Raw genomic sequence first — 57,671 nt, forward strand, 5'->3', positions numbered from 1 at the left:
TCAATCACGAATCGGCCCGGTATCCATGGATGTTGGACCGTGCAAAAGCTGTGACGTGGGAGCAGCAGAAACAGCTGCTTTACGATCAAGGCGGTGCCGTGCTGCATATTAAAAAAGATGCCTTCGGCCATTGGAAGCTCGTCTCCGACTCTACCATAGCCCGCCGCATTACCGGGTTAACGCCTGTCGAACTGTCCGGTCCCGCCCGCGGTTCCAAAGCCGTCGGCGGTGCGACGCTCGTTCAGGGCACGTTCGCCAATCGCGGGGGCGGGCAAACTTTATGGAACACCCAGCTTACGTGTGAAAATCGATTCGAAGCGACCAGCCGCGACGCCGGTCTGGCGCCCGTCCATTACGGATGGGTCGTCGAAATCGACCCGTTCGATGAGCAGAGCAAAGCCGTCAAGCATACGGCGCTGGGCCGGTTCCATCATGGCAGCGCAGCTATGACGTTGAGCGGCGACAACCGGGTTATCGTGTACATGGGCGAAGATTCGGCGGACGGCTTCGTCTACAAGTTCGTAAGCTCGGGCAAGTGGTCGGAGGCGGACGGCAAGTCGAACGCCAGGCTGCTCGGCGACGGTACGCTCTATGCCGCCGATTTTGTTCAAGGCCGCTGGATCGAGCTTTCCATCGATAACGTTCGGAAGCAGTTGAGCCGCCTGGCCTACCAGGTTCCGGAAAGCATGTTTAAATCCAGGGAAACGCTGCTCGAGCAGTTTCAATCCCAGAGCGACGTCCTGGCATCCGCCAGCGAAGCCGCGCTGATCGTAGGAGCCACTACCTGCGACCGGCCGGCCGCTCTAACCGTTCATCCGGCGAATAACAACGTGTTCATCGCCTGTACGCACAACGAGATCCGGGGCAACCTGCACGGCCAAATCATCCGCTTGAAGGAAGGCTTCGGAGAAGCGTTCGCCTCCGAGACTTTTATCACCGGCGGGCGCCAGAGCGGCTTTAGCTCTCCCGGCAGCCTGGCTTTCGACGGCAGCGGCAATCTCTGGGTCGCTTCGGATATTGCCCCTGAGCGGCTGAATACCGGAGCGTGGGCGGAATTCAAAAACAACGGGCTCTACCTCCTGCATCCAACCGGCGCCGCCCAAAAAACAAAGCAGTACGCATCCGCGCCAACGGAAGCGGCTTTAAGCGGGCTTTCCTTTGCCGGGAATCAATCGGCTACGTTTGTAGCCGTTAACCATCCCGGAGCCGCAGGCGCCGGAACAGACAAGCCGACCAGCGGATGGCAGCGCCGCCCGGGACAAAAAGAAGCCCGCTCCGCCGTCGTCGTTATCACGCGATCGCTGTAAAAGGTGATCCACATTCTGGTTTCCGCAACCGAAATAAAGGGGAAACCTTCACTTCCCCAAAACAAGTAAAAAAGACCGCGAATCCGCGGCCTTTTTTACTTGTTTTTACATCGTCCCATTGTCCGTAAGCAAGAACTTCAACGATAAAACATCAAAAATCCTTCACATAGAACGTCCATGCATGCGATCTTTTTGGTAGCGCAACCTCAAATCCATCGTCTTTCAATCTTTGATTAATCTCATTTCTCTTCGCTCTCCTGCCCAAATCCAATATGAAAAGTCTTGAGGATAGCTGACTTAAACGCCTAATGTGAACACCATCCCCTCATCATCAAACAGTACATCGAACGAATTCTCAGCAGAAAAAAGGCTTAGTCTGCTCGATTAAGGTCCCGTTGTCGCCGCCACGTACTAGTCTACAACTTTATTTTCTTTTGACAGTTTCACTATTGTTCTCTTTTCTGATAATAGACTATCTAACATTTTAAAAATAGAAAAACCAAAAATTCCACTAAGAGAATTAAAGATAATATCATCTACATCAAATATTCCTACTCTAGTCACCAATTGAATAAGTTCAATACAAAGTATCACTGATATTAAAAGTTTCACATACCTAGCTTTTTTTCTAAATGAATAGAAAATAGATGGAATTAAGAGTCCAAAAGGTACAAACATGCACAAATTACCTAGATTTGTTAACCAAAACCTTATACTACTTAAATTAACTTTGTAAAAAAAAGATATAAATGGTATGAGGCTATACTCATAATCATTCCATGTACTCGCCCTTATAAATAAAAGTCTATACATAACAATTAAATAAATAACAAGCACAGGCAACAATATCTTTTTGCTATAAAAAAATTTTCTTACCATTTGTATCAATTCTCCTTGTTAAAAAACACACAGGGGTTTGCCCATTTGGACACACCCCGTTTTTTATCCATTTTAGTACACTTCACCAAAACCAGCAAATGATACTTTTCCATCTCCTGACTGTTGGGTATATTTTGGAATTTTAAATCTTAATTTAGCTCCTTTAAGACCAGCTGCTTTACCTGAAATAATTTTTGAATCAGAACTATTTTGATTATCTTGAATTGCTTGTACTTCTCCCCAGACCGTATCCCCTGACCAACTTTCGATAACAACAGCATAGGTTACATTTGTGGTAATATCTCTTCCTAGATTGGAATCACACCATTGTCTAAAGTTTAATAGTAGTTGACTTTTAGAAAAATCAAAAGTACTGGACGAGTAAAATGTAGTATTCTCTATTCTATTCCACCAATTATAAGTAAGCAAAGCACTTCCCGCTGCTTTTAGGGAATCAGCACTATTAACCTTTTTCTCAACCAACATCTTCTCTGTTACTATATTATTTGAAAGTTGAATATCGGCTTTAACTGTCTCTTCCTCTGTCGGCTCTTTGATTACTTTAAAAGAGGGTTTTTTTTCCAAATCATCATTTTCCACAACAACTTGCCATTTACCCTCATTTTTTCTTACAGTAAATGGAGTCTCTTCTTTACTACCGTCATTTGCAGAAAGGATAACTACATACTGAACTTCATCGTTTGAAATTTTATTTTCTTTCTGGATAACATATTGATTAATTTGGTTCCTCTTATATTCGAGCATACGCGTATAGTTCTCTATTTCTTCCGCCTCAGACGAGTATCTATTGTCTTTTACAATTTCGGAAATTTTTTGTACATCTTTTGTTTTAATAGCAGTTAGGTATGCCTCAATAACTTTTTTAGGCGAGTTTCCTGTAGAACCTTCTTTGCTAACCTCGACATTGCTTGCAAAAGCTGTGGCTGGAAGAATTGCAAGAGCCATTGTCAAACTCAGGATCATTTTTTTTCATAATTTCACCTTTTCTCATATTTATTGGAATATAATATTTTTATATCCATGTTAAATTATATAATAATTTACCATATTAAGTAAATGAATATAATTACCTATATATTGTAATCTATCAGTATGAATTCAAGTATTCATAAGTTATACAGTTTACGCCAATGTTTGGCAGTTGCTATTTGAAAATCATTTATTTGATGAAAAATTACGCAAAGATTGCGTAGCCCCCTTGACTTTTGGAAAAACGGACAACTGCTATATAGGATACCTTTTCTCCAACAGCATCTCTCAAATTAAGGATGGATTTCCATTAAAACGCTACAAAGTCTGCGGTTTATTAGTCGTGATAGCAACAACTTGTAGATTGCCGCGAACAGGTGTCAGTACCACTCTACAACTTTATTTTTCTAAAACGGCAAGCAAAAAACGGCAGACCGAACCCGGAGGTTCAGCTGCCATTTTGGTCATTTAACGTGAGCGTAAGGAGCCTTGCCCGATACGAGATTCAAGACGATGCCGTGCTCAAGAAACGCTTTTAGCCCGCAGAGAACAATCGTAAATCCTTCCGTTGAGCCTATCGCTTGCTTGACGACATCGTCCGCTTCTCCCTGAAACCCCGATCAAGCAAAAACCTCGACGGTAAAACCTCCCGGCGCCAACACGTAAAATGTCCATGCATGCGACCTTTGCGGCGGTGCGACATCGAATCCATCGGCCGTTAGTCGCCGGTTAATCTCGTTCACCTTCTCTTCATTCTCCTGCCCGAAACCGATATGAAACGTTTTGGGATAGCTGACTTGAGCGCCTTTCATCAAGGTAAGCACCATCCCGTTGTCATCAAACAGCACGGCAAACGCGCTGCCGCGCGCGTCCCCGCCGGTGTCCATACCTTTTAAACCGAAATATTTCTCCAAAAACGCCCGAGCCGCCGCAACGTCAGTGACCGTAAGATTCAGGTGATTAAGCTTCATCGGCTTCACATCCTTTTCTTATTGATCTTTCCTTATAAATGTATCACATTTTCTTTTTAAATTGCCTATCTGAAGGTTACCGCATTGAGTTGTCCGCGGCATAGCGTATATAATAAAGCAAGAATATAGTTTAAAAGAAAAGGTGTCATTCATGAGCATACTTAACGTAGAACGACTAAGCCACGGCTTTGGAGACCGCGCTATCTTCAACGATGTATCGTTTCGCCTGCTCAAGGGCGAGCACATCGGACTCATCGGCGCTAACGGCGAAGGCAAATCGACCTTCATGAACATCATTACGGGCAAGCTTCAGCCCGATGACGGCAAAATCGAATGGTCCAAGCGCATGCGCGTCGGCTATCTGGATCAGCACGCGGTGCTCAGCCGGGGCATGACTATCCGCGACGTCTTGAAGGGAGCTTTCCAGTACTTGTTCGATATGGAGCAAGAGATGAACGACATGTACGCGAAGATGGGCGACGTCTCGCCGGAAGAACTGGAGCAATTGCTCGAAGATGTCGGAACGATTCAGGATACGCTTACCAATCAGGATTTTTACATGATCGATGCCAAGATCGAGGAAACCGCCCGCGGACTGGGGCTTACCGATATCGGGCTTGATAAGGACGTTCACGACCTGAGCGGCGGACAGCGGACGAAAGTATTGCTGGCAAAGCTGCTGCTCGAAAAGCCGGATATTCTCCTCCTCGACGAGCCGACGAACTATCTCGACGAGCAGCATATCGAATGGTTGAAACGCTACCTGCAGGAGTACGAGAATGCATTCATTCTGATCTCCCATGACATTCCGTTCCTGAACAGCGTCATCAATCTGATTTATCATATGGAAAATCAGGAGCTGAACCGCTACGTCGGCGATTACGAGCATTTCCAGCAAGTGTACGAAATGAAAAAGCAGCAGCTGGAATCGGCCTATAAACGCCAACAGCAGGAAATCGCCGATTTAAAAGATTTCGTAGCCCGCAACAAAGCGAGTGTCGCGACGCGGAACATGGCGATGTCCAGACAAAAGAAGCTGGACAAAATGGAAGTTATCGAGATAGCGAAGGAAAAACCGAAGCCGCAGTTCAATTTCAAAGAGGCGAGAACGTCCGGCAAGCTGATTTTCGAAGCCAAGGAGCTCGTCATCGGTTACGAGGAACCGTTATCCAGACCGCTCGATCTCCGCATGGAGCGCGGCCAGAAGATCGCCCTGGTCGGGGCGAACGGCATCGGGAAAACGACGCTGATGCGCAGCATTTTGGGCGAGATCAAGGCTTTGTTCGGCTCCGTTCAGCTTGGAGAAAACTTGCATATCGGCTACTTTGAGCAGGAGTCCAAAGAGGCCAACAACAATACGTGCATCGAGGAAATATGGAATGAATTCCCATCTTTTACGCAGTTCGAAGTGCGCGGGGCGCTGGCCAAGTGCGGACTCACGACCAAGCATATCGAAAGCAAAATTACCGTGCTTAGCGGCGGCGAAAAGGCGAAGGTGCGCCTCTGCAAGCTGATCAACCGCGACACGAACCTGCTCGTGCTCGACGAGCCGACTAACCACCTGGACGTCGATGCCAAGGATGAGCTGAAACGCGCCCTCAAAGCGTACAAAGGCAGCATCCTGCTCATTTCCCACGAACCGGAATTTTATCGGGATGTCGTTACGGATACATGGAACTGCGAGTCCTGGACGACGAAAGTATTTTAAAATCGCAGAACAACGTTAAAACGGCCCTGTTTGCGCCATGCAGACAGAGCCGTTTTGTTATTTTCCGCAAATCGAAATATTACTTCGCTCTACTGACGTTCAGCGCGCGATACACAATGGCGGCCAGGACCGCTCCGACAAACGGAGCCGTGAGAAACACCCATACCTGCGACAACGGTTGCCCGCCAAGCAGCAGCGCTGGCCCCAAACTTCTTGCCGGATTGACCGACGTTCCCGTTAAGCCTATGCCCAAAATATGCACAAAAGCAAGGGTCAGACCGATGACCAAACCCGCCACGCTGGCATGAATATCCGCCGATGTGACGCCCAGAATCGTGTAGATAAACACAAACGTCAGCACAATCTCGACGATGATCGCCATTCCGACCGAAATGCCGATCCCATACCCCGAACCGAAACCGTTCTGACCGAGTCCCGTCACATTTTTGCCCGTGGAAGCGATGATCGCGTAGAGAAGGCCTGCACCGGCGATAGCACCCGCCGCTTGCGAGATGACGTACCCTACGAAATCCTTCCCGGATAATTTGCGGCAGATCAGCATAGCCAGGGAAACCGCCGGGTTGATGTGGCAGCCTGAAACCGGGCCGATGGCGTAGGCCATCGCAACAATGGATAAACCGAATGCAAAAGCGATGCCCAAATACCCGAGCTGTCCCCCCGCCGTCGCGGCACTGCCGCAGCCGAACAGAACGAGAACGAACGTCCCGATGAATTCGGCGGCATACTTTTTAAAAGATGTGCTCATAACTTCCTCCTGCCTCATATGCGTTTTCCCGATATTGTAAATTATGCGAATAAACAAAAACTGAACACACCGTTATTTTCAAAAATATTGTTAAAGGCAGCATGTCTACTTGGCAGCGGAGAAACTCATGCGTTAGAAGCAACACGGCTACTTGGCAGTGCGGAGAAACCCACACGTTAGAGAAATATGGCTACTTGGCAGTACGAAGAAACCCACACGATAGAAGCATCACAGCCACTTGATCGCACGGAAAAAACCTGCAAAAATACATCTTTTTGCTCTGTAAAGCGCTTGCAAAGTAAAATTCCTGCAAATGTGCAGGCTTTTCGGTGTCCAGATGAGCCCAGGCCCGTTTGAGCCGAAAATTCCTGCACATTTGCAGGCTTTTCCCAAAAACGGGCCGCTTTTGCCGAAAAAGCCTGCACTTTCGCAGGTTTTTCGGCTAGCCGAGCCGCTTCACGATCGGCTGCGCCTTTTGAGCAGCCCGGCTCGCTAGGCGCGCGTTGCGATGCTGGCGCATGGCGCCCCTTCCCCCCGCGGCCCGGCTTGCTGGGCGCGCGTTGTATTGCCGGCGCATGGCGCCCCTTCCCCCCGCAGCCCGGCTCGCTAGGCGCGCGTTGTGTTGCCGGCGCATGGCGCCCCTTCCCCCCGCAGCCCGGCTCGCTAGGCGCGCGTTGTGTTGCCGGCGCATGGCGCCCCTTCCCCCCGCGGCCCGGCTCGCTGGGCGCGCGTTGCGATGCTGGCGCATGGCGCTCCTTCCCCCCGCGGCCCGGCTTGCTGGGCGCGCGTTGTGTTGCCGGCGCATGGCGCCTTCCCCCCGCGGCCCGGCTTGCTGGGCGCGCGTTGTGTTGCCGGCGCATGGCGCCCCTTCCCCCCGCAGCCCGGCTCGCTGGGCGCGCGTTGTGTTGCCGGCTCGTTGTCCGGCGAAGCAGAGCGTGCAACGCAAAAAGCCGGCCAATCGGCCGGCCGGCTTATCACGCTTATTTCAGATCGAGCAGGAACGTTTTGATCTCATACGGCTGAATGTCGAATTCGATAACGGGCTGCTCCCGGAGTTCGCCGATCGGGCGCTCCATCAAATCCGTTTCCTGCCAGGACGCCAGGCGGAAATCGCTGGTCAACCGCACCGTTCCGCGGGTGCCGGTGAATTCATGCAGCCGCACGATGATGCGGTCGCTGTCTTCGGCCTTTTTCACCGCGTCAACGGTGACAAAGGAAGCGTCCGGCTTCAGCAGGCTTCTGCCGGAAAGAGCCGAGCTGCCCTGAATATAGGTCAGCGGATTGTTCAACGCCCACGCCTCTTGCGCCGTTTGGCCGTCGACCCAGTCTCCCTCGTGCGGCAGCAGCGAGTACGTGAACGCGTGGCTGCCCTGATCCGCATGAGGATCGGGATGCGTCGCCGATTTGATCAGCGTCAGGCGCAGAACGTTGTCCTTCACATCGTAGCCGTATTTGCAATCGTTCAGCAAGCTGACCCCATAGCCACGCTCGGACAAATCGGCCCATTGATGGCCGACCGTTTCGAATCGGGCATGATCCCAGCCCGTGTTCCAGTGCGTAGGGCGTTTTACATTGCCGAACTGGATGTCGAACGTCGCTTCCGTCGAGCGGATGGAAACCGGGAACGCCACTTTCAACAGCTGCTGCTTCTCATGCCAATCCGCTTCCGTCGCAAAATCGATCCGCCTGCTGTCGGAATATACGATCAACTTTTGGCTCACAGTGGAATCCATATACGCCCACTTGAATTGCAGAACCGCTCTGTACATCCCGCATTCGATCAATTCCAGAGATTGCAGATTTTGAAACAGGTTTTGTTTTTCCTGATAAAAAATGTCGATATCCCACGCCTCGTAATTAATCGGCTTGTCTTCAAAAACTTGCAGCACATTGCCGAGCTGCCCGGCAGCCAAAACTTCCCTCCGTGCCTCACGGTCAAAAATCCGCGTCAACTGCCCGGCCTCGTTCCATTCCAGCACGTAGTACGGCGTCGTCAAGGAGCGCCCGTCATAGTTAAACAGGGCCGCCCCCGCTTGCTCCGCTCCCTTTTCCGCAGTCCAACTTATCGTCGTGCAGCCAAGAGCCGGAACCTCTTCCACCGCCACTTGCCAAAAGCTTCCGACGCGTTCCGCCTTCAGCGGGCGGCCGTCCGCTCCTCTCCAGCTTCCCGTTTCGCAGCCGTCCAGGGCGGGAATGCTCACAAGCTCCGACCGCGCATAAGAGGCGCTGTTGAACACGGTCCAGCCCATCGCCCCCGGCCCGCCGGCTTGCTCTGCGCGATCCGCGGCCGCCAATTGCCCCGTGGCAGTCAGTTGCCCCGCGCCGGCCAGATGCCCTGCGGCGGCCTGCCATACCTCGCGGCCCAGGCGTTCCGCTTCCGCGTATTCCACGCGGGAATCCTCGTACACTTCCGTGATCGAGGAGCCGGGAATAATATCGTGGAACTGGTTGCGCAGCAGAATCTCCCAGCCTTGATACAGCTTTTCCTGCGGATAAGCGGCCCAGGATTGCCCCGCGACGCAGTTCAGCGCCTGTATCCACTCGCTTTCGCGGTACAGCAGCTCCAGCTTGCGGTTCATCCGTTTATTGTAAGCCTGGCTGGTATACGTCCCGCGATGGTACTCCAGATACAGCTCGCCATCCCAAGTATGCACATATCGGTCTGTCGCCTGAACCGTCTCCTGCAGCTTCTCGAAAAACGCATCCGCCCGGCTCGGTACGACGTTAGGAAGACCCGGCATCACTTCCAGCCTGCGGCGCATTTCCAGCATCTCGCGGTTCACGCCGCCGCCCCCATCGCCATAGCCGTAAGCGAGCAGCAAATCCCGGTTGATCTCTTTGTCCTGGTACCTATTCCAAATGCCCTGCACGGAAAAAGGCTCGATCAAGCCGTTATACGTGTGCGACCAACCCTTGTGCGTCGCAGAAGGAGGCGTCGTGATAACATATGTCAGCACCTCGGAGCCGTCGATACCGCGCCATTGGAACGTATCGTGCGGCAGCCGGTTGTACTGGTTCCAGCCGATTTTCGTCGTCATAAACGTATCGATGCCCGATTTCTTCAATATTTGCGGCAAAGCCCAGCTGTAGCCGAACACGTCCGGCAGCCACAAATACGTGCATTCCGCCCCGAATTCCTCGCGAAGAAAACGCGTGCCGTACAAAATCTGCCTAACGAGCGATTCGCCGCTGGTCAGGTTGCAGTCCGCCTCCAGCCACATCGCCCCGCCGGCTTCCCAGCGGCCCTCTTTGACCCGCTCTTTAATCTGCGCATAGAGCTCCGGGTAGTCGTTTTTGATGTAGGCATAAAGCTGGGGCTGCGTCTGCAGAAACACATATTCCGGAAATTTCTCCATCAAGCGGAGCACCGTGGAAAAAGAGCGCGCCGCTTTCTCCCGCGTATGCGTCAGCCGCCACAACCACGCCACGTCGATGTGCGTATGCCCGATGCAGTGCACCGTGACCGCATGCCGTTTCTCCCATTTGGACACCGCTTCGCGCAGTACGTCCCTTGCCTCTTTTATGCTTGCGTAAAAAGCATCCGACCCCGGCTTCGACCAATCGAGCCGCAAAAAGGCGCGGTCCGCCGTTTGCAGCAGCTCCTGGCGCTGCGGATCGTTCTCGCCGAGCGTCTTGGACGTTTCCAGCACGGCACGGCCGGTGTAGTACAGATCGTCGGCCGCCTCATCCAGCCAGGCCAGCTCTGCACGGTAAAATTGATGCTCCTGCTCGACAGGCGGTCCCCCGCCTTCCAAACCGGACCACAGGCGGAAGCAAAAGTCCGCTGAAGCCCCGGCAGCTTCCCGCGGCAAAAACACTTCAAGATGGTTCGAATCCACGCCCTGGTAAGGACTGCCATTCAGATACAAAAGCGATTCAAACCCGGAGTTGTTGCAGTCTCCCGTTTTACCGAAGTCAAATACGCCGACGACCGTGCGGTCTTTCCAAGCAGCCGGGACGTCCACTTGCTTGCGCAGCCATACGTACAGATCGCGGCCTTTCCAGCGGTCGCCTTTTGCGATCGTTGTCCATTCTCCGGCATCAGGGGGCCGCACGCCGTTCTTTTTCTCCTCATCGACCATGAAAGCCCATTCATTCAAATCGATAGCATCGCGATACCGGTAGGCGCCAAGCTCTTTCAACCGCTGCGTCAACTTCTCCACAGTCCAAAACATGCGTGCACTCCTCCATTATATAACACGTGTTATTATTTATAATGAAACTGCTCTCTCTTAAAAGAGCAGTTCATTTCCAGCTGTGCCGGCACCTGCGTTGTGCCTTTTAATCCCGGTCTTCCCGGCGGTCTATCCGGCCTTCCGATTTGGTGCTCTCGCCTGTGAGCAAGTCGGCTTTCAGCCAATGCTTGGCGGATGCTGCCGGACCCTTCTTGCTTGCCATCAGCTCCAGCAAAACGCGGACAGCCGCTTCGCCCATCCGCACGTAAGGAATGTCCATCGCGCTCAAGGACGGCACAAGGTAACGGTTCAGCCGCAAGGTGTTATCCGCCGCCATGACCTGAATGTCCGCCCCGACCTCAAGCCCCAGGCGACGGGCCGCTCTGTACACCGCAACCGCGCCGAAAGACCAGTTGCACAGCAGGGGAGCCATGTCCGAAGCTCCGGCCTTCATCCGCTCCAAAATCTGTTGCACGCCGGGTTCGTCGTCCCGCTTAAGCTCGTAAATCACCGGCTCCGCTTGCCGCTGACCGCACCAATCGATGTACGCCTGCCTCCGGCTCCGTTCCACCCAATTATGCTCGCTGCCGCTTTGGTTCATCTGCATGTAAGCCGGGTATCGCTTTTGTCCGGCGCTGGCGTACATATGATCAAGCGCGTCCATGATGCTCTGCCTGTAGTCCGTCAAAACGGACACGACCGCATCCGATTCCGCATAGCCTTCCACCGATACGTAAGGGACACGGGATTGCTTCAGCTCTTCCACCCATCGCTCGTCGGCGTAGCTGACCGGGTCCAGCGATACGATTCCGTCGATGCGACGCTGCAAAAATAAATCGATCAGCTTGAAGCGCCCCTCTTCCTGCGTCCCCTGACCGCTGATCAGCAGATGGTAGCCGGATTCTCCGCAAGCCTTCTGCATCCCTTCCAGCACCTGCAGGAACAAAGGATGGCTAATATCGCCGAAAGCCGCAATACTGCCGCTTTTTCCCGTCTTCATGCCCCGCGCCTGGGCATCCACATGATAGTTCAGCTCGCGGATGGCGGCCAGCACCGTTTCCCGCGTTTCCTGGCTGACGCCGATGCCCTGCGTCCCGTTCAGCACCGCGGATACGACGCTGCGGGATACGCCGGCCAGACGGGCGACATCGTGGCTGGTTACTCTTTTATTACCCAACTGCTTCCACCTCTGCTTTTAATATAACACGTGTTATATACCGTGTAAAACTAAAAATCGGTACAATGAAAAAGAAACCCAAGCGCTTTGAAAAGCCCGGGTTTCCTGCGATGCAAAAAGACTGTCAATCGGTAACGGAGTCGCTTACTCCGGGCTGCAGAGCGGGCTGATTGCGCCGGCGGGCCCTTGCTTCGTAGACGAAGTAAACGACGATAAGAATCGCATAAAACACACTGGATATGCGATACATAACCGCATAGCCCGTTAAGCCGGCGATGAACCCCAGCAGCGCGGCGCCGCCGGCAATGCCGATGTCGAACAAGTTAAAAAAGGTTGCCGTGGCCGAGCCGCGGCTTTGAGGGTCTACCCGGTTTATGACCCATGCTTGCAGCGCCGGGAACAGCGCCCCGAAGCCCAAGCCATAAAAAACAGCGGCAGTCAGCATCGTGACTGTGGAAGATGCATAAGACAAAATCAGCGTAGCTACGAACGTCAAGAAGACGCTCGGAATGATAACCCAGGCAGGCCCTTTTGTGTCAAATACTCTTCCTGATACAAAACGAACCAAAACCTCGAATATCGACATAACCAGAAAAAAGTAGCCGATATTCCCGATCCCCACTTGCTTTCCATAAAGGGTAATGAAGCTCAAAATCCCTCCAAAACCGAGGCCCACCATCATCGCAAGCAGCGAGGGGAACAGCGCCTTCTTTTCCACCAGCTGCGAAGCGAAGCTGACTTTCTCCTGCTCGGCGTCCGAATGCTCCGGGGCATGAACCGGTTTACGGGAAATTTTGACGATCAAGTTGCACAGGCACGCAAGCGCCAATATGACGGTGGACACCAGAATGAGCTTTTGAAAGCCCATCTGTTCCATGAGGACAACGCCGAGAAACGGCCCGATCGAGATCGCTACGGTGTTGGCCAGGCCGAAGTAGCCCATTCCCTCCCCCATCCGCGAAGGCGGAACCATATCGGAAGCAACGGTGCCGTACAATGTTGTGGCGATTCCAAACCCGAATCCGTGCAGCAGACGAATGACGAGAACCCACAGTACGGTCGCGGCAAAATAATAAAATCCGGTCGCCGCCAAGCACAGCGCGCCGCCGATAATAAGCAGTATCTTTTTCCCCACTTTGCCTATGGCATGACCCGAAAAAGGGCGGATCAAAATCGCGCTGATCGTAAAGCATCCCATGACCGTGCCGATTTCCGTCGTATTCCCGCCAATACCCGCCAAATAAACGGGCAGCGCAGGCATAAGCATTTCAAACGACAGAAACAGAAACAAGCACGAAAGCCCCAATAAAATAAAATCTTTTGTCCATAATTTTTCCTTTATGCTCATATGCCAGGTCCCCTCACGCCATTCCAAAAAATGTCCCAGGAAGCTTGCAGCCGCTCTTCAAACCGCGCCCCCTCATAGATCAATTCTACCAGCATGCCTTCCACCAAATTCATGAAAGCCTCCGTAGCTTGTCGGGCGTCTACCCGGAGCCCCGCTTCTGCGGAACGGTTGAACACCTCGTAGACATACCGCCTTTTTTTCTCCACATACTCGCTGATCATGCTGCCGATAGCCTCTTTCAAATTCGCGGGAAAAATAAACCCGGCATACATGATAAGCCTTAATGTATAACTTTCGTCATAGCGCTTCTTGTATTGCTTAATGAGCTCAAGCAGCACGGGCTCCGGCCCGGACTCGGCATAGCTCCGAAACAACTGATCCAAAAATTCGATTTCTTTGTCCACCGAGCTTTTAAAAACTTGCACAAACAATTGTTCTTTGCTTTTGCAGTAGCCGTACACGGATTGCTTCTTAATGCCGACTTCCCGGGCGATCGTTTCCAGCGTCGCTCCTTCGTAGCCGCGCAAAGCAAACTGCTTCAAGGCGATTTCATGCAGATGTTGCAGAGTCATTGAATTATCCTCCAGCTTAAACCTGACGAACGTTCGTCAGATAAAATCATAACTTGGCTTTTCATTTTTGGCAATAAATTTTAGGCGGGATGACCGCGTATGGGGAGCGGCACTTTTTAGCTTGACACGATCTTTTTCTGTAACTATAATGATTACAGCGAGAGGTCGTTGCGTGAACCATGCTTTTGAAGCGATGATTTTTGAAGATCATGGGTGTGTTCTGTCAAAAGCGTGCAAAGCCTATTTTTTTTCACCATGTTGTAACTAAAGAGATTACATCATTCCTTTCGCTCATAAACCAAATGGAGGTTGTTCATTATGAAAATCGGAATTATCGGAGCAAGCGGCAAAGCCGGATCCCAAATACTTAAAGAAGCAGTGAGCCGAGGCCATGAGGTAACGGCATTTGTCCGCGATGCGGCGAAAATAAACGAGCCGAACGTATCCGTTGTTGAAAAAAGCGTTTTTGATATCACCGCGCAAGATGCCGGAGCTTTCGATGTCATCGTGAACGCGTTTGGCGCGGCACCGGGTCAAGAGCACCTGCACGTCGAAGCCGGAAGATCGCTTATCGCCGCGCTTCAGGGAGCTCCCGAGACCCGCATCATCGTAGTGGGCGGCGCGGGAAGCCTGTTCGTCGACGAGGCTAAGACCGTTCGCTTGGTCGATACGCCGGAATTCCCGGAAATCTATAAACCAACTGCATCCAACCAAGCCCAAAACCTTGAGGATCTGAAAAATGCCTCCGGCATTAAGTGGACATTCGTAAGTCCAGCGGCTTTCTTCAACCCGGAGGGCAAACGCACAGGTTCCTATACAACGGGCAAAGATAACCTGATTGTCAATTCCAAAGGAGAAAGTCACGTAAGCTACGCCGACTTCGCCATAGCGATCGTGGATGAAATCGAAAATCCGAAACATATCAATTCCCGTTTCACCCTTGTATCGGAGTCCGAATAAGAGTTAAAAATCAACATGCGGTCAAGCAAGTTCTTGCGCAAGTGTCCGGCATCTTCCGGCGCTTGCGTATTTTTTTGTTCAAATGGCGAACCCGTGTCAAAAAATAAATTTTAAAGGAATTTTGTGTCGAAAAAAGGAATTTTGTATTATACATCGAACAAGTAATAGGGACAGAATTTACGGATACCGTAAATCAGACAATTTTACCCATCAAGGAGGAAATGTAAGTGGAGTGGTATTTGAAGGTAATCAAAAATTATGCTGGGTTTCAAGGGAGGGCTAGACGTCAAGAGTACTGGATGTATGTACTTTTCGGCACTATTTTTTCCATCGTGCTTTCCCTTATAGACTCGTTCATCGGAATCAAGGTGCTAGAGTGGATTTATTCTTTAGCCGTGTTAATTCCGTCTTTAGCGGTTGGAGCTCGGAGACTGCACGATACCGGAAGAAGCGGATGGTTGCTTTTGCTGGCCCTGATTCCTGTGGTTGGCGCCATCATTTTGATTGTATTCTTCTGCCAAGACAGCAAAGAAGACAACCAATACGGACCAAATCCGAAATTTTAATTGTCTCGTATCAGAACCTCCCTCATTTTTTGAGGGAGGTTTTTTTATGCCGATTTGGTTCATCCGGTCCTCTCTTCGCCTTACAAAATTTTGAATAATTGTTGTTTTACCGTATAATGAATTCATCGGAAGGAGAGGTTTTATGCTCAGAAAAATGAATATTTTTTCCATCATCAGTCTATTTTTTGCTGTCGCCGTTATCGCCGTCGCATCTTACTCTTTTACGAATATAGCAGATTATCGCTACACGCAATTTATGCAATTATTTTTGGGACTCATGCTGTTATTTTCAGGCCTCTCGGAATTCAAGCGAAGCAACAAAATAATTGCCATCCTCAATCTTGGGGTCTCATTATTTATATTTTTCGTCTTCTTTGTCAAGCTATTTACCGGCAATTAGTATACGAAAGGATGCCCGTTTGCCGGGTGTCCTTTTGTTTATGCAGGGCACCTGCAAACCGTAGTAAAATAAAAGAAGGAGGTAAAATGAGAACAATAAATTACTTGGACACCAAACTTTCAAGCCGATATGAGGAACTCGATCCTAACCAAGATGGAAACAAAAATACTTTATTCGCTGACATCATTATAGATGGTAAATCGTTATATAAAAGACTTCGTAAATATGATATGGTCCCTGTCCTAGGCTGGGGTACTAATGAAAAACAAAGGTTAATGATTGATTACTTTCTGCTCAGGCAGCCACACGCATATTTGTATTACAGATATCCAATTTTGGCTTGTCCATGGTGTGGAGATGAAGAATGTGGATTTATTTCGGTCAAAATTGACAAAGAAGAAGATATTGTCATCTGGAAGGATTTTATATTAGAGCATGACAATAAAAAAATTGACATAGGCCCTTTCTATTTTAATTGGGATAACTATTCAAAGGTAATTAACAATACCTACGGTACTGCGGGATTTCAATAATAAAAATGAGCAAGGGGCACGCTTGTGCCCCTTCAGACTGTCGAGAAACCTCGGCGGTTATTTTTATTTCTCATCGGGAATGTAGAAGCGGTCACTCCCAGCCTGGATTTTCTTGGGGTTCTCGACACCCGCGTCACCATTTTTGTAATGCCCAGACTCTTCAGCAAGTCACTGGTAATCACCGTAATTTCCCTGTTTACCGGATCCCAATGGACAATAGCGTCCGATGACTCCCCGATAAAACGCAGCGGCACCATGGTGCTGCCGTTCATAATTTGTGCGCTTTGGCTCAACTCGACTTTTTTGCCGTTAACAGTCGCCTCCAGGTCGCCAATGTGAAGAGAGAGTGTTAGACCTGACTTCGACCCGGTCACAAACCTGTTGGCTTCATCCCATTTCACTTCCATACCCATCGCTTCGAAAAGCGGCCGAAACTGGACAAGGGTTGTACCGTTTATGATCTGCGGTTCAATTTGGAACGAGATTTGTTTCGTATCGACGAATACTTTCAAGGGCTTCTGGTCGGCTGCTGATGCTGTTATACCGGGTAACATTCCCAATAGACAGACGATAAGCAATGTCGTGACAAACATAGATCGGTACCATGGCATGTGTAAAGCCTCCTTGAATCTTGTTTTTAACACACATAAGGTTATCTAACTTTCCTAAGTTTTCCAAGGGGCTAAAGTAGCTTTTTCTGCTTACTTACATGACCCAAAACGATTCCTGCGATCAAAAAAAAACACGAACTGCACCGTGATCAAAAATCTTGCTTGTCATTAACATTAGAACTATAATTGGAATAACTTTCAAAATGAGGTGAATTGGATGACAATCCGTTTCGTTCGAGGTATTTAGTTTTCGGGCTGGGAAAAAACGCGTACCAGCCATCAAGGGGGGGACTCTGCCCTTTTGATTACAGTGAAACTAAACTTTGAACGGTGTCGGCTGTCATCCTTGGATAAAGCCAAGGGATACCAAGAGTTGTCTGAATAACAGGACTGATGAACTGCCATCGGCTCCTATTCAGCAATTCTAAATCCTCTGGCTTTTATTATCTCATTGGAAGGATTGAAAATTAATGAACGAGCTGGAATATAAAAATTTTTACGACCGCGTTGGACAATTAAACGGATGGGACTTTAGTAAAGTTAGCAGCATATCTGAAGGCGCAAAATGGGTTTTTTTTCACGAAGTTTCCCGAAGGTGCAAGAAATCAGACATATTGTTGGATATAGGTACTGGCGGCGGGGAAGCTTTGTTATCAATTGCTGAGGCTGCTTTACTGCTAGTGGGAATTGACAGTTCAGTTGGAATGATTGAGTCCGCAGGTGTTAACTTGAACAGCTCAAGGACATCAAATGTGCGTATTTTGCAAATGGATGCTGAGAAAATCAATTTCCCAGAGAGCTTTTTTAATGTTGTATCTTCTCGTCACGCACCATTTTATGCGGAAGAAGTAGCCAAAGTCTTAGCACATGACGGCATATTCCTTACGCAGCAAGTTAGCGAAGAGGATAAAATTAACATGAAACAGGCTTTTGGCCGAGGGCAGTCATTTGGTATTCAGGATGGAACGTTACAGAATAAATATATTACAGAATTAAGCGAAGCAGGATTTAAGAATATTCAAACATTTGAGTACGACTCAACGGAGTATTACCGATCTTACGAAGATTTAATATTCTTGTTGAAGCACACTCCAATAATTCCGAACTTTGGACAATTCGAGAATGACTTTGTTGTATTAGAAAAATTTATTGAACAAAACCAAACAGAAAAGGGCTTAATGACCAATTCTAAACGTTTTTTGATAATTGCAAGAAAATGAAGTGAATCGCAGGAAAGCGATGCTAATGCGTTTAACCTTTTTGCTTCGGGAAATTACCTAACGGAGAACGGTAGTTAAAGGATGATTAAAATGACAAAAATATTTGAAGAAACTTTACATTCCGCTTGTTACAATCAAAATAAAGAATTGGTTCAAAAACTTTTGATTAACGTTAAGCCTACTATACTCAACAAAAAACTAACTGACTATTCAAATCCAATCCAAGGGACGCCGTTACAAATTTGCTGCAAAAACGGAAATCTGGATATCGTAAAACTTTTAGTTGAAGCAGGAGCAGACAAGGAAATTAAAGATGTTGGGAGACAATCGCCTTTATCAATTGCTATTACTAACAACCACTACCATATCACCAAATATTTAATTGAAGTTGGAGCAGACGTCCATTCTAAAGGTCCTAACAATCTTCAACCGATTCATTTTGCATGTGCTCACGGAAGCAGGGAGATCATTGAACTGCTATTATCCAAGGGTGCAGATATAAATCAGGTAGACGGTCTAAAAAGCTCTCTGCTTGATTTTACAACGAATCTTGATGGGGGGAATTTAGAAGCGGCTAAAACGCTGGTGGAAAATGGAATAGATAAAAAGTATTTCTCAGCAGCGTTTAAGTGGGCTTGTTGGAGAAATAATCTCAAAATTGCTGAATACCTATTAGCAAATGGAGCGGATTATAGAAGTGAGACAACCCCTAAATCAGAGCTGCTGTTTTGGATTTGCGGTTTAGGATATACGGAGATAGTCCAACTATTATTAGAACTGGGCGTTGACTTTAAAACACACGTGAAATTTAAAGGTAAAATATCGTCTTATAATGGAAGCCCTTTGGACAGAGCTATTGAAATCAATCAAATCGAAATCGTAAATCTGATTAATTCTAATTAGAAATTGAATGAAAAGGACGGTGTCGAATGACAATGGAAAAGAAGGCGACCTTTAACGAAGTGGCGGAGCTGTATGATCAAGCGCGCAACCGGTATCCCGGGGAACTTTTCGACGAGCTGTTTCGTTTAACCGGATGCTCCTCCGCATCCCATGTGCTGGAGATCGGGGCCGGAACCGGCATTGCGACGCTTCCGCTAGCCGAACGCGGCTGCCGCATTACGGCTATCGAGCTGGGTGCCGATATGGCGCGGGTAGCCCGCAACAAGCTGGCCCCGTTCGATAGGGTCGATATTCAGACAACCGCTTTCGAAGAGTGGGAGCCTCCGGCCGGGGCGCAGTACGACCTGGTCCTGGCGGCCACGGCGTTCCATTGGATCGATCCGGCCGTCCGCTTTAACAAAACGTACTCCTTGCTGCGCCCCGGAGGGCATTTGGCTATTATCCGTTATAACCACGTCGCGGGGGGCGATCAGGATTTCTTCGAGCGGGTGCAGGATTGTTATGAGCGCTATAAGCCGCGGGCTACGGACAAATTCCGTCTCCCCGACATAGCGGAGTGGCAGCCCGATACGGCGGACCTGGAAGCATCGGGATTGTTCGAAAAGCCGGTGATCCGCAGCTACGTTACCGAGGAGACTTACAACCGGGAGCCATACATCGAGCTGCTGTCCACTTATTCGGATCACCGGACCATGTCGGAACACGACCGGGAGCAGCTGTTTCAATGCATCCGCCTTTTAATCGACGGCGAATTTGGCGGACAAGTCCGCAAACGGTACTTGAATGAGCTCATACTGGCGCGCAGGCGCTAACCAAAAGGGGCGGGCCGAGGCAAAAATGTTTCGTTTGCCGCCAAAGACGGTGCAGCCCGTTCGTTGAGCGGTTGACGGCCGCAAGCCTGTAAAGACCGTAAAGCCTGCATAGACCGCAAAAGTCAGGTTGTTGAGAAACCTACATGGGTGAGACGCATCTCTATGAACGCTTAGAAAGACTACGAAAATCAGACTGTTGATAAAGTGACCGGGTAAAGGAACCGTAAGGGTTGTGGGCCAAGCCTCCCCAACACGGGTTGCTACGATGAAATGGGGAGACAAGGCGGCTTGGAAGGGGGAAAACCTGCGAAAGTGCAGGTTTTTTCTATGAAATCGGCTCATTTTGGCGAAAAGCCTGCGATTGTGCAGGAATTTGCGATCAAAATGAGCCAGGGCCCATGTTTGCGGCGAAAAGCCTGCACATTTGCAGGAATTTGTCGTGGGCAGCGTATTCATCGAGCAAAAGCTGCACTTTTGCAGGCTTTCTTCGCGCTGCGAGACAGATTATGCTGTCGGTCCGGCTTGCAGTCGTGGAAAGTTTCTCTTCCCCAGTTTCATCCGCCTGTTTCCGGCATGTTCATTGCCTGTTTCGCTTTGCGCGAACCGCGATACCCTCATTGCACTTTATGTCCAAACAACCAAAAAGCCCTCAGAACCTTCCGGGAGCTTTTTGGTTCACTTTTCTCACTATCCAGCAATACTTATCGTACCATCCCCCCCCCTCGCAACGTCTCTGGGAGAAACTACTTCAATCGGCACCCCCAAGTCAGGGTGACTCGGGGGGCAGCCTGCTTACTTATGGAGCAGCAGCTTCGCATTCCGCAAAAGCTCGTCTGCCGCCGCCGCTTTGATATGTTTGCCTTTCTGCGCCTTCACCTCGTTGATAAACGGCTCCACTTTGCCTTTTTCCAGCTTTTTCAGCAGGCTGTTCGCGGTCCCGCGGTTGTTGATCGAACCGTCTTTTGCGTATTGATTGACAAGCTTTTGCAGGTAAGCGACCGTTACCGGTTCCGCGATCAGCTGCACGGTGCCGAAGCCGGAGGTATCGCGGTACGAGTTGCCGGAAGGGTCGGACCAGATAGCGACGCTGTCCCGTTTGCCGCTGCCGGTTTGATCGTTGTTCACCTGCAGGTCGAAGCCAAGCAGCGTCCCGATCTTAGGTGTGACCGCCGAGAGCGGGATGGCCGCCTCCACGATATAGCCGTGGTCGGTCAGCTTCGTCGCCGATTTGAAACGCGCTTTGTCTCCGTTTTCCGAAAACGACGCCTCATTGTCAAAATTCACTCTGTACTGGGCATCGTCCGTTTCGTAGTAGGAGCTTTGATGCTTGTTCTGATCGATAAAAAGCTCCACCGAGTCCTGCTCGTAAGCGTTGCTGCTCTTTTTGCTTAGCAGGCTGTCGGTGACATCCGCGAGTACGTACAGGTAGTTTTCGTCCCAAGCCGTCTTAAAGACAGCCGTCGAGCCTGAGGTGCCCTGCACCCATACATCCGTGCCGGCGGTTTGCGCACGGCTCCAAAGCTCGTCAACGGTGCCGTCGATCACCGGCGTGCCATAAATGGCATCCATCATTTTCGCGGGGTTGCCCAGGACTACATCTCCGAACTTGGACGGATCGGTGTTCTGGTGATTCGTGAAATCGTTCCACACCGCGGAGGAAACGACAGTTCCCCCGCCCTGGTCATCGTTCACGCGGAAATCGATGCCCAGCTTGCCGCCTGCAGCCAGCGCAGCACCGGCTTGGCTGAGCGGGATCACCGCTTGCACGGCGTAACCGTCAGCGGTCTGCGTAACGATGCGCTGAATGCCCGCCGCCGACCCGGAACCGTTGCAGCCGATCGTATAGTGCAGATCGTCGGGCATATACGAGCTCGATTTATCGTAATTCGGATCGATAAAAATTTCTACGCTGTCATTGCCGCTGCGCGTACTGTCCTTCACTTCCAGCAAAACGTACAAATGGGAGGCATCCCACATCGTTCTCGCTTCTGCCGTCGCTCCGTTCTGGCCGCTTACCCGCGTTTCGACCTTCGTAGGCTTCAGGGCTTTCCACATTTTATCCGGGGTGGCGCCGATTACCGGCGTTCCTTGGGCTGCCTGCATGACGTTCCGGTAAACCGGGAGCTTCGAAGGATCGACAATTCCCCAAAATGCCGGCTTCGCCTGCAGCTGCCTGTCAAACAGCAGAGGAGCGTCCTTGCGCCCTTTGACCGGGAAATTATCCAGCCACGTTCCGTCGTCGGCCATTCCCCAGATCGTGACCGAATCCAGATATCCCTTTTGCGCTTCCTGTTTGTACATTTCGAACAGCTCGCGGTACCGCCGGGCCTGCTCCAGCAAAATGGCGTCCGTTACCGGCTTCTCGCTCTCGGTTGAATTCGCATAGATCGACATGTCGAGCTCGGTCGACTGAACCTTCACTCCGAGAGCCCCGATCTTCTCGATGGCGCTGCGCATCTGCTCGATGCTGGGGGCGGCGTTCGAAATGTGCATTTGGAAGCCGACCGCATGCACCGGAATGCCTTTGGCAAGCATTCTCTTCACTAGTGCAACCATGCCGTCCAGCTTGGCATTCGAGCTTTCCAGATTGTAATCGTTGATGACAAGCTTGGCATCCGGATCGGCTTCATGCGCGTATTTGAAAGCGAGCTCGATATAATCGCTGTCGTAACCGTCGCCGTCCACATCGCCGATAATGCTTTTCCACTTGGAGCCGTTATCCGTCCCGCGCAGGCTTCCGTCCTCAGACAATACTTCGTTGGCTACGTCCCAGTACTGGATTTTTCCTTTATAACGGCCTACCACCGTCTTGATGTGCGTTTCCAGTCTGGCAAGCAGCTGCGCTCTCGTCGCCGGCTTGCTCGGATCGGCCGGGTCCGTGAAAAACCAAGCGGGAATCTGGCTGTGCCATACAAGCGTGTGTCCTCTCACAAGCATGCCGTTCGCTTGGGCAAACTGCACCAGCTTATCGGCGTTCGTCCAGACGAACTGCCCTTCGACCGGCTGGATGGCGTCCGGCTTCATAAAATTGCCCGCCGTCAAGCTTTTGAAATGTTTCTTGATCAGTTCAGAATGAATGTCCGAAGCGTTCAACACATCGGCGGGATCGATGGCGGTTCCGATCGGAAAATACGGATCAAGCACCGAATGCAGATCCGGGATATCCCGCTGGATATCGATGGAAGCAGCTTCGGTTACGGTCACATCGTCGATGTAAAAAGCAATCAGATCATTTGGCGTCGTTTGATCGTCCGGCTTCCAGGGGGTCTCCGCATACAGCTTGATATCCGTCAGCGTCGGGTCAGCGGGAATTGTGATATCTCCCTCGATCCGCTTCCATTCCCCTTTGTTCAAAACAACCGTTGCAAAGGTTTCGTATTTGCGGCTGGCCGCATCATGATTGAACTCTTTTTCGGTCGATGCGGATATGCCCTGCGAAGCCGGCCCGTCCTTATACATCGCCCATATCGATAAATGATACGTTTTGCCCGGCTTTACGGCGCTGAACAAGCTGGCGGACGGCCCGTTAAACGTTGCGGTTCTGCCCGATGTCAGCAGGCTGTAGCTGCCGCCGTGCTTCTCGCTATTGACAACGGTCAGCGCTTCGCCGGCCCGCGGGCTCCATGTTCCCTTCGTGCCATCCTCGAAATCCGCGGCAAAAACGACACTTCCGCTTCCCGACGCGCTCACGGGCACGATTGCAATATCATCGAGATAAAAGCCGATGAGATCGTCCGCCGTCGGCGCTGTTTTCCAAGCCGTTTCAACGTACGCGGAAATCCGGTTCATATCGGTGTCGACCGGAACGGTGTAATCGGCCTCCAGCTTCGTCCAGACCCCTTTGGACGCTTTGGCCTGCGCCGCATTGTCATATTGGGCGCTTTTCCCGGAGCTTGACGTAAAGCCTCTTTCAAAAGAAAGCGAAAACGTCTGCTCCGCAGGCCCGCTATTAAACATGACCCAGGCAGACACGTGCACCTTCTGGCCTGAGCCCAGGCTGCCCGTCAGGTCGTGGCTCGCCCCGTGCCATGTCGCCTGGCGATTGTCGACTCGAAGGCTGGAAGCGCCTCCATGTTTTTCGGCGGAATCCAGGGTCAGGGAAACGCTTCCCCTAGGGGACCAGCCCTGCGTCGTTCCATCCTCGAAGTCGGAGCTCAGCAGCGAATCCGGCGTACCGGCGGCGACCGCCACCTTGCCTTGCGGCATCACGGCCGACAGCAGCAATACAAACGAAAGGATGATTCCGGTCAAAGCCTGCAGTACTCTTTTCACGTAATTTCACAACTCCTTTAAATGTAGTGAGATAAATCTTTTCCACAAATGACCGGCCGGGGCGGGTTCAGCAGCAGGTTGATCCGCCGATTGGAATGCTGGCCTGCAAGTTAATTCATCTGACCCGACCTAGGCGAAAAAGGTGATCAGCCCGGCGCACTTCGACGTGTGGAGATTGGCAGGCTGGCGGGCGGCTGCCCAAAAAACTTGCCGCCAAGCCACGGCATGGGGGCTAGCGCGCGAAAAACCTGCAATTGTGCTCCCTCCAATTCCCCCTCCCCGTCACTTTTTCAACTTGTTGCAGGTTTTCTGCGCGTTATCTGCCTGCTGGCTGCGCGAAAAAACCTGCAATAATACATCCTTTTGCTCGTCGACACGCCGGCCAAGGATAAATTCCTGCAATTGTGCAGGCTTTTCGCCATGCACATGGGCACAGGTTCATTTTTAACGAAAATTCCTGCACTTTCGCAGGCTTTTCGCCAAAATGAACCATTTGTACGGAGAAAACCTGCACTTTTGCAGGTTTTCTCTCTGCCAGCCCGCATCGCGCCTCCCCCCGCTATGCAGCACTGCTGCCCGCGCGGGAGAGGCGCGCGTCGGGAAAGATCGCGGTTGTGCCGCGTGGCGCCTTTGCGCAGTTGCGCTGCCGCCCGCTCTGGAGCAGCCGCGTCACCGTGGCGCCTTTGCGCAGCTGCGCTGCCGTCCGCCCTGGAGCAGCAGCGTCACCGTGGCGCCTTTGCGCAGCTGCGCTGCCGTACGCTCTGGAGCAGCAGCGTCACCGTGGCGCCTTTGCGCAGCTGCGCTGCCGTCCGCCCTGGAGCAGCCGCGTTACCGTGGCGCCTTTGCGCAGCTGCGCTGCCGTCCGCCCTGGCGCGGCCGCGTCGCCGACGGCCGCGCCAGCTTCGCGCCTTTGGGCGGCTTCGGCGCACGCCAAACACACGGGATACCCTCCCGGTTATCCCGGAATGCTCCCCCGACGCGCACCTCTCCAACGTGCGGCGCCGCAAGAAAAGCCCCGGTCGCAAAGGCCGGGGCTGCTTCCGGTAGCTGCACTTTCACGGAGCCACGCCTTCACAGGTTCACGCTTTCGCGAATTCACGCCTCCGCGGGCTCACACTTTGACGGGCTCACCCCTTCACGAAGCCACGCTCCCACATATTCCCCCCCTTCACGGAGTCACACTTTCACACGTTCACTCCTTCACGCTGCCTACATGCAAGCCGACTACGAAGTATTTTTGCAGGAACGGGTACACGAACAAAATCGGAGCGGCGGCTACAATCGTGATCGCGGCCCGGATCGATACCGGCGTCACCATGCCGCTTGCCGTATCTTTGGTCATTCCGGCTCCGTTGACCAGGTTCGGATCGCTGTTCGAATTCAGCGTCGATGCGAGCAGCTTCATCAGCTCGTATTGAAGCGTGCTCAGATTCTGCTGCGAGGACGCGTACAAAAACGTATCGAACCATGTGTTCCACGAACCTACGGCCACGAACAGGGCGATGGTGGCGAGCACCGGCTTGCAGAGCGGGAAAATGATTTGCATGAAAATCCGGAAGTCGCCCGCTCCGTCCATTTTCGCCGATTCCACTAGACTGTCCGGCAAAGTGCCCATGTAGGTGCGAATGACAATCAGGTTAAACGCGCTGATCATGGACGGCAAAATGTACACCCAGAAGCTGTTCAGCAAGCCAAGACCTTTGATCAGAAAGTAGCCCGGAATCAGCCCTGCGTTGAAATACATCGTCAGCACGAAAACCAGCGTGATCGGCTTGCGCCAAATGTACTCCTTACGGCTGAGCGCATAGGCCAGCATGGTCGTCAGAAAAATGTTGAGCGCGGTAGACAGAATCGTTCTGGACACCGAGATGAGAAATGCGTGATAAACGGTGCCGCTGATGAAAATTGCTTTGTAATTTTGCAGCGTCCATACGCGGGGCCATAAATAAATGCCGCCTCTGATCGAATCCATCCCGTCATTGAGCGATACGGCGATCGTGTTTAAAAACGGATACACCGTAATGGTGACGAGCAAAATCATGAATATGGCGTTGGCCGTATTAAACAAAACGGGCTCAATGCTGCCTGGCCTTCCTGGTCTCACCATGACGGCCCCTCCTTAAACTTTATAAAAGCCGCTCTTCTCCCAAACGCTTGGCGATCCAGTTGGCCATCAGCAGCAGGGTGACGCTGACAACCGTTTTGAACATGCCCCCGGCGGTCGCCATCGAATAGTTAAACTGGGAGATGCCGTATTTCAGCACAAAAATGTCGATCGTTTCCGACCAGTCCGCAACCAGGCCGTTGCCAAGCAAGTATTGGATTTCGAAGCCTGCGTCCAAAATATGGCCGATAGACATGATCAGCAAAATGACGAATGTCGCTTTAATGCCGGGCAGCGTGATGTACAGCATCTTCTGGTAGCGGTTGGCACCGTCCATATCGGCCGCTTCGTAGAGCGACGGGTCGATCGAAGCGATGGCCGCCAGGTAGATGATCGTGTTCCAACCCATTTCCTTCCACACGTTGGAAGCGCCGACGATGCCCCAGAAATATTTGCCCTCGCTCAGCCACAAAACCGGCTCATCGACGATATGCAGCTTGAGCAGCACGGTATTGACGATGCCGTCGTTAATCGACAGCGAAGTCGCTACGATGCCTGCGGCAATGACCCACGACAAAAAGTGCGGCAAATATGAAATCGTCTGCACCACCCGCTTCATCAACATGTTCTTGATTTCATTGAGCAGCAGCGCCAGAACAATCGCGCTGAAGAAACCGAGAACCAGATTGATCAGGCTCATCCCGATCGTATTGCGCATGACCCGCAGGAACGTATCGTCCGTAAACAGGAATTTGAAATGTTTCAATCCGACCCATTCCTGATTGAAGATGCTTTTGGCCGGCTTGTAATTTTGAAAAGCCATCAGCCAGCCCCAGACCGGAACATACGCAAAGATGATGACATAGATCAGGAGCGGCACCGACATAAAAATAAGCTGCTTTTGACTTTTGATCGTTGTCCAGTCGAACATGCCTTTTCCGGCTTTCCGGGCAGCAGATTCTCTCTCTGCGGCCCGGCTCGTTAGTGTCTCAGCCATATGGTTCTCCTCACTCCATCCTTCTCTCCAATTGCCGCCTGCAGGTTAAGCATTTCTTGCACCGCGCGTTTCTCCCGGCACCCGGTGCTTCGCTGCATGACGGCGATCGGTCGACCTTCCTTTTACTTGCTCCAGTTTTTAAGCCTCCACTGGATTTGCTCGTTGATCCGGTCCTCGTAAGCCTTCGGATTCGCCTTGGCGATCTGTGCGACGTATTCGTCCCAGACGGCGTCGAACTGATCCGGCTTCGACAATACGGCCTTCGGCAAATACTTGGTTGACAGGTCGTCTATCTTGGTGTTGGCGATTTTGGCCGGCGAGCCATCGACCAGATTGATCGTCCAGGCCGGGTAAGGCACGGGATTTTCCGGCGGTTCGCTGAAAAAGTCAACATAAGTCTTGAAGCCGTACGCATTCAGCACCTCTTTGTCATAATCCTTCAAGCCCGCCAAATATTCTTCAGGCTGATTGCCGGGGGAAGCCGCGTTGCCGTCCGGGAAGCTGCCAACGGTATCGATTTTCGGCGCATATCCGAAGAAGGCGTCCGCTTTGTTGGCGAGCTTCCAGGTAGCGTCGGTGGACCTATCCCGCTGCTCCTGAGTTCTGGAAAATCTCCCTTTGGCGTCAACCTGATAATCCTCTCCCGGGATGCCCCAGATCAAAATTTTCTGCCATTCATCCGTAACTATAGTATCGAACAGCTTGATAATTTTGACCGGGTCCTTGGCCTTGACGCTGATGCCGAAGCCGTTGTTCAAATTCAGCGCCGGACGATCCAGGTAGTAGTCCTTGGTGCTTGTGTCGTATACAAGCGGCAGGCCGACGTATTCCCGCTCGTACTTTTGCTGGGTATGCAGGGCCTCCTCCGCCTTCTGGAAGTTCCAGTGCTGATCGAACATGCCCAGCACGTTGCCGGCCGAAATTTTGGCCATATACTGGTCATAGTTCTGCACGAAGGCTTCCTTGTCGAGCAGCCCCTCCTGATTCACTTCGTTCAGCTTCTTGTAATATTTCTTCGCATAATCCTTGTCGGCGAAAATGGCCGCCACATTGTCTTTCACGACAACCCCGCCGTCGTTCGGATGGCCGATCAGATGCTGAGGCGCGTTCAACAGTCCCCACTTGCGCCAGTCGCTGTTCAAAATCTCGAACCCGACAGTCGGCTTGCCTTCGATTTGCGGATATTTTTCCTTATATTTTTTGATCAAAGCAAAATATTCGTCCAGCGTTTTCACCTTCGGAAAGCCGAACTCCTTGAGAACCGCCTTTTGAATCCAGAAGGCAGGTCCTCCGTACCATGTAGTTTGCATTTTGCCGCTGATAACGCCGTAATTCGGCAGTACATAAATGTGCCCGTCTTTCGGGTCCTTCATCTTGTTCCAGTAAGGCGCATAGAGCTTCTTCAAATTCGGAGCATGTTTCTCGATCAAATCCTCAAGCGGGATATAAGCGCCCGCATCGATAAACGTCGTATTGCCGGTCAGCAGATCCGGGTAATCCCCGCCCGCCACCATGACGCCCATTTTTTGCTTGGAGTCGCCCGCCAGGAAATCGAACTTAAACGTGACGCCCAGCTTTTCCTTCATCAATTTATAAATCTTGTTGTCCGGCGTAGGCTGCTGCTGCGATTCTCCGATGTAAGCCGTCACTACGAACGGTTCTACGCCGCCGTTCTGCCCAGCCGCAGCGGACGACGATCCCGTTCCGGCCCCATTGCTTGACGAATTACTGCATCCGGCGAGCAGAGCGCCAAGCGCCAGTACCGCAATGTTCCCGGAGATGAAAGCAGATTTTACTTTTCCCCCCATACTTGCACCCCTTCAGTGGTATCGTATTACAAATCAAGGTTGTAAACCCTTTCATGTAACCCCTTTCATTATAAAAAACGAACCCCTTCGCATACAATTTCCCAATTAAAGAAATATCCTGAAAAAATATAGATCGGCTTGGAGATTTCCGGCTGCCTCTCTACTGCGAGCTTTTCCTGTAAAGATTCGGCTTCATCCCAAGCCGCTTCTCAAATTGCTTGAGGAACTTGTCGTAATTGGCATAGCCCAGCCGCTCCGCGATTTGATACGACTTCAGGTCCGTTTCCCTGAGCAGCCGCTTCGCCTCCCCGATTCTCAGGTCGTGCAAATATTCGTTGAAGCTGACCCCGTTTTTTTTGGCAAATAATTGGCCCAAGTAGACCGGATGCATGTAAAATTTCTCCGCGAGCCCCTTAATCGTCAAACTCTCGCAATAATGGCTTCTGATGAAGCTGTTGATCTCATGAACGATGCCGATCGACCGGTCGCGCTGCAGCGCCTTCAGCTCCTCCAAAGCGTCCGCGCAAAAGCCTCTGAGCAAACGGAGCATTTCAGATAGCGAAAGCGCCCTGCTTTGGAGCGCCCTTATATCGTGCTTGTGCAGCAAGCTTCCCAGGTTGCCGTCCATTTCCCTGATCAGACTTGCGCTCCTGTACACCAAATGGATGACGATCATCTTCACCATCTCCGGCACCAGCCGCTTTTCTTGAAAAGCTCGCTCGGCCGCATCGATTTCGGCGTTCATCCTGCTTTCGTCCAGGCCCTCCAGAGCGTCCAAGATGCGGTGAGCGTGCCGAGTTTCCTCAAAGTGGAAGCTGGACTCCGCATTCCCGCTCTCGCCATAGACAAGCACGCAGGGCCGCTCGCAAAAAAACTTGCCGTCCATAGCCGCCCGCGCAGTCAAAAAAGAACTGTGCAGAGCCGCCAAGCTCTGCGACGGCGAGCCCGCGGCCACAAACGAGCCCGCGGCGGCCTGCGGCAGCAGCGCCTGGAACAGCGTGTGCGCGCTCTTTTGCAGCCAGCCGCCGCTTTCCCGGCCGCTCCCGATAACGACGCAGAGCTCCGGCATGCCGAGCTCGATCAGAAACGCCGGCTGCCGCGAAGCCGCGATATGCTGCCGGACCGCCTCTTGGACGGCCCAGCGGCGCGTGTCCTCGGCCTCTATAAGCAGGCAGGCCCACTCTGCGCTCCTGCCGGACAGCTCGCGGAGCGGCTCGGGAGGGCAAGACTCATCCCCTCCTCCGTACAGGATCTCCGCAAGCTGCGCGGCCGTCTCCTCTTCGTCGGCGATGGCCCGCATTTGCCGCAGCTCCGCCTCCGCCTCCAGCTCCAGCGCGATGCCCTGCAGCAGCTCCTCAGCCTCCTCGGCGATAAGCGGCTTGAGCATATAATGGCGAACGCCGAGCTGCATCGCCCGCCGAGCGTATTCAAATTCGCCGTATCCGCTTACAACGACGAATTTCACAGGGGTCTCCTGCCTCTTTTGCACCTCGGCGATGAGGCTCAAGCCGTCCATCTCCGGCATTCGGATATCGGTTACGATCAGATCGACGCGGAGCCCTTCGAGCAGCTCCACCGCCTCCGCTCCGCTGCTGCACGACCCGCAAATTTGAAACCCGAGAGCCTGCCAGTCGAGCATCAGCCCAAGCCCTTCGAGCGCCCGCGGCTCATCATCCACCAACAGCACACTAAACAATGCGCACATGCCCCTTTCCTCTTTCGTTTTCAATGCGTGAGATGCAGCAGAGGAAGCTCGAAAAATATTTCGGTCCCCTCATTCGGCGCACTGTTGATGTGAAACCGCACCCGCTCCGCATAATAAAGCTTCAGCCGCCGGTAAACGTTGCGAAGGCCGATATTCCCGCTCACCTCCGACTCGCTGGTCATGTTGATCATCATGTTCCTGATCGTATCGCTGTCCATGCCGATGCCGTTGTCGCGAATGCTGACTTGGAGCTTGTCGGCTTTCAGCCGGATGGAGATGCGGATCAAGCCTGGGCTCTTGACCGCCTGGAGACCGTGCTTGCACGCATTTTCGACGAGCGGCTGGATGCTCATTTTCGGAATCTTGCAGGCGTAAGCCTCCTCATCCACCGCAAACTCGTAGCTGAATTTATCGCCGAAGCGGAATTTTTCGATTTTCAAATACATCTCGGTAAACAGAACCTCCTCCTCCAGCGGCACGAGGTCGTCCTTCCAGCTCAGCAGCCTCCTTAATATTTTGGACAGGCTTTTGATAATTTCCGTAATGTCGGAGTAATTGTTTTTCGTGCATACCACAAGCATCGCATTCAAGGTGTTGAATAAAAAATGCGGATTCATCTGGCTCTGCAAATAATTGAGCTCCGCGCGGATGCGTTCCAGCTCCAAGTCCTTCTTTTGGATTTCCAGCTTGTAGACATCGTTAATGAGGGAGTTGATTTTGGAGGTCATCCGGTTGAAATTGCGGATCAACTCGCCGATTTCATCCCGGCCTTCGTTCAATTCGATCAGGTCGAATTTGCCGTTATTGATCTTCTCCATGTGTCTGGACAAACGCTTGACCCTGTAGTGGTACGAACGCAGCATGACAGCCGTCAGCACGGACGTAATTAACATGCTGGCGGCGGCAAGCAGCACGATAAAGCTGCGCGATTCCTGCAGCGCATTCGCCATTCTGGCCGTGCTCGCGAGACCGACGACCCTCCAGCCGCTCATATAGGAAGCGCCGCCAAGCGGCCGTTCAAACAGCATGCTGTCGCTCGCGGCATCCGGCCGGTCGCGCTCAAAGACGGCGTACGCCTCATTTTTATCGGTCTGATACCCTTCTTTGGAGGAAATGACGATCCGGTTATTTTCATTGACCAGGTACAGCTGCATGTAGTCCTTCTCGCGCGACAGGACATCGTAAAATTTGTTCAGATTCAGATCGATTTTCAGTACTTTGGCAAACAGATTGGCATCGCCGAACGATTCCAACCGGGAAATAATGCTTAGATGCGGAACATAATAGCCGTATTTATTGGGATCGGCATCCCTGTAGGCGTATAACAGTACCTTGCCCGGGGAAGCGGCAAACCTTTTGTACCATTCGCTCCGCACGACGCTTTCGTCCAGCTTGAAGTAGCTCCCGCCGGTTTGAATGCTTTGGTTTGATGTGTACACGCTGATTTGGTCGATTTGCGTATTCACCGGCATATAGTGGGTGACCTTGTCTTTGAGCAGGCTGTTGTACGCATCGTAAAATTCCACCGGGCTTCCGTACGTCTTATCCAGAGCTTCGTACAGCATGCGATCCGTCGCCACCGCGTGATTAATGGCTACGGCTCCTTCGATCAGCCCATTCAAATCCTTCATCGCTCTGTCCAGGGAAATCTCCAAGTTTTGCAGTTCCCTGGCTTTAATGTTCTGAGAGATTCGTTCGAAGAACAAAATATTGATGACAATGATGGGAAGCAGGACGCAAAGCAAATAAATGGACATAAATTTGTAGCTGAGCGGGATGTCGTTGACTTTGTTGAAAAGATACGGATTTCTCATTCAGAAGTTTCCCTCCGCGATTGGGGCTGTTTGGCGGATTCCATACGATTCGCTGTCATATAGGAAGAAGGCAGTTCATTTGTAAGCGCTTTAAACTTTCTTGCAAAATAATCGGTATCGTGGTAGCCGATCCTGCCGGACACCTCCGATATGCTCATCGAAGGGCGTCTTAGCAGCCTTTTGGCTTCCTCAATCCGCTTGACGTGGATGTATTCGTTAAACGGCATGCCGGTCGTTTTCTTGAACAGCTGGCCCAAGTAAACCGGATTTAGCTGAAATTGCTCTGCAACCGTTTGCAATTGCAGCTTTTCATTGTAATGCTTATTGACATAGTGAATAAGCTGCGACATTTTATTGCCCGCGTTCGTCCGGCGCCATTCCTGCACATGCAGCGCGGAATAGCCGCAAAGCTCAAGCACTTGGCGCTCAAGCTGCGGCATGCTTTCCAAACGCTCGCGACTGCCCAGGGACAGCAGCTCCGGACCAAACACATGAATGTCGGCAGTCATATCCGACACCATGTTCATCAGCTCCAGCTTCAGGTTCTCTACGAACAGCTTCACCGTTTCCATGGACGTCCGCCTTTCGCCGAACTTCACAAAAAGCTCGCGAACCCGGCAGCGGATTTCCTCTGTCCGGCCATTATCGATGTCCTGAAGCAGCGGCTTCAAGTCCGAATCGCTGATGTCGACATCGCGTTCCTTGCTTTGCGCTCCTGAAGCCTGTTCATACACATCTTGGATAAACTCGATGCCGTGCCGGCTCTCGCTTGCATAAACGGCAATCGGGCTTCCCGAAAAAAGAGACGATTGGTTGGACAAAAGACCTGCGGCCACCTGCTGCGATCCCGCTTTGCCGCGGACAATCAGCGCAAGCTGCCCGATACCGTCCGCAAATAGGCCGAGCAATTGCCCCGGAAAGTGGGTCGCAAGCCAAGCTTGAACGTTATGTTTCCAGGCGCGCAGCTCACTGTCCCCGGCTTTGCTCCCCGTCTGCTTCACCACAATACAAGCAATTTCCTCCCGGTCTCCGACGCCGAGCAAACGCTTGACACAGCTGAGGGTCCTCACATCGGACTTCCCTCCCAGCATGCGCTGAATAGCGCGGTTCAACCAGAGCTCCCGCCCCCGCGAAATCCCCTCCGTCCGTTTCATCTCATCGGCAATTTCCATATGAAGCTTCAAAAGGACCTTATCGATCTCTTCTTCGTCGATCGGTTTCAAAATATAGTTGCTCACGCTGTGGCGCATGGCTATTTGAGCGAAATTAAAATCTTCGTGGCCGCTAAGGATAATAAACTTGCGAGGGGCATTCCGGAGTTGTTTGGATTGTTCGATGAGCTGCAGCCCGCCCAGGCCAGGCATTTGAATATCCGTCACGACGACATGCGGACAGCGCTTGCGGATGAAAGCCAGCGCTTCTTCGCCGTCCGTCGCTTCCCCGCAAACGCGAAATCCGCGCTTTTCCCAATCCACCATCAATTTCAGACCTTCAAGTACAAGCGGCTCATCATCAACCAGCAAAACGTCAAGCAGCGGAACCCGAACCGTCATCTTCACATTTTCCACCTTTTCGTAAAATTCCCATATTTAATCTTGCAACATACATTATAGCACAGTGCATCCGCTGCTTGACATGTGATGGATTTGCTATTTTTCGGGTTATTTGATGATGAATTTGTGATGATTTCCTCCTACCCTTTCACTGCGCCTGCGGTCATCCCGTCGATGAGAAAACGCTGCATAAATATAAACAAAATGACTATCGGGATCACTGACAACACGGATGCCGCCATAATACTGCCCCAGTCTGTCGTGTACAGCCCTTTAAAAAGGGTAATTCCCGGCGTAAGCGTCCTGTGCGCTTCATCGTTAATGAACACAAAGCCGAACAAAAACTCGTTCCAGGCGTTCACGAAGGCGAACAGTGCGGTTGCAATCAGGCTCGGGATCGATACCGGAAGGATGATGCGAAATATGATGTTCATCATAAGCAGGTACAGAGGAATGAGCAGCAGCACGCCCGGAACCATCTGCGACAACAGTATGGTCACGCTGACCGCCTTGACCCCGCGATAAGAGCTGAAGCGGCTTAGGGCATACCCGGCAAAAATCAAATCATAAGCGACAAAACCGTTGTTGTTGCGGCCACATACAAACTGTTGCTAAAAAAAGTTGCAAATTTGGATTCCAGCAGGACGCGGGAAAAATTGCCGAAGGTCGGGTGATTGATCGCAAACGTCGGTTGGCCGGTCCGCACTTCATTCAGCGGTTTCAATGCCGTATCCGCCATCCACAAAAACGGAAACAAACAGTATGCCGCAAGGATGACCAGTACCGTATAGGTCAACGCTTGAAGCCAAAGCTTTTGACTCTTGCTCATCAGCATGCCGAAACTCTCCTCCTATCTATACGGCTCTCTTTTTCTTGACTGAAAGGCTGTAATAAGCAAGGAACGCGACCATCCGTCCCCTTAGTTATACATAGTGATGAGTTACAGACTCGGCTTGCCGCCACGGCTTCGATGCTGTCTGCCACATCGACAAAAAGAGCAAGTCCAGAGAACGACTAGCCGGCGATTGCCGTCGTTCGCCCTCCAAAGCACTATCGTCGAGCAGATGGTTCCTCATAGCTTTGCAAGCCGGCGTCGCGCAAAGTTCTTCCGACATAGCCCAACTCTCGACGTGCAGCGGCATCGTTGACTGTGAACTCACGCCCGATCATGCGTATCATCGAGCGTGAGATCGGCGGATCGCCGTCTTTCCGCGTGACGGCCCAGATAGTGTCGAGCAGCCGGCCAATGGCAGAGGCAAGCCAGTAGGGCATCGAACGCAGCTTATCGATGGACAGGCCCTGCAAGTTCGCGAGCGAGGAGACGAACTCACGGAAAGTCTGCCCTTCCTGGTCTTTGATGAAGAAGGCATGACCGCCTTCTCCGCGTTCAAGAGCGCATTGTATGGCTTCGACCACATTGTCCACGTGGCAGGTTGCAAAAGCGTAGTCGCCGCGGTCGATGAAGGCGAACTGTCCAGATCTGACTGCTTCGGGAAGCGCTCGACTAAACGGATCACCAGGCCCCCAGATAGCCGGTGGGCGGAGCGCGATGGTGCGAAAGCCGGGTTTGTTGGCTGCCAGAACCAATGGCTCGGCCCATGCCTTGCTCGCCAAGTAGGCGGAGAAGTGGTTCGAGAAAGTTGGCGCGCTTTCATCGGCGTCGCGGATGGGCGTACCGCCATTATCCATGAGGATCCCCGCCGCGCTGATGTAGACGAATGTCTTCGCACCGGCGGACTCAGCTGCCTTCAACAAGGCTACGGTGCCATCGACGTTGGTACGGAAGAAGGGTTCGCGAGGCCCTGAGAAGCGGAACAGGGCGGCCGCGTGCACAACCGTATCAATCACCGGCAATATGAGTGGCGTGTTGCTTTCGAGATCGGCATCGACTGGCGTCGCACCCATGGACTTGAGTTTGGCGTGAGATGATGTGGAGCGTGTGAGAGCGAAAATCTCGTGACCGTCCTCCACGAGCTTCGTGATCAGGCGGCCGCCGAGCAGACCGGTGCCTCCCGTGACGAGAATTTTCATTGTGTTCGTCCTTTCTGTTCGGGATTTAGGATGGACCGTATGGCGCCCTCGCGGATTTGCTCCAGGACCTCAGAAGTGGGTGGCACCACCTTGCGTAGCCGAGCTGTGACGTGAAGTAGGGATGCAGCATTCGCAGACGCCCACATGAGATCGGCAGCCACCTCCACCGTCGGCCTGAGCCGGCCCTCAGCGGCGATGGCCGCGATGCGTTGGATCAGGAACGCAAAGGCCTGCTCGGCGGCGGGAATTTCAGCGTCGTCGAGAACGCGGCTCATCATCACCGCGTAGAGCCGTGGACGAGCCGCCGCGAAGCGCACGTAATCGTCCCAGCCCTCGCGTAGCGCCATCACCGGATCGGAGGATTGGGTGGTAGTCCTTTTGCTTTCGAGAAACTGTGCAAATGCTTCCGTAATGGCGGCGCTCAGAAGCCCGTCGGCGCTGCCGAAGTGATGGTACAGCGTCGGTGCGGTCACCTTCGCAATTGCGCAGACGGAGCGTGTCGAGAACTGTGCCTTGCCCTCTTCCTCGAGAACTTGTAAAGCCGCATTGAGCAGAGTGTCGTGTGTATTCATGTGGCCAATATAGCACAGCTATATTGGTTTGTCTATAGCGATGCTATATTGGTGCCGATACCCTCCTGACATCCGATAAAACCCCAGTTCCCGACGCGACTGCATCCGTTTCCCGCACGGACGCTGAAAATTCCTCTAGATTCAGATGGTTATGGCAAACACAGAGTGCTCATTTTTGTCGAGCGCTCCCGCCGTCAAAGTCTGGCACAGTATGGCATGCCGAAGGTGGTTGGCCCGTAGAAGCGGCGGCGTTCTCTATGCGGCATGCTGGTGGCCGACATCTTCCTGCAGCGGTGAAATAATCGTTGCCACGATTTTCCCACCTATACCGGGAATGGATTCGATAATCTGATACTCTTCAATCTCAACAGCGAGTGCAGCTATCTCACTTTCGATGGCGGATAGATGCTCTTTGTATTGAAGAAGCATCTGAATATAGGGCTTTATTGACGTGCCTGTCGAAAAGGATTCCGTATAGCAGCCGCAATGAGTTTCTTCGCTCTGTCTACAGCCTAGTTCCTCGAACGACTCGGACACAGTAATTCAAATCTGTTTGCCAAGTCAGCTTCATACACGTCAAGAACAGCTTGTGTTGTCGGGAATTCAGATAAGAGTTCAGCGATAGGAACGTCAAATAGGCCCCACCTAGCAGCCAGATGGGAGCCCGTGTATGATGGATGAAGATTATGGCGTGCGGCAAGTGACCGGAAGTGATAAAGACCACGGCATAAACGGTTCCAAGGCCTGCGGTGCTTGGAGATCGGGAAGTTGCGGCAATTGTTCGAACAGATCGATCTCCAAACGTCCGTCCTTCAGGAATGCCGTCAGCTTGTCCCACTGGTTCAGGCTGTACGCTATCGCCTGACCGATCAGACTTTTGGGCATAATCCGGGACTTCTGTTGACGCAGCCATGTCTGGTACGCTTCTAGCACCGGACGGCTGCTTTCTTCCCGGGCCTTGTATCGTTCCTCTGGCGTCGATTCCTTCAACTCTCGTTCAATTGCAAAGAGCTGGTTGCAATACGCCAGCCCTTGGGCCGCAACGGTTTCCGGATTGCCGTTGGCTTCGGGAGCGGCTTTGAGCGCTTCGTCATACTTGCGCCGAGCATGTGCCCAGCAGCCAACTAGCGTCACACCCTATGGTTTTCGGTTGATTGTGAGGACTTAGACGTACCGGATCGGTAAAGTTCCATTTCCAAAATCAAATTCGGAACTACGTTCAAATCCTTGGTGTTACAGCATTCGATTATACCCAGTTCTATTCCGATGTGCCAGTTCACCACAGTTTAACTGGTCTTTAAGCAGCATTGCTGCAAATAGGACGAGAAGATTGTTATATTCATTAGCATGTGCTTGTTATCCCCATCCAACTTGCTTAACAAAATGCCTCCCTCCAACAAAGAAAATGCAAATGAAGCAAGCGCATCCGAATCCAGATCTTCCTTAAACTCCCCAGCTTTAATCCCGTCACGAATAATAATTTTCATCATATCCAAAACGTTATTCAGCCCTTGCCTTGCTTGATCACAAAGCTCCGAATGAGTATCGTCACTTTCTACAGCCGTATTTTGCATGGGGCATCCGCCAATAAATGGTGGATTGTTGACAACATCTTCATAAACACGAAAAAAAGCAATCAACCGACCTGACGCGGACTGCTCTTGATCGACCGCCTCAGAAAATTTTCTGGTGACCAAACTGGCAGCGTAATTGTATGCTTCAAGCGCAATCTCGTCTTTACTGGCAAAATGTCGATATATGCCCCCCTTCTTGATTCCGGTATCGGCAATAATATCATTTAGCGATGTACCGGCATATCCTCTCTGGTTAAAAATTTCAGCCGATTTCATAATGATATGTTCCCGTGTTCTGTCCCCTTTTTTCATGAGCTCCTCCGTATGAACCTTATTCTAACCATTTATTATAAACAAATTATACACAATTCCGACCTTGCCATTCACTAGAATTATGCTAAAATAAAAGATACCGATCGGTACCTTTTATTTTAAAACAAGACGGTCCAGAATGAAATAGCGTCGAGCCCATTTTGATTTCATGACAGGCATTCGCCTGTTTGGAATAAATAAAACTTATAGGGGGATTTTTCAATGACAGTAAAAGTAGGCATTAACGGTTTTGGACGGATCGGACGACTCGCTTTTCGCCGAATTCAAGATGTGGAAGGCGTCGAGGTTGTAGCAATTAACGACCTTACGAACGCTAAAATGTTGGCTCATCTGCTCAAATATGATACAACGCAAGGCACTTTTCACGGTGACATTGAAGTCCATGACGGAACCTTCAAAGTAAACGGGAAAGAGGTTAAGGTTCTGGCTACGCGGAATCCTGAAGAACTTCCATGGGGAGAGCTTGGGGTTGACATCGTTCTCGAATGTACAGGCTTCTTCACCACGAAAGAAAAAGCCGAGCTTCACCTGAAAGGGGGAGCGAAGAAAGTCGTCATTTCCGCCCCTGCTACAGGCGATATGAAAACGATCGTATACAACGTTAACCACGACACGCTGGACGGAACGGAAACGGTTATTTCCGGTGCTTCCTGCACAACGAACTGCCTAGCCCCTATGGCTAAAGCTTTGCACGATAAGTTCGGTATCCAATCTGGGCTAATGACGACAGTTCACGCTTATACGAGCAACCAAAACACGCTTGACGCTCCGAATCCAAAAGGCGACTTCCGTGCTGCGCGCGCCTCTGCGGAGAACATCGTTCCCTACTCCACCGGTGCCGCAAAAGCCATTGGTTTGGTTCTTCCGGAACTGAAGGGTAAACTGGATGGTGCATCCCAACGTGTACCTGTACCAACAGGTTCCGTGACTGAGCTCGTTGCCGTTTTAAATACCACGGTAACGGTTGAGCAAGTTAACACTGCTATGAAAGAAGCCTCCGATCCGGAAACTTACGGCTACACGGAAGACGAAATAGTATCTTCCGATATCAAAGGTATCACATTTGGTTCGCTCTTCGACGCCACGCAGACGAAAGTTCTGACAGTTGGTGACCAGCAACTGGTGAAAACCGTAGCCTGGTACGATAATGAAATGTCTTACACGGCTCAATTGGTTCGCACGCTGGAGCACTTCGCTAAGATCGCTAAGTAAATAACTTTCCAAAATCAAAAGATGAAAGAAGGAAAATTCCATGAAGGACGCACTCCACAACACGAAGGTCGAGAAAAACGAAGTGCTCCTTCTTTCCCATGAAGGCGTCCTAATTACGTTGCTTTGCATTACCGTTGTGTTGGTCACTATGAATACGTCCATGTTTAATTTGGCGTTAAACGATTTAAACCATTCTTTTAACTTACCATCATCCATCGTTTCGTTGACGGTCACCGGCTATTCTATCATGTTCGCCATCTCCTCGATCACCTACAGCCGGTTGTCTGATTTTGTTCCGTTGAAGAGGTTGTTCGCCATTAGTCTGGTTTTGACAGGAGGCGCGTCGGTTGGGGCGATGCTGAGCAACCATTTCTGGGTGCTGCTTGCGGCCCGCGTTGTGCAAGCTGCCGGTGCCGGTGCGGCGCTCTCCTTGTCCATCGTGCTTCTGACCCGTTATGTACCGTTGGCGCGTCGGGGAAAATCGATGACGTTCATCATGTCCTCAGTATCACTGGGGTTTGGACTTGGTCCTGTGATTGGTGGCTTGGTGGTGCAATATCTGGGTTGGAAATATCTTTTTGCAATTACATCCTTGCTGTTGTGCATTGCCCCACTGCTTGTGCGGTATATTCCAAAAGAGTCGCTTCCCAAACGCCCTTTTGATTTACTGGGGGCATTGACTTTGAGCGCCGGTACGGCGGGTTTGTTGCTATTTTTGACCAACTATCATCCCATTGCCTTGTTGATCGGAATCTCGGGACTGCTCTTCTTTTCTCTGCATATCCGCCGAGCGAAGCACCCGTTTGTGCTTCCGTCGTTATTGGCTAACAGAAGCTATCTTGTGCTTGCCTTAATCGGGGTCTTGTCCTATTTATGCAACTTTGCCACGCTGTTTTTGTTGCCGCAAATGCTATTGAAACATTTTGATTTGAGCGCAAGTCAGGCCGGTTTTGTTATTTTTCCGGGGGCTATTTTGTCCACACTGCTATCAAGAATGATCGGGGCAATGATCGACAAGCGGGGAAACAGCAGTATGTTGCGCACGACTCCTATACTCGTACTATTGGCGGCCGTATTGTTTGCAGGAGTGGGTACCCAATTTGGGGTAGCGAATGTGTTCGTGTACATGCTGATGAGCTTAGGCTTTGCTATCATCAGCAGTAGCGTTTCAAACGAAATTTCGTGCATATTGCCCTCTTCTCAAATTGGCTCAGGCACGGGATTGTTTCAACTGATGCAGTTTATCAGCGGCGCATTCAGCATTGCCATTTTGTCTAGCGCAATGGAATGGCAAGAGCATCTTCCGCCTAGCCATGCGTATGCAAACCTATTCTGGGGACTAGCCGTGGTAGCGGTTTTGGCCAATTTATGTGCTTTTCTGTACGTGAGACGACTAGCCCAAAGTGCCGTGTAGCTTTCTTCATCTCATGCAAGGTGAGCTGAAACGTTATCGGTTTCATCAAGTTGTCAGAAAGAATTGATCCTTTCTTGAACGAATATGGGAGAAGATGTGACCGCGATTGAACTGCTGGAGGACAGAGATATAATCAACTCAAATAACAAATCGCTTTGGAAGGGAGGCAGTAAGGAATGGGAATTGATACGGTACTATGGAGCAAGCTGGTGACAGGAATGACACTAGGGTTCCATATGATATTCGCGACGATTGGTGTCGGTATCCCTCTCATGATCGCGATTGCTGAGCTCATCGGCATCCGCAAGCAAGATTCTCACTACACACTAATGGCTAAGAGGTGGGCGCAGGGGTTTGTTATATCCGTCGCAGTCGGTGTCGTAACAGGCACGGCAATCTCACTGCAACTGGCATTGGTGTGGCCGAATTTTATGAAGTTGGCGGGGAACGTTATTGCGCTTCCGTTATTCATGGAGGTATTTGCATTCTTTTTTGAAGCTATCTTTCTAGGCATTTATCTGTATACGTGGGATCGGTTCAACAACCCATATATTCATTGGCTGCTCACAATCCCCATTGTCGCAGGGGCAGGCATGTCTGCTGTTTTTATCACGACTGTGAATGGTTTTATGAACCAACCTGGGGGATTTACCATGCAAGGTGGACAATTTACAGCCGTTAACCCGGTGCAAGCGATGCTGAATCCGGCGACGTTCTCCAAAGTGTTCCATGGATTAAGCTCGGCCTATCTCACAGGAGCAGCTCTGCTAGCAGGAATAGCAGCCTTTACGATGCTTAGAAAGGGCGTTACGGGATATCACAAAAAAGCACTGAAGCTTATGATGACTGTTGTCCTGTTGTTCGGCGCGCTAAACACGTTTGCTGGAGATGTGTCCGCCAAATTTTTGGCCGAACACCAACCAGAAAAACTGGCTGCTGGGGAATGGCATTTTGAGACCGAGAGCGGTGCGGATTTGATTTTATTAGGATGGCTTAATGCCGAACATAAAATTATAGGCGCACTTCACCTGCCGAAGATTCTCAGCTTCCTGGCTTTTGGAAACTTCAACGCGAAAGTAACAGGTCTGAATGAATTTCCTCCGGATGAACAACCTCCGCTCCTTGTACATTACTTTTTTGACTTGATGGCTGGCATCGGGTTTGCATTGTTGGGCATATCCGTTCTGTATTTCCTATTTACACTCTGGAAAAAACGCAATGAGCACAATAAATGGATGCTCCGCATTATTGCTTTAGGTGCGCCGCTCGCATTTTTGGGAGTCGAGCTGGGCTGGTTTTACGCTGAGTTGGGGCGGCAGCCGTGGATTTTACGAGGATATATGCGTGTAGAAGAAGCGGCGACGACATCGCCAAGCGTGAAAATTCTTTTTTTCCTCTTCCTTCTTCTTTACATCGTATTAGGCGTGGTTAGTGTTCTTGTTCTTCGGCGTTTATTCAACAATAATCCGGCAGAAACTGAGATGGAGAAGTGGGCGCAGCATGCGGGCGACAAGAGGACAGGGAAGGAAGCGCATGCCTGATGAGTTACGATTTGATTGGGATTTCGGTACTTTGGCTGTTTTTGTACGGGTATCTTATTATAGCCTCCATCGACTTTGGAGCCGGTTTCTTTGCCTTTTATGCCCGCCTGACCAAGCAGGACCACCTCATTAATCGTCTGATTTCTCGTTATTTGTCACCCGTATGGGAGATCACAAATGTATTTTTTGTCTTTTTCTACATCGGCATGATCGGATTTTTTCCGGATACAGCCTATTACTATGGCTCGGCGCTGCTTGTTCCGGGGAGTATTGCAATCGTGCTGCTTGCTATTCGCGGTTCGTTCTATGCATTTGAAAACTATGGTTCCAAAAATAATATCGTCTATCTGTTTTTGTACGGCGCATCGGGTTTGCTGATCCCGGCTTCGTTGTCCGTGGCGCTGGCCCTGTCTGAAGGCGGCTTTATCTTGAAGCAGGATCAGACGGTTTCTCTGGATTACTGGGCTTTATTTACCAATCCATTGTCGTGGAGCATCGTTGGATTGGCGATTGTGTCTGTCTTGTTTATTAGCGCCTGTTTTCTGGCGTTTTACGCTTCACGGGCAGAGGATCAAGCTGCGCTAAAGCTTATGCGGACCTACGCGCTGTTCTGGAGCACACCGACGATTATTATCGCCCTGACGGCCTTTATCTATTTGGGGCAACACAATGAGCGACATTATCAAAATATGATGGATTTATGGTGGCTGCTTGCACTTTCTGTTGCCTTTTTCATGATTGCGATGTGGCTGTTATACCGCGGCCGCCGCTATGGGTTAGCATTTGTTTGCATCATGCTGCAATTTTTCTGTGCCTTTTTCGCTTACGGGATCGGGCAGTATCCCTATATTCTTGATCCCTACATTACGATTCAGAGCAGCGTCACCTCATCCTCAATGGGCTTCGCGCTGGTTGTCGTATTTATCGGGGGCATGTGTCTGTTGATTCCTTCCCTTATTTTGGTTTTCAAGCTGTTCCTGTTCGATGCAGATTACGTGAAAGGGAAAAAGTAGGCTGATTACTCGCAGGCTATTACCATAAAGGAGTTGAGTTTGGTGAAAGGGAAAAGAAGCATGATCGCTATACAGATGACCGCCCAACGCAAACGTCTCATTTACCTGACATTCATCTCACTCGCACTAGGCGCCGCTATTGTAAGTCAGGCTGCGTTGCTGGCTGAAGCCGTCCAGCGGATCTTTGTGGAGAAAGCATCTTTTTCATCGGTTGCCCTACTGCTCGGCATCCTACTGGTCGTGATGGCGATACGTACACTGTTGTCATATGGGAACGGGACAGTTGGTTTGCAAATGGCAGCAACCGCAAAAAAAAATATGCGAGCAGCCGTGCTTCAGAATTTTACGCATGCTTCCATGCCTTCCTCTCTTCGAGGGCAAACGGGGGGGAAGGTCAGTATGGCGCTGGATGCTGTGGATGAGGCGGATAGTTATTTCAGTCAATACATGCCGCGTATGGTGGAAACGGTCATTATCCCCGTTCTGATTTTAGTCGTTGCGTTTACCCAACATGCCAATTCAGGGATCATCATGCTGGTTACGGCTCCGTTTATCCCGATTTTTATGATTTTGGTGGGGCTGAAAACGAAAAATAAATCAGAAGAAAAGTATGCGCAGTTGGCCGAGTTTGCCGGTACATTTCTAGATTCCCTTCAAGGGCTCGTTACGTTAAAAATATTCGGACGGGCCCGCCGTCAGCAGCAAGAAATCGAACGCAGCAGCTTAAGATACCGTGATGCCACAATGGATATTTTGAAGATTGCGTTTACGAATACCCTCATGCTGGAATCGATTGTGATGCTGAGCATCGGGATTGTTGCTCTCGAACTGGCTATTCAGATGCTTGTCTTCAAGTCGATGTCGTTTCGCACGGCCTTTTTTGTTTTGTTGCTCGTGCCCGAGTTTTACAGCTTACTAAAGAGTTCGGGCACAGCTTTTCACAATGGGCGAACCAGTATGGGGGCGATTAGCAAGGTTGAAACCATGCTCACAGAAACGAACGATAGAAACGATCTGAAAGATCAGCCGGTAGGGCTCCTGACATTCCCGAAGAAGCTGTTTCCAATGCCGCCCTCCATTGAACTGGACAATGTCCGGTTTCAGTATGCACCTGACTCATTTGAGCTGAATACAGGTTCGATCATAATTGGACCAGGAGATCATATTGCCCTTGTTGGTCATAGCGGATCCGGCAAAACAACCTTGCTCCATCTTATTGCTGGATTACTAAAACCGGCGTCGGGGACCATTTTAGTGAATGGAAACCCGCTTACTCAACAGAATGAGACGATATGGTTCGAACATATTAGCTACATTACACAGCATCCTTACATTTTTGCAGGTACCTTCGCCGATAATATCGCGATCGGTGCCGGGCGGAAGGTCTCCAGGGCTGAAATTGAGGTGGCGGCTGCGGACGCGGGTCTTTCGAAGGTTGTATCCCAACTGGAGCAGGGATTTGATACCCTCGTCGGTGAAGGCGGTAGAGGACTTTCCGGTGGGGAAAAGCAACGACTTGCCGTAGCGCGGGCTTTTTTGAAGCGACCCTCCATTATTTTGTTCGATGAGCCGACCGTCGGACTCGATCTTCATACCGAGGGCATCCTGCAACGTTCGATTGCAACCTTGGCAAAATCGGCGACGATGATTACGGTGGCTCACCGATTGTATACCATTCGACATGCGGACAACATTTTGTTTATGGACCATGGCGTCCTAGTGGGCTCGGGACATCACGACGAGCTTATGAAACGCCTGCCTGCGTATGCAGAGATGGTCGATGTCCAACGCAAAGGGGTGCCGGGATGAACGAGTTGGCTATTTTGTCTCAAGCTATGATTCGGGAGCGCAAGGATATTATTCTTTCAATTTTAGGCGGATTTGTCGCCGGCATCGCTGGTGTGGTCCTCTTTTCTGCGAGCGGATATCTGATTTCGCAAACGGTGTTTGCACCTCCGCTTTATACGCTGATCGTACTTACTTCGTTGGTCAAGCTGCTTGGTTTACTTCGAGCGGTGAGTCGTTATGGCGAGCGCTTATATTCCCACCGAGCGACATTCTCTATGCTTAGCCGTTTGCGATCATCCTTTTTTGCCAAGCTCATTCCTTTAACGCCAGGCATTTTAAATAAAAACCGAAGCGGGGATCTGCTTGCGCGAATCGTTGGGGATGTAGAGAGTTTGCAGCACTATTTTTTACGCGTCGCGTATCCGCCGATCATTGTTGTCATGGTGTTCTTGACGACAATGCTGGCTACCGCCTCCTTTTCTTTCTGGATGGCTTGCTTGATGCTACTCGGTATGCTGGGAACCGTATTGGTCGTGCCGGGAATCGTATTGCTAGGATATCGGAAAATCAATGGGCATGTTCGCAAGCAGCGGGCGCTGTTGTCCTCGGAAGTAACAGAGGTGTTGTATGGTTTCCGGGATCTTAAAGTTTATGGGCAGCTTGCGCAGCGGGAACAGCAACTCCGCCAAGCATCTGCTGCATTGGCAGCCGAGCAGCAGCGAGCGGCCGGACAACTGCTACGTGGACAATCGATGCATGCCTTTGTCACATATCTGATTTCCTGGGGGGTGTTGGCACTTGGTGCTTATCTGATATCGGATGGAACGCTAGCTGGCGTATATCTGGCTATGCTTGTCATGGCCTCATTAACTGTATTTGAAGAAGCAGCGGCTATGGCCACGTTGCCAGCATATAAGCAAGATAGCGAACATGCAGCCAAGCGGCTGACGGAAGCAGTATTAACTCCTACCATGCAGCCGGTGCAGCCAAGTCGCGCGTTGAATACCAACCATGCCGTTTCTATTGAGTTATCCGGCGTTTCCTTTCAATATGAAGGGGAGTGGAGGCCGGCGTTGAAGAACTTTTCGTTGCAAATTCCACCAGGATCCAAAACGGCGATTGTTGGACCTAGCGGTTCAGGAAAGTCCACGCTGATTGAGTTGTTGCTCAAGCTGCGTACGCCGACGGCCGGGGATTTGCGACTGAACGGCATATCGGTACAAGAGCTGGAGGAGTCGAGCATTTGGAAAACGGCTAATGTCGTGCTGCAGCAAAGCCATTTTTTCCGAGGAACGATCCGAGATAACTTGCTCATGGATGCTGAGGACCATTCTGACAGCGACCTGTTGGATATCCTAGCTAATGTGCAATTGCCGACCACTTCATTAACCGACCCCGTGTACGAAAAAGGAGAAAATCTATCAGATGGCGAAAAACAGCGATTGGCCTTGGCGCGGGCCATGCTTCGCAATGGAAAGCTATGGCTGCTGGATGAGCCGACCTCTTCGCTGGACTATGTGACAGAGCAACGTGTTTTGGCACACTTATACGAACAAGCATCCGAAAATACGCTTCTACTGATTTGTCACCGGCTTAACGGTTTGGAAGGAATGGACAGAATCGTCGTTATGGAGCAAGGAAGGGTGATCGAAACGGGTTCGTATTCCGAGTTGATGGAGCAAAACGGCTATTTTTATAAGATGAAACAAATTGAGTTACAATTAATCGGCGAAACGGGGGACTAAGCATTTAATTTCTGATTTTTTATTGAATACGGAAAACGTAATAACGCTCGATCCGCTATATTCGCCAATAATGTCAATAATTTATTACGGCGAGCCAATTAAATATGTCTTAAAAAGATCTATAATATGTCATTGACACTGAATGGTCATATTTTTCGAGGAAAATAACTACTTCGGGCCATTCGACTAAACACATAAAACGCGATAATAGCAACAGGAATAGGGTTTAAGGTTCCATAAAGGGGTTGAGGAGCGGTGAGCCAAATCAACAGAGTGTTGCTTGCAGAACCATCGCAAGAGCATAGAGAGCGGATCAAGTACCTGCTGGAGCTGGATCCGCTATTTGAGGTCGTAGCGGAAACTGACTGCGGAAGGGATGCGATATCACTCGCCGATTCATTAAAGCCGGAGGTTGCGCTTGTTGCGGTTGAATTACACGATATGAAGGCTACACAGACCATTCAAGAAATGAAAAAGATGAATCCCCAAATGTTAGTCGTATTGCAAGCGGAAAGCGCTGACGTTGAGTATTTTTTTGAAGCTCTGAAAAGCGGGGCGCAAGGTTACTTGCTCAAGTCGCTGCATCCAGCTTCCTTTCACGAGTATCTGAGATCGCTCGTGATCGAGGATGCGACTCTGCCGAGAGTGCTTGGATATCAAATTTTAAAGCAATTTGTTACCGAGAATATCCCACATTGCGTACAGCCCCTTCTTAGTAATGGAGACGGCAGTATTAAGAAATCTGTGTAGAGGATTCAACATCGAAGAAATCGCCGATCGGTTAGTAATACCGGAAAATGGGTACTGCCTGCAGAAGGAGCGTTTGGATCAAATGAACTCAAATGATCAACCAGCCAATAATAAAAATTATACGATTCCTATAATTGTAACGTCCTTGATTGTAAATTTTGTTATACTTCTTTTGTTTTTTTCACCGATAGGATACAAAGGAAGTATCAAATTTGATTTAGTCATCTTCCCGAGAATAAATGGAGTTTTAAATAGCTTTACGTTTATATTTTTGGTATCGAGCTTAATTGCAATTTTGAGAAAAAACATTGAGGTGCACAAAGGTTTCATTCTTGCTTCCTTTACCTCGACATTATTATTTCTGGTTTCTTATTTAACATTTCACTACATGTCATCAGAAACAGCGACATTTGGCGGTCAAGGTATTGTCAGACCCATTTATTTTTTTATTTTAATTTCACACAGCATCCTTGCCGCAATAATCGTACCGCTAGCCCTATTCACACTTGTTTGGGGATGGACGAATCAAATTCAAAAGCATCGGCGCATTGCTCGATGGACAATGCCTATTTGGCTATATGTCAGTTTTACTGGAGTAGTAGTGTTTTTAATGATGGAACCATATTACTGAACAAACTCGCTCATTGATTCTTACAATGCTCAACATTAAAATAATACGTGTTAACCTGATTGGCTCCAACACCTTTCTTGTCGTTACGTGCTCTACGAATCGCCATATAGCCCGCTTTACATACGTACATGCCCGCATCTTTGTTGAACCTAAATTTCGAAAGCGCGTAACAGTGGTGAATCAATAGAAAAGATGAGTGGAATTACCTGCAATAAAATGGATAAATTCCCATCTTAAAAAGCGCTAATTCTAAAATAAGGGTGGTCTTCCCCCTTCCCCACGGCCAGTAGTTTGATGAGCAGATCGATTTCGTTCGCGGTAAAGTCGCCGGTAGCGATCCGGTCGATCGAGAACCCGCGTTTGGCTTATTTGATGTAATTTTCCATGCAACAACCAGTCTGCTCGAGGATAAAGGTCGGCGTCTTATATGGCTGGTAGTAGACCGGCGACTGGGGCGCCTATCTTCCGTGCGGAGTCAGCCATTGTGAGCTACGATCGCGCCTTCCTGGAACTGACCAACGAGGGAAATGAGCAACTAAAGCCCACTTGGTAATTTTTGGTTGTATGCAGTTTGGCTTCATGATAAAATGAGTTCATAGAATTTACGCCCTTGTTCGCATTTGTGCGAGTAAAAGACCCTATGGGTTGGATTTTATGTGCAAGTTTTTTTGCGCATGGAGTCTGCCTGTGGGGTCTTTTTTCGCATTCTCTGAGAAAAATTCGGAGGAGGGAGAATGAGCATGACCCAGCTCACCGAAAATCAAAAAAATGTTCAAAGAGTCAGCGATGAAACCATACAAGAATTACGAGGGCTGAACTTGAAGGAGTTTGCTGAGGCTATGGGCGATGAACTTATCCGTTCAGGTCTATGGTATATGACCTAACGAGATTCGAGGGCTCTCCGTCAAGGAAATTGATGCTCGCGGGTATCGTAGCATCTCGGACAAGGGCCCGCTCCCGAGGGCCGTCTCGTTCCGAACTTCCGCAGGCGCACACTGCCGCGTGGAAATGACGATTCCTCCGCTCCGCTTTCTCGACGGATTGCCCCTTCCTCAGCCGAAAAGACGGTGCAGCCGTATGTTGCTTAGGGGGGCTTGGCAGCGCAAAAGCCTGCGAAAACCCCCATGACGCCGTGGACATCACCCCACACAAGTGCGCCTGAAACGGCCCGTTTGGAGGGATTGCTGCAATTGTGCAGGAACTTCCAATCATATCGGGGCGGGAACTGCCGGCCACACGAAGAAAACCTGCAAAAATACATGAATTTGCGTCCTTGATCGCTGGTCGCGAACAATTCCTGCAATTGTGCAGGTTTTTTAGCAGGGACATGGGCCCAGGGTCACTTTCAGCGAAAATTCCTGCACTTTTGCAGGCTTTTTGCCAAAATGGGCCAATTTCAGCTGAAAAACCTGCACTTTCGCAGGCTTTTTCCCTACCACGATGCGCCTAAACACGCGGATGGCGGCCCCAGCCCGCCGGCACGGGACAAAGCGCAGGCCGCCTTCGACTGCGTGTGCTTGCGCCTATAAGAAACCGCTGAAAACCATAAGCGCATTAATCATCATATGCCATATCACTGTGGGAACGATGCTTTTCGACTTGATCGTAATTCCTCCGAAAAATAGCCCGCCAAAAGCAAATGCGAGGCAAGCGCCCCAGGGAAATCCAAGCGAATAATGCTGCAGTCCAAATCCTGCGCTGGTTATCAGAATGGCCCATTTGTCGCCTAATTGCTCCGAAAACCGGCTTAGCAGAGTGCCTCTCCAAATGATCTCCTCAAGCACAGCGTTTGTAATTGAAAAAATAATGGCGAACAACCACTCTTCATGGACGTAAGCCCATCCGTTACGGATCACAAACGGCAAAAAAGCCGAAAAATTGATTGTTAACGCGATAAGCAGAAAATATTTTACTTTGGTTCGGCGGAAATCCGACCATGCAAACGGGATGCCGATCAGCTCGTTCCACTGCGGTTTCTTCCAAACATGCATGAAAGGAGTTTTATCAATAAGAGATAAAGCAATCAACGGAATTACAATTAAAATCAACGACAACCGGTTGGCAATAATATGCCATTCCCTGGGATTCAAATCAATCAGCCATCGCGAGTTCACATTTAAATACAGAAAAAATCCGATTCCAAAACATATCGTTGTCAAAACAAAATTTCTCATAGGCTTGTAAATGGAAAGAACCCCGGCGCATACTGCCCAAAAAATCGTCAGCAGGTAATGGTTCGTTTCCAGTAAGGCCACAAGTGACGCGAACAAGAACAGGGACGCCATATTCCGGAGCAATGTGTAATTCATCATGTATCACCTGCTTCACTTGGTTACGTTTCGGTTAGTGCCATGCGGCAGAGGGGCCGGGTTCTTTCCTCCATATACTTATGTGCCGATTCGTGCCTGCGGAATGGACAGCAGCGGAATTGCCCCGAACAATGTGCATGTACCCATAATATCGGGGCAACCCATACATATACTGAATTATTGCGAAAGGCAGCGATTGACGGCAAACCTCTAACAACCGGACTTTCCAGAAGGAGGAGAATCGAAGTGAGCACGAAAAAAATGGGAATCGCGGACAGGGCGATATTCATTCTTGGAATCACGTTAGCCGGTGTGATTACATTTGTTCTTATAGCGGGCGTAATTATCGCAGTGCTGAAATTTTATATGGACAGCAAAAAGCATTCCGCTCGGATTCATTCCGTTCCGATGCCGGACGATGAGCCGGATGCGGCGTTGACTGAAGCCCCTTTGAACGATGCCCCGTCTGAGCAAAAGCTGGCCGCAGCTGCCGGCGATCAGGCTCCCTAGAGGCGCAATAGGACGTAATGCAAGCGCGCAAACTGTCACGCAGTGACCGGCTGTCGAGAGGAGGTGAAGCAATTGTCATCGGAACATCAGGATTTCTCAAGGATTGCCGGCAGAATCAGGCGGGAATTTCTAAATTTCGCCAACAGCTACGCCAAGGCTGTAAAAGGCGGTGCGAGTGTGGCCGGGAAACAAATAATAGAAGCCGAAGAACAAGCGGGTCAAGCAACCGATATTCCTGCAGGCAAGCTAGTATCGGCTGTTAAAAGCGGCATCCAGCATGCCGGTGAACATATGATAAACTCGGGAGTGGAGTTCGTTAAACAAATGAAAAAGAAAAAATAAATGTATGGCTGACTCTCAGGGTAATATGGATCCCCTAATGGTCGATAACGCAAAAAGGTCATTTATTAAAATGAGCTTGCGTTGTTGACCGAAGGGGATTTTGGATAAAAACCGAACGGCCGCTCCCTTGTTGAATGCAAGGAAGCAGCCGCTGCATGAAGGTCTTTTACTTTACCGTTGACTGTTTGATAGGAGTGCGACCAGGGTTATTGTGCAGCTACATCATTATTTTTCTCCTTTTTGGCTTTGTTTCCCTCCTTCTTTGCCTTTTTTTCTTCCTTTCTTGCTTTCTTTTCTTCCTCTTTTTCTTCCTTCCCTTTCTCCTTTTTCGCCTTTTTTTCTTCCTTCTTGGCTTGTTTTTCTTTCTTCTTAGCTTGTTTTTCTTCCTTTTGCGCTTGTTTCTCCAGGCGCTGCTGCTCTTGTTCTTTTTCTTTTTCCTCTTTCCTTACTTGCTTTTCCGCTTGCTTCCGCTCTTTTTTCGTTGTTTCGTCACTCATGATTTATCCCTCCGATTTTATTATTGAAAACTTGTTTCAAACGATGTCTGACGATGTCAGGATTAAAATATTCAAGCATCTGAATTCCCGGTGCAAGTCCGAAATAAATCGCGTATTTCTTGTACGGGACTTTATTGCGCAGGTCGGGAAACCGAAGCTGAAGCGAATTTTGGAACAAATCGACCGCTTCTTCCTCGCTTTTAAGCCCGGAGTCAACTATCTTTCTGAACGTTTGCAGACCAATAGAGCTGATTGATTTTCCAATCCCCTCCTGCCGGTGCGCTATCTTCTCAAACAAAGTAGGCGGCACATGCTTCGAATCTACAAGAGCAATATTGTGAGATACAATAAAATGGCTCTTATCGCTTATCAGAATAGATTCCCTTATATAATACGGAGCGCCGGAGGACTCGCCCTGAGGATCGGCATGCTCTTCATTCATTTGCTCTTGCCGAATCACAGAGACGAGCATTTTTTCATTCAACAAAGTTTCCAGCATATCCGTCGTCCGTCCGTCCGTTTCCAGTAAAATATCGAATATCAATCCTTGCAAAAAATCCAATGCATACTGCGAGTCCTTGTCGATATTATTAATGTCTGTCATACACTCTCCCCCGTTGATTTCCCATCAATGATACAAGCCCGAATCGCGAAGCCCTTTCCAGAATGTGTTAAACTCGTCAATGTTAATTTGCTGCTTCGCATCTGAGAGCGCGACTTGCGGATTCGGATGCACCTCGACCATAATCCCGTCGGCACCCGCAGCAAGAGAAGCCTTCGCGCAAGAAAGCAGAATATCTTTGCGGCCGCTGGAATGGCTGACATCCACAAGCACCGGAAGATGTGTCTCCTGTTTCAATATCGGAACCGCGGAAATATCGAGCGTATTCCGGGTCCATTTTTCAAAGGTACGTATACCGCGCTCAATCAGCATGACCCGGTCATTACCGTTAAACAGGATATATTCCGCCGCAAAAATAAACTCCTCCAATGTAGCGGAGAGGCCGCGCTTCAGCAGTACGGGCTGTTTGGTTTGGCCGACGGCTTTCAGCAGTTCGAAGTTCTGCATGTTGCGGGCGCCAATCTGAATAATGTCGATATAGCGGGCCGCCGTATCGATTTGCGAAGGACTCATAATTTCGCTGATCGTCACCATTCCGGTTTCATCAGCCACTTCCTTCATAATTTTCAAGCCTTCTTCGCCCAGCCCTTGAAAGTCGTACGGAGATGTTCTCGGTTTGAACGCACCTCCGCGCAACAACGTAACGCCGGCTTTCTTCAATGCGGCCGCAACCGTCAATAGCTGGTCTTTGGATTCGATGGAGCAGGGACCGGCGACGACAACGTGCGAGGAGCCTCCGATTTCGGCACCCTTGACACGGATGATCGTATCCTCGCTCTTATGACGGCGACTAACGAGCAGCTTGCGGCCGGTCTCAGCATCCTTGTTCCCTTTCGGAATTGCCAGGTTATGGCCCGCGAGCTCGTTCAGCAATTGTTGGTCGCCAATCGGTTCCGCGTCCGACATGCCCTGGCTTTTCTTTTCTTGAACGATTTCACTAGACATGTGAGCCCGTTCGCTCAGCAAATGGAGCAATTGTCGGTTAATCCCGTCGTATTGAGATATTAATTGTTGCAATTTTTCGCTCATGACGAACACTCCCTCCTTTTCCTCCAATGACTGTAACCTTTTCCGCCCGCCGGACTCCTAGCCTTGTGCGGATGTACCGCCAACGAGCTTTTGGATGTATACCGGCTTTGTCGACGGAGCGTTATTTACAAGCCCGACACGATCGAGCAGCGTTGAGTCGGCAATAATTTCTGCGGTGACAGGCACCTGCAGCTTGCAAGATAATCGGGAACGGATCTCTTCTTCCGGCCATTGTCCGGAATCATGCGAATCAAGAAGAACATGCAGCCCTTTTTCTTGCTCCAACACCTTCCAAGCATCAGGAGCAGGAGACAGCGAGTACACGGCTTCTTGGATATCCAAGGCGTCCAGAATGGTACCGCCGAAACGGATTCGATCCTTGCTTCTGCCGTAATGCACCAGCTTGCCCGCCGTTCGGCCGCATGCACACAAGGAAGGCTCGACAGAGATAATGTCTTCATTAAAGTATCGCAGCAGAGGAGAACCCTGATGGGAAAGCGTTGTAATCGCCGCAAACCCTCTCTCTCCTTGAGCGGCAGGCCCTGAACCGTCTTCACGCAGCACTTCCACGAAAAAATCCTGTTCCGCGATATGCATCGTGCCGTGTTCGCACATGACGGCAATATTGCCGGTTTCGGTCGAGCCATACATATTATATACAGGCACGCCCCACAGCTTTTCTATATGCTCCCTGCGCTTGCCGCTCATCAATTCGCCTGCGACGCAAATGGCCCGCAGCGCCGGGAAATCTTGGTTCGAAGCCGAACCGGTCAGACGCGCTGTCTCGGCCAGCAGTTCCATCTCGCGCGGGAGCCCCGCCAACACAGTGACGCGAAGACGCTTCATCAGATTCAGCACTCTGGGGTACGGCGTGACGACGGTACGTCCGCTCGCGGGAACGATGCCCGCTCCGCACTGCCATGCCGCCTGCTGCATTAAGAACGCGGGCAGTGCCAACGCGTACGGAAAACGAATCAGCACGAGATCCTCCGCTGTCAGGCGGACACCGCATTTTTTCAACTGTCTTCCGCCGATTCTCAGATCCTCCCGAGTGAACCAGGAAGCGGAGGGCTCTCCGGTCGTACCGGTTGATTCGTGGTATTGCGCAACCTCTTTCATGTCGACGGCAAGATGACCGAAAGTGCCGGCTTTCCGGAGATCTTCTTTTGTCGTCAACGGTAGTGTATGAATGCGGCTCAATCCAATGTTATTGAGGTTATATCCCGATAATTTTTCCTTGTACAGCGGGGACTTACCAAGGCGCACTAATAAATCCTTGAATTTTCCCTCCCACTCCCTATGGTTGCAGGTCATAACGGCACCTCCTCTCGGCTTGACACGGCGCATCCGGACTGCCGGAGCGAATCCGGAACCGCTTGTTCCCGGCCGTTTGTCCGGTCTAGTTGAATATTCGGGTCGCTTTGCCGAATGTACGAGGGATGTCGTGCCTGATTTCCACTTCGCAATCGATCCCGATCCGATCGGCCATATGCTTTCGGATTTTCGCAGCCAACTGCTCGTCGCTTAATTGGGTCCGAAACGGCTCGGCTTCAATCTTAAACACTCCTTGATTCAGCTTGAAGTGATACCACATGCCCACATCGGGGATTTCCAGCAGGAATTGTTCGAGCAGGAACGGCGAATAGTCATCATCACCCAGATGCAGCATGCTTTCCATTCTGCCTCTCAGGTGCAGGACGTCCATGGTGATGCCGCAAGCGCACTTGGATTTTTGCAAAAAGCCGATATCCCCGGAGCGGTAGCGCACCATCGGCATTCCTTCGCGCAGCAGCGTCGTCACGATGATTTCTCCGGTTTTGCCATAAGGAAGCCGTTCTTCCGTAACCGGATCGATGATCTCCACTTTTACATGTCCTTCCATCACGTGATATCCTTTGTGCTCACTGCATTCAACAGCGACGCCCCCGCATTCGGTCGAGCCGTAGAAGAACGATACTTCGCATCCCCACCATTTTTCCAGCCGTTCGCGGAAGGTGTAGGAGCAGCCTTCGCCGGTAAGCAAAATTTTCTTCAATCGGATGTCTTCGCCTATTTTTATACCGAACCGCTCGCTTTCTTCCGCCAAAAGCGCCGCATAGGAAGGGGTCGTAGCGAGAACCGTAGCTTGGTATTCCTTCATCAATTCCAGCGACTTATCGACGGGAGCCATGTATCCGCCTTTGCCGAGCGACAGTACCGCCGTTCCAAACGCAAATTGAAACAACCGCTGAAATCCAAGACCGGGCAGGGCAAACTCATACGGCAGCGCGATTGCCGCCACATCCACGTCAGACTCTTTATACAGTTCCAAATATTTCGGCAGCAAGTCGTATACATACTGGTCGGCTAACGTGTAGGAGGTATAAATCGGTTTCCCCGAAGTTCCGCTTGTGAGGTGAACCTGACCGATTTCTTTCGGATCAACGCACAGGATCTTCCGCTTATCTCCCCGTATAACGTCTTTCTTCAACAGCGGCACAGAAGTTAATTGCTCCAGATTGTCGATTTTCGGTTCCGTGAAGCCCGCTTCCTCCAGCTTCGAGCGGTAATACTCATTCCGGTTCCAGATATGGGCAAGCGTAGCGTTAATGGCTTTCAGTTGATAATCTTCTATCCGCTGCCGAGGCAGCTTTTCAATGGTTTTTCCTTCATCATCCAATTGCTTGTAAAAATGTTTGAATTGCTCCAAATGGGATGAATGCTCGTCAATGGAAACCGACATCTTATGGGATTGCAATTTCATAAAATTCCTCCTGTCCATTTTCACTGGAGACCTCCGGCATCGCCATTCGGCCTTGCCGGCTGGAAATCAGTACCGCATGCACGACTTGTACTTAATGGTAGACTACTAACAAATTTACAACAATCACCAGAAGCCTAATAACCTTACATAATGAGAAAATCGTTACAGATGGCGGTATGCGCCAGTCGATTGATCATTCCGGGCTCTCTTTGTACAGATAGTTATGGCATTTTAAAAAATCCAGAATCTGAGCAACGGATTCGCTTACCGTTTGCCTATCCGATTCTATGACGATCTCCTGCCGGACCGGAGGTTCATATGGTGCGGAAATGCCGGTAAACTGCAGAATTTCACCTGCTCTCGCTTTTTTGTACAGTCCCTTCGGATCGCGCCTTTCGCATTCGTCAAGCGAGCACTTGACATAAATCTCTATAAAATCTCCTTCGCGAAAAATTGACCGCGCCATGTCGCGATCCGCTCGATAAGGCGAAATGAGCGCTGTAACGGCCACAATTCCCGCATCTGCAAAAAGACGTGCCACTTCCGCGATTCGGCGAATATTCTCTTTGCGGTCTTCCGGGCTGAAACCGAGGTCTTTGTTCAAACCGTGACGAATGTTGTCGCCGTCCAGAACATAAGCAGGACAATTCAGACGATAAAGCGCCTTTTCAATTGCATAGGCTAAAGTTGATTTTCCCGACCCGGATAGTCCGGTCAACCACAACACACAGCTTTTGTGCCCATTCAGCCGGCAGCGGTCATCTTTTGCGATATGGGATGGGTGCCACGAAATGTTTCTTTCCGACAAGTTCTCGCCCTCCCCCACACTCCTTTTTCCCGATCACTCTATTTATGAAATGCAAG

The 57,671-nt window shown here is 50.5% G+C and carries 49 protein-coding genes and 2 pseudogenes (1 of these 51 cut by a window edge); 20 read left to right on the forward strand and 31 right to left on the reverse strand.

The features are described 5' to 3' along the window. A protein-coding gene (locus AC3G2T_RS12790) for a PhoX family protein (protein ID WP_488435689.1) crosses the window boundary here: on the forward strand, nt 1-1,307 show its 3' portion. 340 nt of this gene lie to the left of the window's left edge; only the last 1,307 of its 1,647 coding nucleotides appear in the window; the start codon falls outside the window, past its left edge; the stop codon is at nt 1,305-1,307. A 151-nt stretch (nt 1,308-1,458) separates the two neighbouring features. Here AC3G2T_RS12790 and AC3G2T_RS12795 read toward each other — a convergent pair. The 4 genes and pseudogenes from AC3G2T_RS12795 to AC3G2T_RS12810 form a co-directional block, all read right to left on the reverse strand. Continuing rightward, nucleotides 1,459-1,661 (reverse strand): annotated as a pseudogene (locus AC3G2T_RS12795) (VOC family protein); the annotation flags it as partial. A gap of 57 nt (nt 1,662-1,718) precedes the next feature. Beyond that, a complete protein-coding gene (locus AC3G2T_RS12800; RefSeq protein WP_474682906.1) occupies nt 1,719-2,186 on the reverse strand; it encodes a VanZ family protein in 468 nt (155 codons plus the stop codon). A 72-nt stretch (nt 2,187-2,258) separates the two neighbouring features. Continuing rightward, nucleotides 2,259-3,152: a hypothetical protein gene (locus AC3G2T_RS12805; protein WP_488435690.1), complete on the reverse strand. Its 894-nt coding sequence runs from the start codon at nt 3,150-3,152 to the stop codon at nt 2,259-2,261. Between the two features lie 644 nt (nt 3,153-3,796). Continuing rightward, nucleotides 3,797-4,147: a VOC family protein gene (locus AC3G2T_RS12810; RefSeq protein WP_474682904.1), complete on the reverse strand. Its 351-nt coding sequence runs from the start codon at nt 4,145-4,147 to the stop codon at nt 3,797-3,799. A 151-nt stretch (nt 4,148-4,298) separates the two neighbouring features. Here AC3G2T_RS12810 and AC3G2T_RS12815 point away from each other — a divergent pair, with 151 nt between their 5' ends. Further along, the gene (locus AC3G2T_RS12815) at nt 4,299-5,855 is read left to right on the forward strand and encodes an ABC-F family ATP-binding cassette domain-containing protein (protein ID WP_488435691.1); all 1,557 of its coding nucleotides are present in this window, start codon (nt 4,299-4,301) and stop codon (nt 5,853-5,855) included. A gap of 79 nt (nt 5,856-5,934) precedes the next feature. Here AC3G2T_RS12815 and AC3G2T_RS12820 read toward each other — a convergent pair whose 3' ends face one another. The 5 genes from AC3G2T_RS12820 to AC3G2T_RS12840 form a co-directional block, all read right to left on the reverse strand. Then, nucleotides 5,935-6,621, reverse strand: a complete 687-nt coding sequence (locus tag AC3G2T_RS12820; protein WP_488435692.1) for an MIP/aquaporin family protein — start codon at nt 6,619-6,621, stop codon at nt 5,935-5,937. A 980-nt stretch (nt 6,622-7,601) separates the two neighbouring features. Further along, the gene (locus AC3G2T_RS12825) at nt 7,602-10,796 is read right to left on the reverse strand and encodes an alpha-mannosidase (protein WP_488435693.1); all 3,195 of its coding nucleotides are present in this window, start codon (nt 10,794-10,796) and stop codon (nt 7,602-7,604) included. 106 nt (nt 10,797-10,902) lie between these two features. Further along, nucleotides 10,903-11,973, reverse strand: coding sequence for a LacI family DNA-binding transcriptional regulator (locus AC3G2T_RS12830; RefSeq protein ID WP_488435694.1), 1,071 nt, complete (start codon nt 11,971-11,973; stop codon nt 10,903-10,905). 124 nt (nt 11,974-12,097) lie between these two features. Beyond that, the gene (locus tag AC3G2T_RS12835; RefSeq protein ID WP_488435695.1) at nt 12,098-13,321 is read right to left on the reverse strand and encodes an MFS transporter; all 1,224 of its coding nucleotides are present in this window, start codon (nt 13,319-13,321) and stop codon (nt 12,098-12,100) included. Further along, complete coding sequence (locus AC3G2T_RS12840) at nt 13,318-13,893, reverse strand: TetR/AcrR family transcriptional regulator (protein ID WP_488435696.1); 576 nt, start codon at nt 13,891-13,893, stop codon at nt 13,318-13,320. Before AC3G2T_RS12840 ends, AC3G2T_RS12835 begins: the two co-directional genes overlap by 4 nt. A 318-nt stretch (nt 13,894-14,211) precedes the next feature. Between AC3G2T_RS12840 and AC3G2T_RS12845 the strand changes: the two genes are divergently transcribed. From AC3G2T_RS12845 to AC3G2T_RS12860, 4 genes are all read left to right on the forward strand, one after another. Beyond that, nucleotides 14,212-14,853, forward strand: a complete 642-nt coding sequence (locus AC3G2T_RS12845) for an NAD(P)-dependent oxidoreductase (protein ID WP_474682897.1) — start codon at nt 14,212-14,214, stop codon at nt 14,851-14,853. Between the two features lie 227 nt (nt 14,854-15,080). Continuing rightward, entirely contained in the window at nt 15,081-15,419 is a 339-nt protein-coding gene (locus tag AC3G2T_RS12850; RefSeq protein ID WP_488435697.1) for a DUF805 domain-containing protein, read from the forward strand. Between the two features lie 142 nt (nt 15,420-15,561). Further along, a complete protein-coding gene (locus AC3G2T_RS12855) occupies nt 15,562-15,819 on the forward strand; it encodes a DUF3953 domain-containing protein (protein WP_474682895.1) in 258 nt (85 codons plus the stop codon). An 86-nt stretch (nt 15,820-15,905) separates the two neighbouring features. Beyond that, complete coding sequence (locus tag AC3G2T_RS12860; RefSeq protein WP_488435698.1) at nt 15,906-16,352, forward strand: oxidoreductase; 447 nt, start codon at nt 15,906-15,908, stop codon at nt 16,350-16,352. A gap of 32 nt (nt 16,353-16,384) precedes the next feature. Here AC3G2T_RS12860 and AC3G2T_RS12865 read toward each other — a convergent pair whose 3' ends face one another. Beyond that, nucleotides 16,385-16,963, reverse strand: a complete 579-nt coding sequence (locus tag AC3G2T_RS12865; RefSeq protein WP_488435699.1) for a copper amine oxidase N-terminal domain-containing protein — start codon at nt 16,961-16,963, stop codon at nt 16,385-16,387. 470 nt (nt 16,964-17,433) lie between these two features. Here AC3G2T_RS12865 and AC3G2T_RS12870 point away from each other — a divergent pair, with 470 nt between their 5' ends. The 3 genes from AC3G2T_RS12870 (at nt 17,434) to AC3G2T_RS12880 (ending at nt 19,898) form a co-directional block, all read left to right on the forward strand. Further along, nucleotides 17,434-18,183 carry a class I SAM-dependent methyltransferase gene (locus AC3G2T_RS12870; protein ID WP_488435700.1) on the forward strand — a complete coding sequence of 250 codons (750 nt, stop codon included), beginning with the start codon at nt 17,434-17,436 and terminating at the stop codon, nt 18,181-18,183. Between the two features lie 90 nt (nt 18,184-18,273). Then, a complete protein-coding gene (locus AC3G2T_RS12875) occupies nt 18,274-19,086 on the forward strand; it encodes an ankyrin repeat domain-containing protein (RefSeq protein WP_488435701.1) in 813 nt (270 codons plus the stop codon). Between the two features lie 26 nt (nt 19,087-19,112). Beyond that, nucleotides 19,113-19,898, forward strand: coding sequence for a class I SAM-dependent methyltransferase (locus tag AC3G2T_RS12880; RefSeq protein ID WP_488435702.1), 786 nt, complete (start codon nt 19,113-19,115; stop codon nt 19,896-19,898). Nucleotides 19,899-20,690: 792 nt separating this feature from the next. Here AC3G2T_RS12880 and AC3G2T_RS12885 read toward each other — a convergent pair. The 14 genes and pseudogenes from AC3G2T_RS12885 to AC3G2T_RS12950 form a co-directional block, all read right to left on the reverse strand. Further along, nucleotides 20,691-24,170: an endo-1,4-beta-xylanase gene (locus AC3G2T_RS12885; RefSeq protein WP_488435703.1), complete on the reverse strand. Its 3,480-nt coding sequence runs from the start codon at nt 24,168-24,170 to the stop codon at nt 20,691-20,693. A 1,192-nt stretch (nt 24,171-25,362) separates the two neighbouring features. Continuing rightward, complete coding sequence (locus AC3G2T_RS12890; RefSeq protein ID WP_488435704.1) at nt 25,363-26,277, reverse strand: carbohydrate ABC transporter permease; 915 nt, start codon at nt 26,275-26,277, stop codon at nt 25,363-25,365. Nucleotides 26,278-26,296: 19 nt separating this feature from the next. After that, nucleotides 26,297-27,205 carry an ABC transporter permease gene (locus AC3G2T_RS12895; RefSeq protein WP_488435767.1) on the reverse strand — a complete coding sequence of 303 codons (909 nt, stop codon included), beginning with the start codon at nt 27,203-27,205 and terminating at the stop codon, nt 26,297-26,299. 188 nt (nt 27,206-27,393) lie between these two features. Further along, nucleotides 27,394-29,079 carry a type 2 periplasmic-binding domain-containing protein gene (locus AC3G2T_RS12900; protein ID WP_488435705.1) on the reverse strand — a complete coding sequence of 562 codons (1,686 nt, stop codon included), beginning with the start codon at nt 29,077-29,079 and terminating at the stop codon, nt 27,394-27,396. 160 nt (nt 29,080-29,239) lie between these two features. Then, entirely contained in the window at nt 29,240-30,784 is a 1,545-nt protein-coding gene (locus AC3G2T_RS12905) for a response regulator (protein ID WP_488435706.1), read from the reverse strand. Nucleotides 30,785-30,804: 20 nt separating this feature from the next. After that, nucleotides 30,805-32,598: a sensor histidine kinase gene (locus AC3G2T_RS12910; RefSeq protein WP_488435707.1), complete on the reverse strand. Its 1,794-nt coding sequence runs from the start codon at nt 32,596-32,598 to the stop codon at nt 30,805-30,807. Beyond that, nucleotides 32,595-34,151: a response regulator transcription factor gene (locus AC3G2T_RS12915; RefSeq protein WP_488435768.1), complete on the reverse strand. Its 1,557-nt coding sequence runs from the start codon at nt 34,149-34,151 to the stop codon at nt 32,595-32,597. The genes AC3G2T_RS12910 and AC3G2T_RS12915 overlap by 4 nt, the downstream gene beginning before the upstream one ends. Nucleotides 34,152-34,291: 140 nt before the next feature. After that, complete coding sequence (locus AC3G2T_RS12920; RefSeq protein ID WP_488435708.1) at nt 34,292-34,651, reverse strand: ABC transporter permease subunit; 360 nt, start codon at nt 34,649-34,651, stop codon at nt 34,292-34,294. Nucleotides 34,652-34,710: 59 nt separating this feature from the next. Next, the gene (locus AC3G2T_RS12925) at nt 34,711-34,986 is read right to left on the reverse strand and encodes a hypothetical protein (protein ID WP_488435709.1); all 276 of its coding nucleotides are present in this window, start codon (nt 34,984-34,986) and stop codon (nt 34,711-34,713) included. Nucleotides 34,987-35,201: 215 nt separating this feature from the next. Beyond that, nucleotides 35,202-36,182 carry an NAD-dependent epimerase/dehydratase family protein gene (locus AC3G2T_RS12930; RefSeq protein WP_474682881.1) on the reverse strand — a complete coding sequence of 327 codons (981 nt, stop codon included), beginning with the start codon at nt 36,180-36,182 and terminating at the stop codon, nt 35,202-35,204. Beyond that, entirely contained in the window at nt 36,179-36,754 is a 576-nt protein-coding gene (locus AC3G2T_RS12935) for a TetR/AcrR family transcriptional regulator (protein ID WP_474682880.1), read from the reverse strand. The genes AC3G2T_RS12930 and AC3G2T_RS12935 overlap by 4 nt, the downstream gene beginning before the upstream one ends. A gap of 255 nt (nt 36,755-37,009) precedes the next feature. After that, nucleotides 37,010-37,183 carry a hypothetical protein gene (locus AC3G2T_RS12940; protein WP_488435710.1) on the reverse strand — a complete coding sequence of 58 codons (174 nt, stop codon included), beginning with the start codon at nt 37,181-37,183 and terminating at the stop codon, nt 37,010-37,012. A gap of 255 nt (nt 37,184-37,438) precedes the next feature. Continuing rightward, nucleotides 37,439-37,888 (reverse strand): annotated as a pseudogene (locus AC3G2T_RS12945) (IS66 family transposase); the annotation flags it as partial. 152 nt (nt 37,889-38,040) lie between these two features. Further along, complete coding sequence (locus AC3G2T_RS12950) at nt 38,041-38,640, reverse strand: TetR/AcrR family transcriptional regulator (protein ID WP_474682878.1); 600 nt, start codon at nt 38,638-38,640, stop codon at nt 38,041-38,043. 222 nt (nt 38,641-38,862) lie between these two features. Between AC3G2T_RS12950 and gap the strand changes: the two genes are divergently transcribed. The 9 genes from gap (at nt 38,863) to AC3G2T_RS12995 (ending at nt 49,639) form a co-directional block, all read left to right on the forward strand. Then, nucleotides 38,863-39,873 carry a type I glyceraldehyde-3-phosphate dehydrogenase gene (gene gap / locus AC3G2T_RS12955; RefSeq protein WP_488435711.1) on the forward strand — a complete coding sequence of 337 codons (1,011 nt, stop codon included), beginning with the start codon at nt 38,863-38,865 and terminating at the stop codon, nt 39,871-39,873. Nucleotides 39,874-39,913: 40 nt separating this feature from the next. Further along, complete coding sequence (locus AC3G2T_RS12960) at nt 39,914-41,287, forward strand: MFS transporter (RefSeq protein ID WP_488435712.1); 1,374 nt, start codon at nt 39,914-39,916, stop codon at nt 41,285-41,287. Nucleotides 41,288-41,463: 176 nt separating this feature from the next. Continuing rightward, nucleotides 41,464-42,828, forward strand: a complete 1,365-nt coding sequence (locus AC3G2T_RS12965) for a cytochrome ubiquinol oxidase subunit I (RefSeq protein ID WP_488435713.1) — start codon at nt 41,464-41,466, stop codon at nt 42,826-42,828. Then, nucleotides 42,828-43,841 (forward strand): cytochrome d ubiquinol oxidase subunit II, encoded by a 1,014-nt coding sequence (locus tag AC3G2T_RS12970; protein WP_488435714.1) that lies wholly within the window; start codon nt 42,828-42,830, stop codon nt 43,839-43,841. The genes AC3G2T_RS12965 and AC3G2T_RS12970 overlap by 1 nt, the downstream gene beginning before the upstream one ends. A gap of 60 nt (nt 43,842-43,901) precedes the next feature. Next, nucleotides 43,902-45,650: a thiol reductant ABC exporter subunit CydD gene (cydD, locus tag AC3G2T_RS12975; RefSeq protein ID WP_488435769.1), complete on the forward strand. Its 1,749-nt coding sequence runs from the start codon at nt 43,902-43,904 to the stop codon at nt 45,648-45,650. After that, nucleotides 45,647-47,374 (forward strand): thiol reductant ABC exporter subunit CydC, encoded by a 1,728-nt coding sequence (gene cydC / locus AC3G2T_RS12980; protein ID WP_488435715.1) that lies wholly within the window; start codon nt 45,647-45,649, stop codon nt 47,372-47,374. The genes cydD and cydC overlap by 4 nt, the downstream gene beginning before the upstream one ends. A gap of 255 nt (nt 47,375-47,629) precedes the next feature. Then, a complete protein-coding gene (locus AC3G2T_RS12985; protein WP_474682872.1) occupies nt 47,630-48,124 on the forward strand; it encodes a response regulator in 495 nt (164 codons plus the stop codon). Between the two features lie 82 nt (nt 48,125-48,206). Beyond that, entirely contained in the window at nt 48,207-48,755 is a 549-nt protein-coding gene (locus AC3G2T_RS12990; RefSeq protein WP_488435716.1) for a DUF420 domain-containing protein, read from the forward strand. A gap of 740 nt (nt 48,756-49,495) precedes the next feature. Next, on the forward strand, nt 49,496-49,639 hold the full coding sequence (locus AC3G2T_RS12995; RefSeq protein ID WP_488435717.1) for a hypothetical protein: 144 nt from the start codon (nt 49,496-49,498) through the stop codon (nt 49,637-49,639). Between the two features lie 639 nt (nt 49,640-50,278). Here the strand turns inward: AC3G2T_RS12995 and AC3G2T_RS13000 are convergent. Next, nucleotides 50,279-51,067 (reverse strand): CPBP family intramembrane glutamic endopeptidase, encoded by a 789-nt coding sequence (locus AC3G2T_RS13000; RefSeq protein ID WP_488435718.1) that lies wholly within the window; start codon nt 51,065-51,067, stop codon nt 50,279-50,281. A gap of 243 nt (nt 51,068-51,310) precedes the next feature. On the opposite strand from AC3G2T_RS13000, the gene AC3G2T_RS13005 reads away from it, so the two are divergent. Then, nucleotides 51,311-51,574 (forward strand): hypothetical protein, encoded by a 264-nt coding sequence (locus tag AC3G2T_RS13005; protein ID WP_474682868.1) that lies wholly within the window; start codon nt 51,311-51,313, stop codon nt 51,572-51,574. A 63-nt stretch (nt 51,575-51,637) separates the two neighbouring features. Then, nucleotides 51,638-51,916 (forward strand): hypothetical protein, encoded by a 279-nt coding sequence (locus AC3G2T_RS13010; protein WP_488435719.1) that lies wholly within the window; start codon nt 51,638-51,640, stop codon nt 51,914-51,916. Nucleotides 51,917-52,122: 206 nt separating this feature from the next. On the opposite strand, the gene AC3G2T_RS13015 is transcribed toward AC3G2T_RS13010, so the two are convergent. The 6 genes from AC3G2T_RS13015 to cysC all read right to left on the reverse strand — a co-directional run bounded on the left by AC3G2T_RS13015 (nt 52,123) and on the right by cysC (nt 57,615). Continuing rightward, the gene (locus AC3G2T_RS13015) at nt 52,123-52,413 is read right to left on the reverse strand and encodes a hypothetical protein (RefSeq protein ID WP_474682866.1); all 291 of its coding nucleotides are present in this window, start codon (nt 52,411-52,413) and stop codon (nt 52,123-52,125) included. Further along, nucleotides 52,406-53,017 carry a chorismate pyruvate-lyase family protein gene (locus tag AC3G2T_RS13020; RefSeq protein WP_488435720.1) on the reverse strand — a complete coding sequence of 204 codons (612 nt, stop codon included), beginning with the start codon at nt 53,015-53,017 and terminating at the stop codon, nt 52,406-52,408. Before AC3G2T_RS13020 ends, AC3G2T_RS13015 begins: the two co-directional genes overlap by 8 nt. A gap of 24 nt (nt 53,018-53,041) precedes the next feature. After that, nucleotides 53,042-54,064 carry a bifunctional 3-deoxy-7-phosphoheptulonate synthase/chorismate mutase gene (locus AC3G2T_RS13025; RefSeq protein WP_488435721.1) on the reverse strand — a complete coding sequence of 341 codons (1,023 nt, stop codon included), beginning with the start codon at nt 54,062-54,064 and terminating at the stop codon, nt 53,042-53,044. A 57-nt stretch (nt 54,065-54,121) separates the two neighbouring features. Continuing rightward, nucleotides 54,122-55,378: a phenylacetate--CoA ligase family protein gene (locus AC3G2T_RS13030; RefSeq protein WP_488435722.1), complete on the reverse strand. Its 1,257-nt coding sequence runs from the start codon at nt 55,376-55,378 to the stop codon at nt 54,122-54,124. Nucleotides 55,379-55,463: 85 nt separating this feature from the next. Next, complete coding sequence (locus AC3G2T_RS13035; protein WP_488435723.1) at nt 55,464-56,807, reverse strand: phenylacetate--CoA ligase family protein; 1,344 nt, start codon at nt 56,805-56,807, stop codon at nt 55,464-55,466. Nucleotides 56,808-57,000: 193 nt separating this feature from the next. Beyond that, nucleotides 57,001-57,615: an adenylyl-sulfate kinase gene (gene cysC / locus AC3G2T_RS13040; protein WP_474682861.1), complete on the reverse strand. Its 615-nt coding sequence runs from the start codon at nt 57,613-57,615 to the stop codon at nt 57,001-57,003. Nucleotides 57,616-57,671 lie beyond the last annotated feature (56 nt).

The sequence above is a fragment of the Paenibacillus sp. sgz302191 genome (assembly GCF_057749925.1).

What these genes read in the sequence shown, in the direction of transcription:
- AC3G2T_RS13015 (WP_474682866.1), bottom strand. Translation starts at nt 52,413, where the DNA reads ATGAGTGACGAAACAACGAAAAAAGAGCGGAAGCAAGCGGAAAAGCAA.
- AC3G2T_RS12965 (WP_488435713.1), top strand. Translation starts at nt 41,464, where the DNA reads ATGGGAATTGATACGGTACTATGGAGCAAGCTGGTGACAGGAATGACA.
- AC3G2T_RS12835 (WP_488435695.1), bottom strand. Translation starts at nt 13,321, where the DNA reads ATGAGCATAAAGGAAAAATTATGGACAAAAGATTTTATTTTATTGGGG.
- AC3G2T_RS12855 (WP_474682895.1), top strand. Translation starts at nt 15,562, where the DNA reads ATGCTCAGAAAAATGAATATTTTTTCCATCATCAGTCTATTTTTTGCT.
- AC3G2T_RS12815 (WP_488435691.1), top strand. Translation starts at nt 4,299, where the DNA reads ATGAGCATACTTAACGTAGAACGACTAAGCCACGGCTTTGGAGACCGC.
- AC3G2T_RS12970 (WP_488435714.1), top strand. Translation starts at nt 42,828, where the DNA reads ATGAGTTACGATTTGATTGGGATTTCGGTACTTTGGCTGTTTTTGTAC.
- gap (WP_488435711.1), top strand. Translation starts at nt 38,863, where the DNA reads ATGACAGTAAAAGTAGGCATTAACGGTTTTGGACGGATCGGACGACTC.
- AC3G2T_RS12960 (WP_488435712.1), top strand. Translation starts at nt 39,914, where the DNA reads ATGAAGGACGCACTCCACAACACGAAGGTCGAGAAAAACGAAGTGCTC.
- AC3G2T_RS12995 (WP_488435717.1), top strand. Translation starts at nt 49,496, where the DNA reads ATGACCCAGCTCACCGAAAATCAAAAAAATGTTCAAAGAGTCAGCGAT.
- AC3G2T_RS12875 (WP_488435701.1), top strand. Translation starts at nt 18,274, where the DNA reads ATGACAAAAATATTTGAAGAAACTTTACATTCCGCTTGTTACAATCAA.
- AC3G2T_RS12860 (WP_488435698.1), top strand. Translation starts at nt 15,906, where the DNA reads ATGAGAACAATAAATTACTTGGACACCAAACTTTCAAGCCGATATGAG.
- cydD (WP_488435769.1), top strand. Translation starts at nt 43,902, where the DNA reads ATGATCGCTATACAGATGACCGCCCAACGCAAACGTCTCATTTACCTG.
- AC3G2T_RS13020 (WP_488435720.1), bottom strand. Translation starts at nt 53,017, where the DNA reads ATGACAGACATTAATAATATCGACAAGGACTCGCAGTATGCATTGGAT.
- AC3G2T_RS12805 (WP_488435690.1), bottom strand. Translation starts at nt 3,152, where the DNA reads ATGGCTCTTGCAATTCTTCCAGCCACAGCTTTTGCAAGCAATGTCGAG.
- AC3G2T_RS12940 (WP_488435710.1), bottom strand. Translation starts at nt 37,183, where the DNA reads ATGCTTCTTCAATACAAAGAGCATCTATCCGCCATCGAAAGTGAGATA.
- AC3G2T_RS12910 (WP_488435707.1), bottom strand. Translation starts at nt 32,598, where the DNA reads ATGAGAAATCCGTATCTTTTCAACAAAGTCAACGACATCCCGCTCAGC.
- AC3G2T_RS12870 (WP_488435700.1), top strand. Translation starts at nt 17,434, where the DNA reads ATGAACGAGCTGGAATATAAAAATTTTTACGACCGCGTTGGACAATTA.
- AC3G2T_RS12865 (WP_488435699.1), bottom strand. Translation starts at nt 16,963, where the DNA reads ATGCCATGGTACCGATCTATGTTTGTCACGACATTGCTTATCGTCTGT.
- AC3G2T_RS13035 (WP_488435723.1), bottom strand. Translation starts at nt 56,807, where the DNA reads ATGAAATTGCAATCCCATAAGATGTCGGTTTCCATTGACGAGCATTCA.
- AC3G2T_RS12990 (WP_488435716.1), top strand. Translation starts at nt 48,207, where the DNA reads ATGAACTCAAATGATCAACCAGCCAATAATAAAAATTATACGATTCCT.
- AC3G2T_RS12800 (WP_474682906.1), bottom strand. Translation starts at nt 2,186, where the DNA reads ATGGTAAGAAAATTTTTTTATAGCAAAAAGATATTGTTGCCTGTGCTT.
- cydC (WP_488435715.1), top strand. Translation starts at nt 45,647, where the DNA reads ATGAACGAGTTGGCTATTTTGTCTCAAGCTATGATTCGGGAGCGCAAG.
- AC3G2T_RS12900 (WP_488435705.1), bottom strand. Translation starts at nt 29,079, where the DNA reads ATGGGGGGAAAAGTAAAATCTGCTTTCATCTCCGGGAACATTGCGGTA.
- AC3G2T_RS12905 (WP_488435706.1), bottom strand. Translation starts at nt 30,784, where the DNA reads ATGTGCGCATTGTTTAGTGTGCTGTTGGTGGATGATGAGCCGCGGGCG.
- AC3G2T_RS12840 (WP_488435696.1), bottom strand. Translation starts at nt 13,893, where the DNA reads ATGACTCTGCAACATCTGCATGAAATCGCCTTGAAGCAGTTTGCTTTG.
- AC3G2T_RS13000 (WP_488435718.1), bottom strand. Translation starts at nt 51,067, where the DNA reads ATGATGAATTACACATTGCTCCGGAATATGGCGTCCCTGTTCTTGTTC.
- AC3G2T_RS13025 (WP_488435721.1), bottom strand. Translation starts at nt 54,064, where the DNA reads ATGAGCGAAAAATTGCAACAATTAATATCTCAATACGACGGGATTAAC.
- AC3G2T_RS12895 (WP_488435767.1), bottom strand. Translation starts at nt 27,205, where the DNA reads ATGTTCGACTGGACAACGATCAAAAGTCAAAAGCAGCTTATTTTTATG.
- AC3G2T_RS12925 (WP_488435709.1), bottom strand. Translation starts at nt 34,986, where the DNA reads ATGCTGATGAGCAAGAGTCAAAAGCTTTGGCTTCAAGCGTTGACCTAT.
- AC3G2T_RS12825 (WP_488435693.1), bottom strand. Translation starts at nt 10,796, where the DNA reads ATGTTTTGGACTGTGGAGAAGTTGACGCAGCGGTTGAAAGAGCTTGGC.
- AC3G2T_RS12845 (WP_474682897.1), top strand. Translation starts at nt 14,212, where the DNA reads ATGAAAATCGGAATTATCGGAGCAAGCGGCAAAGCCGGATCCCAAATA.
- AC3G2T_RS12880 (WP_488435702.1), top strand. Translation starts at nt 19,113, where the DNA reads ATGACAATGGAAAAGAAGGCGACCTTTAACGAAGTGGCGGAGCTGTAT.
- AC3G2T_RS12930 (WP_474682881.1), bottom strand. Translation starts at nt 36,182, where the DNA reads ATGAAAATTCTCGTCACGGGAGGCACCGGTCTGCTCGGCGGCCGCCTG.
- AC3G2T_RS12820 (WP_488435692.1), bottom strand. Translation starts at nt 6,621, where the DNA reads ATGAGCACATCTTTTAAAAAGTATGCCGCCGAATTCATCGGGACGTTC.
- AC3G2T_RS12810 (WP_474682904.1), bottom strand. Translation starts at nt 4,147, where the DNA reads ATGAAGCTTAATCACCTGAATCTTACGGTCACTGACGTTGCGGCGGCT.
- AC3G2T_RS12890 (WP_488435704.1), bottom strand. Translation starts at nt 26,277, where the DNA reads ATGGTGAGACCAGGAAGGCCAGGCAGCATTGAGCCCGTTTTGTTTAAT.
- AC3G2T_RS12935 (WP_474682880.1), bottom strand. Translation starts at nt 36,754, where the DNA reads ATGAATACACACGACACTCTGCTCAATGCGGCTTTACAAGTTCTCGAG.
- AC3G2T_RS12950 (WP_474682878.1), bottom strand. Translation starts at nt 38,640, where the DNA reads ATGAAAAAAGGGGACAGAACACGGGAACATATCATTATGAAATCGGCT.
- AC3G2T_RS13030 (WP_488435722.1), bottom strand. Translation starts at nt 55,378, where the DNA reads ATGACCTGCAACCATAGGGAGTGGGAGGGAAAATTCAAGGATTTATTA.
- AC3G2T_RS12915 (WP_488435768.1), bottom strand. Translation starts at nt 34,151, where the DNA reads ATGACGGTTCGGGTTCCGCTGCTTGACGTTTTGCTGGTTGATGATGAG.